We start from the raw sequence: 57,671 nt of genomic DNA on the forward strand, positions 1-57,671 counted from the left end.
CTATTGCGAACCGAGCGTATGAGGGCAGTCGACTTGGAAATGGCGACGTCGCCAGTGGAGACGGTTGGAGGTATCGCGGGCGGGGGCTGAAGCAACTCACGGGAAAGGCAAATTATCAAGATTTCATGAATAATTACGCCAAGGTTTGGAGCGATAAAGTTCCGGATGCCGTTAACAACCCGGAAATTCTCGAGGACGCGAAATACGCAGTGCGGTCAGGCGTATTTTTTTGGTTGCACTACAAGTTATATGAAGTTGCAGATCTAGGTCCTCAGGCAGAAACCGTGGATAAAATTACCCGGGTAATTAATCGAAGTACCAAGAGTTACCAGCAACGCCGGGACCACTTTTCGCACGGCTGGGAGAAACAAGCCTTTGATGGCATTTAGGAGGTGTGATGACGAAATGGAAGTGGGCGCGGATTATTGCACTGCTCTATTTGGTAAGTGCTTCTGCATTTGCAAAGGAAGCAAAAATTGACGGATCCTTCAAAATTGACTTTCTTAGCAAGAATGCTATTGTGACGTTTTTTGAGCGTGACGAAGAAGGTGGCAGTGTTGTTGATGCTTTCTTGCTGTTACCGAATTTGGACAAAAATTCGTACAGTTCGATAAGATTGGCGACAATTCCTCATGAGGGCGCGGCCCCCGTGATTGAGACGGTGTTCGCGGAGGATGTGGATAAAGACGGGAAAAGCGATCTCGTTGTCTTGGTTAAATGGCGAATAAGTCATCCCGGCATCGGAACTGACGGAGACTATTATAAATCCTACGTGTTTTCTGGGAATGCAAGCAGGCTTTCTTTTGAGGTCCCTCGCCTCGTAAAGATCGAAGAGAAAATTGGCAGTGGTCTAGATGGAACTAAGGAGGGTGTGCGATCTGTGTTTAAATATAAAGATGCGGGGTCGATAAGAAGATTGCTGCGCGAGTAGTGCCCGCAATTGCCGGGTTTCAATAAAATATGCCCTCCCAAATAATCATCCTCAAACACGACCGATGGCGCAAAGGCATCGGAGGGGCCCCCGCAGGTCTTACCGGCCAGAGCGACAGCAACGCCTACGCCGGTCTCGACCTCAATCTCGCGCAGCTCGCCAGCAGCACTTTCACCGGCAGCAGCTTCACCGCCACCACTTTCAGGCAAGCCGGCTGGACCACCTGCCACTTCACCGGTTGCACTTTCACAGGCTGCGATTTCGAGGGCATAACCGTCTCTGGATGCACGTTCGACAACTGCACCTTCGCCCATTCCCAATTCAAGAACAGTCAGTTCACCGCGAGCAGGTTCAACAACTGCCAGTGGAACGGCTTGAATTTCGACGGTGGCCATTGGTCGCAGGTCGATGTGCTTGGCTGCACCGGCACGACGGTGCAGGCCGACGGCCTTCGCGGCGAACATGTCGACTTCACCGGCAGCTACTTCGAGAACCTCGAGTTCAAGAACGCCAACATCAATTGAGACGAACCGCTCGCCTGCACCAAGCAAGCGTGCGCCAACAAGCAAAAAGCCCGCACAAGGCGGGCTCGATTCGCAAGCTAGCGAATCAGATCAGGCGGCGATAGCGGCGCGGTCTTGATTGGCCGCAGCACCAACCGCGATCTGGATGTCGCTGCGCGCCGAAGCCAGTGCGGCATTCTTGGCCGCGTCACCCATGCCCAGCCCTTCAGCCCGCACGAAGCGCACGTCGGTGATCCCGAAGAACCCGAAGATCACCTTGAGATAGCTCTCCTGGTGCTCCATCGCCTGACCACCTTCGCTGGTCGAGTACATGCCGCCGCGGCTCGAGGCCACGATCACGGTCTTGCCGCCGGCCAGGCCGACCGGGCCCTTGTCGGTGTACTTGAAGGTGCGGCCGATCTGCGCGATGCGGTCGATCCAGGCCTTCAGTTGCGTCGGGATGGTGAAGTTGTAGAAGGGCGCGCCGATGACGATCACGTCGGCAGCGAGGAACTGGCTGACCAGGCGCTCGGACACGGCGTTCTCGAAGCGCTGGGCTTCGGTCGGCTCGGCTTGCAGGCCGGTCTTGATGCCGATCGCGTCAGCGGTGAAGTGGTTGGGGGTGTCCACCGCCAGGTCGAGGTAGTCGACGGTGGCTTGCGGGTTCGCCTTGCGCCATTCGGCAACGATCTCGGCCGACAACAGACGGGAAACGGAGTTGGCGCCCAGGACACTGGAATCAACGTGCAGCAGTTTCATGATCTTTCGCTCTCTTTCAGTAAGTGAGCCGGCAAACGCGTCGGCATGGGGAGAAGTCTAAATTTGTAGTGACTGATTGATAAGTAGCTGAAAATGGCATACATCGTTCCAAAATCAGGACAATAAAGATGCTAGACCTCAACGACATGGTCTATTTCGCCGAGGTGGCGGAGCGCGGGGGCTTTGCTGCGGCGGGGCGGGCGCTGGGAATCCCGAAGTCGCGCCTCTCGCGGCGGGTAGCAGAGCTGGAGACGCAACTCGGCGTGCAACTCCTGCAGCGCAGCACCCGCAGCCTCTCGCTCACGCCCGCCGGCGAGCTGTACCTGCGCCATTGCGCCGCGATGCGCGATGCGGCCCAGGCGGCCGGCGAGGCCGTGGCCCAGGTGCAGACCGAGCCGCGCGGCACCATCCGCATCAGCTGTCCGGTGACGCTGGCGCACAGCAGCCTCGGGCCCTTGCTGCCGGTCTTCATGAGCCGCTACCCGGCGGTGCGCGTGGAGATGATGGTGATCAACCGGCCGGTCGATCCCGTGGAGGAGGGCGTCGACATCGCGCTGCGCGTACGGCCGGTGATCGAGAACAGTGCGACCCTGGTGGCGAAGAATTTCGGCGTGAGTCGAGGCTTGCTCGTGGCCAGTGCCGAGCTGGTGCAACGCCAGGGCCCGATCGAAAAGCCCGAAGACCTGTCGCGGCTCGACACCGTGGCGATGTCGGCCAGCGGCGATGGTCGCCAGAGCTGGCACCTCGGAGGGCCGGGCGGGGCAAGCTACGTGCACGTCCATTCGCCGCGCTACATCGCGGACGACCTGGCCACGCTGGTCTTCGCCGTCGTCGGCGGCATTGGTGCGTCGATCCTGCCGGACTACATGTGCACGCCTCACATCCGCAGTGGAAAGCTGGTCGAGCTGCTGCCGGAATGGGGCCCGCCGCCGGGGATCTGCCACGCCATGTTCCCGGCGCGCCGTGCGCTGGTGCCGGCCGTGCGCAAGCTGATCGATTTCCTGGCGGAGAACCTCGACGGCGCCGAGCCGCACGCAATCGTCACCTGCTGAACGCGTTCAGCTTTCGGCTGCGGTCGCCTCTTCGCCGACCGGCAGGTGGATCAGGCCGGTGTGGAAGTTGTATTCGAAGGCCTCGCCATAGCGGCCCCATTCGATCGCGGTGCGCAGCACGCGCTCGGCCACCGGCGCGTCGAGGCTCTCGCGCAGCAAGGCGAGGAACGGCTCTTCCGGCAGTTCGCCGGAAGGTGCCTGTTCCAGGCTGTGCCGGATGTGCGCAGCCAGCGGCACCCGGGCCAGCAGTTGTTGTCCGAACAGTTGCTGCCGCAGCGTGTGCGTGCCCGCGACATAGCTTCTTCCAAGCTCGGTCAGGTGCAGGTCGGCGTCGGCCAGTTGCGCGAAGCCGAGGCACGCCAGCGCCTGCGCGAGCGGCAACAACTCGTGGTCGGTGAGTTCGGCTTCCTCGGCCAGCCGGGGCAGGTCGGCACGGCCATCGCGGCCGTCTTCGACGAGCAATTCGAGCAGGGCTTCCATGCGCCCGACGTCGGCATCCGGCAAGCGGTCGCCGAGATGCATGGCCACCGGTTCGTCACGCGTGCGCCCGACCGCCGGAGCGCTTTCGGTCATGAGCGAATAGACCTCGTCGATCAAGGCGCGCACCTCGAGGCTGTCGACGTTGCGGGGCCGCGGCAGGTGGATCGGCAACTCGGCGCGCACGCGGCCGGGGTCGGTCGCGAAGATCAGCACGCGGTCGGCCATGAGCACGGCTTCCTCGATGTTGTGCGACACGATCAGCATCGCCTTGGTCGGCATCGAGCCGCTGCCCCAGAGTTGCAGGATGTCGTCGCGCAGGCGTTCGCCTGTGAGCACGTCGAGGGCGGAGAAGGCCTCGTCCATCAGCAGCACCTCGGGCTCCACGACGAGGGCGCGTGCAATGCCGACGCGCTGGCGCATGCCGCCTGACAGCTCGCGCGGCAACGCGCCCTCGAAGCCGGCCAGGCCGATCAGTTCGATGGCCGCCTCGGCGCGGCGCGCGCGCTCGGCCGGCGCCACGCCGCGCGCCTCCAGGCCCAGTTCCACGTTCTGCTGCACGGTGAGCCAAGGGAACAGCGCGAACGACTGGAACACCATCGCGATGCCGCGCGCAGGCCCGTACAGCGGCTGCCCGCGATAGCGCACCGTTCCGCCATCGACGCCGATCAGCCCGGCCAGGATGCGCAGCAAGGTCGACTTGCCCGAGCCGGACTGGCCGAGCAACGCCACGATCTCGCCCTCGGCCAGGCGCAGGTCGACGCCCTCGAGCACGGAGCGCGTGGCGCCGTCCGAACCGCGGAAGGACTTGCCCACGCCCTTCAATTCAACAATCGCTTCGGCCATGCATGGCTCCTCAAAAATGCATCCGGTTCTCGGCCAGGTCGTAGAGCCGGCGCCAGACGAAGTGGTTCATGCCCATGACGAACACGCACATCACGCCGATGCCCAGCGCGATGCGCGGGAAGTCGCCGATGGCCGTCATCTCGGCGATATAGCTGCCGAGCCCCGCCGCCTTCAGCGTGGTGTCGCCCCAGGTCACGTACTCGGCCACGATGCTCGCGTTCCACGAGCCGCCGCTGGCCGTGATCGCGCCCGTCACGAAGCTCGGGAACACCGCCGGCAGCAGGTAGCGCCGCCACATCAGCCAGCCCTTGAGGCCGAGGTTCTGCGCCGCATAGCGCAACTCGGTCGGCACGCTCGACGCACCGGCGATCACGTTGAACAGCAGGTACCACTGCGTGCCCAGCACCATCAGCGGCGCCAGCCAGATGTTCGGGTTCAGGTGCCAGCGCACGATGAACAAGACAGCCACGGGAAACATCAGGTTCGCCGGAAACGCGGCCATGAACTGCGCCACGCCCTGCAACCGCCCGGCCCAGCGCGGGTTCATGCCGATCCACACGCCGATCGGCACCCACACCAACGCGGCGAGCGCGATCAGCACCAGCACCCGCAGCATCGTGTAGAGGCCCAGCAGGAAGACGTGCCCTACCTCGCGCCAGCCCACTTCCGTGTGGATGAAGCGCGTGAGCCACAGTACCGCGACCAGCACCGCAGCCGCGACGATGGCATCCCAGATGCGCACGGCGGTGGGGTTGGCAGGCTGGGGCCGGGCCTTGATCGAGGTGCCGTCGTGGTCGCGGCGGAACAACGCGACCGAGCGATCGAGCAGGCCGGTGACGCGATGCACCGCATGCTTGATGCGGTCGGTGCGGCGCAGCCAGGTCAGTAGCCAGGAGTTCGGCGAATCCTCGCTGCTGCCTTCCTCGAACTTGAACTTGTCGGCCCAGGCGATCAGCGGGCGGAAGAACAACTGGTCATACAGCGTGATGCCGATCAGCATGCCGGCGATGGCCCAGCCGATCGCGCCCAGGTCGCGGGCCTCGATCGCCATCGCGATGTAGGAGCCCACGCCGGGCAGCTTGATGTTCTGGTTCGACACCGAGATGGCCTCCGACGCCACCACGAAGAACCAGCCGCCCGACATCGACATCATCATGTTCCAGAGCAGCCCCGGCATCGCAAAGGGCAGTTCCAGCCGCCAGAAGCGCTGCCAGCCGGAGAGCTGGAACACCTGTGCCGCCTCGCGCAGCTCGGCCGGCACCGTGCGCAGCGACTGGTACAGGCTGAACGCCATGTTCCAGGCCTGCGAGGTGAAGATGGCGAAGATGGCTGCGCATTCCACGCCGAGCAGGTTGCCGGGGAAGAGGGCGATGAAGCCCGTCACCGTGATCGACAGGAACCCCAGGATCGGGATCGACTGCAGGATGTCGAGCAACGGCACCAGCACCTTCTCGGCCGAGCGGTACTTGGTGGCCACCACCGCGAAGAGGCAACTGAACACCAGCGACGCGCCCAGCGCCAGGAACATCCGCAGCGTGGTCCGCAACAGGTAGTACGGCAGCATCCAGGGGTCGAGGCTGATCGGCAGCGTCTCGCCCAGTTCGTAGGGCCGTGCCATCTGCGAGCCGCCCCAGGCCAGCGCGAACAGCAGCGCCAGTACCAGCGGCAGCAGGGCCCAGTCCCAGCGGTTGCCGCCGGATGCGACCACCTGGCGGGGAACGAATCGTTTGTCGAACATCGGTGCGAATCCGGAGAAAACTGACGGACCCGGTCCGCGAACCGCGCCGATTGTGCCGACGCCTTCCGCCGCGAACCTGACTTCTTATGCGCTGGAGGCCATATTCTTACAAGCAGATATTCGTTTGTTATCTGTAGAAGGCCCCGGACAATCGGCGGCTCGCCCTCCAACCACGCCCCATGACCGCCTCATCCACCGGCATTTTCCCTGCCGAATCCCTGCCTGCTGCGCCGTGACGACGAGACTCATCATCGTTCCCGGCTGGCGCGACTCCGGCGCTGGCCACTGGCAGAGTCTGTGGGCCGAGCAATTGCAGGGCGCCGAGCGCGTCAGCCAGGACGACTGGGTCGCGCCGACCCGTGCCGCCTGGGTCGGCAACCTCGAAAAGCTCATCCTTTCGCGGCCCGAGTCCGTCGTGATCGCGGCGCACAGCCTTGGTTGCATCGCCGTGTCTCACCTGGGCCACGAAGCCGCCGAACGCATCGCCGGCGCCTTGCTGGTGGCGCCCGCGGACCCGGAACGCCGCTCCGTCCTGCACGACTTCGCCCCGGTGCCGTACGCGCTGCTGCCGTATCGCAGCATCGTCGTGGCCAGCAGCAACGACCCCTTCTGCCCGGTACGCCTGGCCGGCGCCTATGCCCGTTCCTGGGGCAGCGAATTCGTCCGCATGCAGAATGCGGGCCACATCAACATCGACTCCGGACATGGCGACTGGCCCCTCGGCCTCGCCTTGCTGCAGTCGCTGACCGACACGCCGGGACAACGTCCGGCGCTGCGGGACTCCATTGCAACCTCGACCTCTCCATGACCTCTCCGATCAAGTCCTCCAAGTTCCTGCTGGCCAGCCTCGCGCTGTTCGCCAGCGTCGCCAGCCATGCACAGAGCAACACGCTGCTCAATGCGTCGTATGACGTGGCCCGCGAGTTCTACAAGGACTACAACACCGCCTTCGTCGCCCACTACAAGAAGACCACCGGCAAGGACGTGAAGATCGACCAGTCGCATGGCGGCTCCAGCGCCCAGGCCCGCGCCGTGGCCGACGGCCTCGATGCCGACGTGGTCACCATGAACACCTCGACCGACGTCGAATTCCTCGCCGAGAAGGGCGTGGTCGCCAAGGACTGGGCCAGGAAGTTCCCCGACAACGCATCACCCACCACCTCGACGATGCTGATGCTCGTGCGCAACGGCAACCCCAAGGGCATCAAGGACTGGGACGATTTGATCAAGCCCGGCGTGCAGGTCGTGATCGTCAACCCCAAGACCGGCGGCAACGGCCGCTACGCCTACCTGGCCGCCTGGGGCTATGTGAAGAAGAAGGGCGGCACCGACGCGCAGGCCGCGGAGTTCGTGAGCAAGCTGTTCAAGAACGTGCCGATCCTGGCACGGGGCGGTCGCGACGCCACCACCGCGTTCCTGCAACGCAACATCGGCGACGCGCTGATCACCTTCGAATCCGAAGTGGTGTCCATCGATCGCGAGTTTGGCGCCGGCAAGGTCGACGCGGTGTACCCCTCGATCAGCATCGTGGCCGAGAACCCGGTCGCCGTCGTCGAGCGCACGACCGCCAAGAAGGGCACCGGCGAACTGGCCAAGGCCTACCTCGACTACCTCTATTCCGATGAAGCGCAGGAGATCGCGGCCAAGCATGCGCTGCGCCCGCGCTCGCAAGCCGTGCTCAAGAAGTACGCCACGACCTTCAAGCCGGTGCAACTGTTCACCGTGCAGGAACTCTTCGGCAGCCTGGGTGAAGCGCAGAAGGTGCACTTCAACGACGGCGGCCAGTTCGACAAGCTCTACGTTCCCGGCGCAAAGTAAGACATGAGCGGTGGTGTATCCACGGCGCTGCCGTCCGCGGTAGCGCCGCTTTCGCTTGCCGGCGCCCCACGGGCGTCGCGCCGCGTCCTGCCTGGCTTCAACCTGACGCTCGGCTACACGATCCTGTACCTCAGCCTGATCGTGCTGCTGCCGCTGTCGGCGCTGGTGTTCAAGACTTTCACCTTGACCTGGGACCAGTTCTGGGCGGCGGTGAGCGCGCCGCGCGTGGTGCATTCGTACAAGCTGACCTTCGGCGCGTCCCTCATCGCGGCGCTGGTCAACCTCGTGTTCGGGCTGCTCGTGGCGTGGGTGTTGGTGCGCTACAAGTTCCCGGGCAAGCGCATCGTCGATGCGCTGGTAGACCTGCCTTTCGCGTTGCCGACTGCGGTGGCCGGCATTTCGCTGACCGCGCTGCTCGCGGGCAATGGCTGGGTGGGCCAGTTCCTGGAGCCGCATGGCATCAAGCTGGCCTTCACGCCGGCAGGCATCGTGATCGCTTTGATCTTCATCGGGCTGCCGTTCGTGGTGCGCACGGTGCAACCGGTGCTGGAAGACACGGAGAAGGAACTCGAGGAGGCCGCGACCTCGCTCGGGGCGACACGCTTCCAGACCTTCACCAGGGTGATCCTGCCATCCATCACCCCGGCGCTGCTGACTGGCTTCGCGATGGCCTTCGCCCGCGCGATCGGTGAATACGGCTCGGTCATCTTCATCGCGGGCAACATGCCGATGGTTTCCGAGATCACGCCGCTGATCATCATCGGCAAGCTGGAGCAATACGACTACGCGGGCGCCACCGCGGTGGCGCTGGTGATGTTGGTGTTCTCCTTTGTGCTGCTGCTCGTGATCAACGGGCTGCAGGCGTGGCAGCGTCGGCGGTCGACTGGGGCGATGGCATGAGCGCCGCACGGCCGCCCGAAGGCACTCGCACCGCAGCGCGCAGCGCGGAGGTTTTCGAATGAGCGCGCCGGCCAAAGTCATTCGCCGGGCCAATGCGGGGACCACCGAATCGGCCTGGGTGCGTTGGACGCTGATCACCATCGCGCTGGCCTTCATGCTGCTGTTCCTCGTGCTGCCGCTGGCGGCCGTGGCGGCGGAAGCACTGCGCAAGGGCCTGGGCGCCTACCTCGAGGCGCTGCAAGAGCCCGATGCCTGGAGTGCCATCGAACTGACGCTGATCACCGCGGCCATCGCCGTGCCGCTGAACCTGGTGTTCGGCGTGGCAGCGGCCTGGGCCATTGCCAAGTACGAGTTCAAGGGCAAGGCCTTCCTGACGACCTTGGTGGACTTGCCTTTTGCCGTCTCGCCGGTCGTCGCGGGCCTGATCTACGTGCTGGTGTTCGGCGCGCAGGGTTGGCTCGGGCCGTGGCTGTCGGACCACAACGTCAAGATCATCTTCGCCGTGCCGGGCATCGTGCTGGCCACCGTGTTCGTGACCTTCCCATTCATCGCGCGGGAGCTGATTCCGCTGATGCAGGCGCAGGGCAGCGACGAGGAGCAGGCCGCGATCGTGCTCGGCGCGACCGGCTGGCAGACCTTCTGGCGCGTGACACTGCCGAACATCAAGTGGGGCCTGCTGTACGGCGTCATCCTCTGCAATGCGCGGGCGATGGGCGAGTTCGGCGCGGTGTCCGTGGTGTCGGGGCATATCCGCGGGCAGACCAACACCATCCCGCTGCATGTCGAGGTGCTCTACAACGAATACCAGTCGGTGGCTGCATTCGCCTGCGCCTCGTTGCTGGCGATCCTGGCGTTGGTGACGCTGGTCATCAAGTCGGTGATCGAGTGGCGGCATGAGCGGGAGATGAAGGCGATCGCGGAGTTGCCGCCAGAGCGGCCTACTGCTGCGTAACAGCCCTCACCCCAACCTTCTCCCCGAGGGGAGAGGGAGGAAGACCAGAGAGAAACATCATGAGCATTGAGATTCGCAACGTCAGCAAGCGGTTTGGCGATTTCCAGGCGCTGAAGGGCGTCAACCTCGACATCGAGTCGGGCGAACTGGTCGCGCTGCTGGGCCCGTCGGGCTGCGGCAAGACGACGTTGCTGCGCATCATCGCGGGGCTGGAGACGGCCGACAACGGCAACATCCTGTTCTCTGGGGAAGACACCACGGACGTGCACGTGCGCGAGCGCAACGTGGGCTTCGTGTTCCAGCATTACGCACTGTTCCGCCACATGACGGTGTTCGAGAACGTGGCTTTCGGCTTGCGCGTGAAGCCACGCAGCCAGCGCCCCGGCGAGGCCGCGATCAAGAAGAAGGTCATGGACCTGCTGAAGCTGGTGCAGCTCGACTGGCTGGCCGATCGCTATCCATCGCAGCTCTCCGGCGGCCAGCGCCAGCGCATCGCACTGGCGCGCGCATTGGCCGTGGAGCCGAAGGTACTGTTGCTCGACGAGCCCTTCGGCGCGCTGGATGCGAAGGTGCGCAAGGAACTGCGCCGCTGGCTGCGCCGCCTGCATGACGAACTACACGTCACCTCGATCTTCGTCACGCACGACCAGGAGGAGGCGCTCGAAGTGGCTGACCGCGTGGTCGTCATCAACAAGGGGCAGATCGAGCAGGTCGGCTCGCCGCAGCAGGTCTGGGACCATCCGGCCAGCCCCTTCGTCTACGGCTTCCTCGGCGACGTGAACCTGTTCCACGGCCGCGCGCACGAGGGCGAGGTGCAGGTCGAAGGCATCCGCCTGCAGGCACCGGAGCACAGCGCCGTGCAGGACAGCAAGGCGCTCGCCTATGTGCGGCCGCACGACCTCGACATCTCGCGCTACACGCCGGGCGCGGGCGGCATCGTGGCCACGCTGACGCGCGCCATCGTGGTCGGCCCGATCGCGCGGCTGGAACTTGAGCCCACCGAATCGAATCCAGATAATCCGGGCACCGGAACCATCATCGAGGCGCAACTCCCTGCGCAACAGTTCCGGGACCTGGGCTTGAAGGAGGGCGACACCGTGGTCGCCCAGCCGCGCAAGGCCAGGGTGTTCGTAGAAGACTGGGTATCTCCTTGATCGATTGGTTTTTTGGCGCACCGCGCCGCGCTTATGCGCTCATCTGCATCGCCTGCATCGGCATGCTGGCCTTCGGCATGTACCTTCAGCACATCGTCGGCCTCGAGCCTTGCCCGATGTGCGTGGTGCAGCGCTACGCTTTGATCGGGGTCGGGGTATTCGCCGCGATCGCGGCGCTGAGCCATCGCAAGGGCCTGCAGTTGCCTTTCGCGCTGCTGGCATTGCTGTCGGCCATCGGTGGGGGCTTCACGGCTGCACGCCAGACCTGGCTGCAATGGCATCCGCCGGAATACGTGAGCTGCGGCCGGGACATCTACGGAATGATCGAGAGCTTCCCGCTGCAACGCGCATTGCCCATGATCTTCAAGGGCAGCGGCGATTGCTCGAAGGTGGACTGGACCTTCCTCGGCCTGTCGATTGCCAACTGGTCCTTCATTTCGTTCGTGGTGTTCGGCTTGCTGCTGATCGTGTTGATTGCGCGCAGCTTTCGCCGCAGCCACTCGGCTTTCGCCACTGCCTGAACTTTTCCAGAGGCACACCAGCGGCGGCACTTCGGCCAGCCGCTGATGTCGCCCCCGGCAGGAGCCCGCGTGCCTACAACGGCAGCGTGTCGAATGCCGCGTAGGCCGTCGCCAGCCAGGTCTTCACGCGCTGGCGTTCGAGCAGGCCCAGCGCGGCCGGGCCCGTCTTGTCGTTCACGGCCTTCCAGAAGCTGGTGTTCTGCGCGTCGATCTTGCGCATGCTGGTCTCGTGCAGGCGAGGCATCGCAATGACCTGCGCGCCGGCGGCGGTCGCCTTGGACAGCGATTGCGAGCCGAGCAGCATGCCGAAGTCGCTGCCGCGGCCGTAGTTCTGCACCACGATGTAGTTCGGCCGCGTGCCGAAGGTGTCGATCAGCGTGCCGAGCAGGTCGGTCGAGTCGCGGCCATCGTCCAGCACATGCCAGAAGTTGACGGCCACGCCGAGTTCCTTGAAGACGTCGAAGAGGTCCGATTCCTTGATCCAGCTCGACAGCGGCGCCAGCGTCTGCGCGGCCAGGTCGACGATCACGCTCTGGTTTGGATTGGCTTCGAAGCCATTCACGATGGTGTCGAGCCCTTCGAAGCTGTCGACCACCACCGGCGAGGCAAAGCCCTCGTAGAAGCGCGTGAAGGAGCCGTGCGAGCGGTCGGTGTCGAAACCCACGAAAGGCCGGCTGCGATCGATGAAGTACTGCGCAAGCACCCGCGCCGTGACCGACTTGCCGACGCCGCCTTTTTCGCCGCCTATGAAATTGATGGAACTCATGTGCTGGTGCCCAGGAAGATTGGTGTTTGTGGAGGGGGAGGAAAGTCGCGGGGCATTCTAGGAGCCGGCCCGCGCACGGCGCTGTAAAAAACCGTGCCGGCATGCATCGATCGTGCCGGGCGGCGTTCCTCAGGGTTTGACCATCGCCAGAAATGGCGTGAGGCTGCCGAGCACGAAGTTCTGCCCGAAATCCAGCGCGGCCCGGCGGTACTTCTCGTCGGCCTGCGCGGCCATGAGGTCGAGCCGCGCCACCACTTTCGACAACTCGCGATCCGGCAGCAGGTTGCGGCCGCGGTCACTGATCTCGGTGGCCAGCAGCAGCGGCTGGCCGTCCGGGCCGGTCTTCGTCGTGATGAGCCACAGGGAGATCTCGACGTTGCGGGCCGCGCGATAGCTGTTCTCCGCATTGACGCCGTCGATCATGGTCTGGTCCCAGGTGTTGCCATTGGCTTCCTTGAGCATGCTGGCCCAGCCGACTGCCAGCGCCGCCACGCGATCGCCCTGGTAGCCCTGCGGGGCGGTCTCGAAGGCCATGCGGATTGCGTCGATGCCCAGCGTGCCACGCAACTCGGGCAGCGGCGTTCCCTTCAGGATGGTGTCCCAGGTGCGCTGGATCGCATCCTCCGGGCTCCTGGCCCACTTGCGCCACTCGCGCGGATTGCGGCGGTAGAGCGACAACTGCACACGGCGGATCGACTGCAGGTTGTCGCGAAATGCAAGGTTGGCGATGCGATTTGCGCCGGACTGGATCAACTCGCTGTTGCCGTACGGTTCGGCCCGTTCGGTGGAATTGATCATGCTGTTGCAGCCGGCCAGGCCGAAGGACGCGGCCGCGAGGCCCCACAGTGCGGCCCGGCGATGGAAAGGGGCTGATCCGACAGGCCGGCAAGGCATATCAGTTCTCATGCTCGCGGTGCGAAGGGCCATACGAGCGGGGTCTGTTCGTGGGCACCCGCGGAGCCGGCTTTGCCGGGCCGCTGGGTGCGCCCCTTCGAGGGCGCGCGCCGCAGGCGCTTGGGGGTGTTATCCATTTCTGCACGTTATCATCGTCGCCTTGCAAGGCAGCCGCTCAAGCTGTGCATTTTTCCTTACAAATCAACGTCTTGGCCGACTCGTCGTGCGCCTCAACTCCATCAAACTCTCCGGCTTCAAGTCGTTTGCCGAACCCACCAACTTCATGCTGCCCGGCCAACTGGTCGGCGTAGTGGGTCCCAATGGCTGCGGCAAGTCGAACATCATGGACGCGGTGCGCTGGGTGCTTGGCGAATCGCGCGCCTCCGAATTGCGCGGCGAATCGATGCAGGACGTGATCTTCAACGGCACGACCACCCGCAAGCAGGCCAGCCGCTCAAGCGTCGAACTGGTGTTCGACAACGCCGACCATCGCGCCGGCGGCCAATGGGCCCAATTCACTGAAATCGCGGTCAAGCGCGTGCTGACGCGCGACGGCACCTCCAGCTACTACATCAACAACCAGCCGGTGCGTCGCCGCGACGTGCAGGACGTGTTCCTCGGCACCGGCCTCGGCCCGCGCGCTTACGCGATCATCGGGCAGGGCACGATCAGCCGGATCATCGAATCGAAGCCAGAGGAACTGCGCCTCTTTCTCGAAGAAGCAGCCGGCGTCTCCAAGTACAAGGAGCGCCGCCGCGAGACCGAGAACCGCCTGGGTGACACGCGCGAGAACCTCACGCGCGTGGAAGACATCCTGCGCGAACTCAACGCCAACCTGGAACGCCTGGAGAAGCAGGCCGAGGTGGCCGCGCGCTACAACACGCTGAACGGCGACGTCACGCGCAAGCAGCACCAGTTGTGGCTGCTCAAGCGGACCGAAAGCGAGGCCGACCAGGCCAAGGTCAAGGCCGAGGCCGAACGGGCGATCAACGACCTCGAAAGCCGCACCGCCGACCTGCGCCATGTCGAGGCGGAACTGGAGACCGTGCGGCAGGCCCACTACGCGGCCGGCGACCACGTCAACCAGGCCCAGGGCAAGCTCTACGAAGCCAGCGCCGAAGTCGGCCGGCTCGAAGGCGAGATCCGCTTCGTCGTCGAGGGCCGTGCCCGCGTCGAGCAGCGCCTGCTGCAGTTGCGCGAGCAGATCGGCCAATGGGGCACGCGCCGTGAAGACGCCGCGGCCGAGATCGAGACCCTGGCCGGCCAGGGCGTCGATGCCGAGGAGCAGGCCATCCTGCTGGCTGCGCAACTCGAGGAACACGATGCGCGCCTGCCCGAACTCGAAGAGGCCCAGCAGCGCGCACAGGACGAGGCCAATGCCCAGCGCGGCAGCGTGGTCCAGGTCCAGCAGCAGATCCAGGTTCTCGCCGCCGACCAGCGCAACATCGACGAACAGACGCGCCAATTGCAGCAACGCAGCGAGCGCCTGCGCAACGACCAACGCTCACTCGACGCGCCCGACGAAGCCAGGCTTGCCGACCTCCAGGAGCAACTGGAAGCAGCCCAGGAGGCGGCGAGCGAAGCCGAGGCCCGGCTGCATGACTTGCAGGAGCAGGTTCCGCAACTCGACGACGACCGCCGCACGCGCCAGCAGGCCGTCAACACCGAGGGCGGCCGGCTCACCGAGTTCTCGGCCCGCCTCGAAGCGCTCAAGGCATTGCAGGAAAAGGTCAAGACCGACGGCAAGCTCGCACCTTGGCTCGCGAAGCATGGCCTCGATGGCCTGCAGGGCCTGTGGAGTCGCATCCACATCGAGCAGGGTTGGGAGAACGCGCTTGAATCGGCGCTGCGCGAACGCATGGGCGCGCTCGAAGTCAGCCGCCTGGACATGGTCCGCGCCTTTGGCAACGATGCGCCTCCGGCCAAGCTGGCCTTCTACAGCCCGCCCAGCGCGGGCGTCGCACCAGACGCATCAGAACTGCCGCGCCTGTCCGACCTGCTGCGCTTGAACGATGCCGGCCTGCAGGCCCTGCTGGTCGACTGGCTGCACGGCTGCTTCACCGCGGGGAACCTCGACGACGCGCTGGCGCAGCGCAATCGCCTCAAGTCCGGCGAAGTGATCTACGTGAAGAGTGGCCATGCGGTGTCCGCGCACGGCGTGAGCTTCTACGCGCAGGATTCGGAGCAGGCCGGCCTGTTGGCGCGCCAGCAGGAAATGGAGAACCTGGAGCGCCAGATCCGCGCGCAGGCCCTGATCAGCGACGAAGCCCGTACCGCCCTGGTGCGCGCCGAGGCCGCTTACGGCGATGCCGCATCGCGCCTGGTCACGGCGCGACGCGAATCCGCCGAAACCCGGTCGCGTGCGCATGAACTGCAGGTCGAGAACTTGCGCCTGACCCAACTGGCGGAACAGGCGCGCGCCCGCAGCCAGCAACTCGCCAGCGACCTCGGCGAAGTCGATGCGCAACTGGAAGAGTTGCAGGAACGCCGCATCGCCGCCGAAGCGCGCTTCGAGGAACTGGACTTGCAACTGGCGGACAGCCAGGAGCGCCACGCGCAACTCGATGAGCGCGTGATCGAAGCCGCGCGCCGGCTTTCCGCGAGCCGCGAGCAGCACCGCAGCCTGGAGCGGCAGGCTCAGGAAGCGACGTTCTCGCAGCGCACGCTGGAAGCGCGTCGCGGCGAGCTGAGCCGCGCGATCGAAACCGCCACTCAGCAATCGGTGGCGCTGGCCGAAGAGCAGGAGCGCGCACAGGGCGAGCTGACCCGGCTGTCCGACGCCGCGGCGCAAGCCGGCCTGCAGGATGCCCTGGCCCTCAAGCTCGAACGCGAAGCCTCGCTGGGCGCCATGCGCAGCCAGTACGACGACCTCACCATCAAGCTGCGCGCCAGCGACGAACGCCGCCTGCGGCTCGAACGCGAGCTGGAGCCCCTGCGCAGCCGCATCACCGAATTCCAGTTGAAGGAACAGGCCGCGCGCCTCGGCTTCGAGCAATACGCGCAGCTGCTGATCGACGCACAGGCCGACATCGAGGCCGTCGCGTTGTCGATCGAGACCGACAAGGTGCGCCTCACCGGGCTGCAAGGTGAAATCGACCGGCTTCATCGCGAAGTGGCGGCGCTCGGCGCGGTGAACCTCGCGGCGCTCGATGAACTTGCCATCGCCAGCGAACGCAAGACCTTCCTCGACGCCCAGTCGGCCGACCTCAACGAAGCCATCGGCACGCTGGAGGACGCCATCCGCAAGATCGACGGCGAGACGCGCGAACTGCTCGGCGGCACCTTCAAGATCGTCAACGAGCACTTCAGCCGCATGTTCCCCGAGCTGTTCGGCGGCGGCACGGCCCGGCTCATGATGACCGGCGATGAGATCCTCGATTCCGGCGTGCAGGTGATGGCCCAGCCGCCCGGCAAGAAGAACCAGACCATCCACCTGCTCTCGGGCGGCGAGAAAGCGCTCACCGCCATCGCGCTGGTGTTCGCCATCTTCCAGCTCAACCCCGCACCTTTCTGCCTGCTCGACGAAGTGGATGCGCCGCTCGACGACGCGAACACCGAGCGCTATGCCAAACTCGTCACTGCCATGAGCCGCGAAACCCAATTCCTCTTCATCAGCCACAACAAGATCGCCATGGAAATGGCCGAACAACTCATCGGCGTCACGATGCAGGAGCAAGGCGTCTCGCGCATCGTCGCCGTCGATATGGAGGCCGCGAAGTCGATGGCTGAAATGGCATGAGCAATTTGACGGTTGCCCTTGCCATCCTGGGCGGCCTCGTGCTCGCCGCGGTGGTTGGCTACAACGCCTGGATGTCGCGCCGCAACGCGCCGAAGCAGCCCGACGCCTCGACGCAGCCAGCGCCATTGGAAGGTGTGCCGGGGTCGAACTTCGGCACCGAGCCGGTGCTGCACCTCGACCCGCACCACGCGCCCGGCGGCGATCGCCATGAGCCCTTGTTCGACCCGGACCTGCCGCCACCGAGCGGCCTGACTGCCTCCACCGCCGACAAGCGCGGCGGCCTCGACCCCCTGATCGACGTGATCGCGCCGGTGTCGCTCGACGGCCTGGCCTCCGGCGATGCGGCCTTGGCCGCCATGCCGGCCACGCGACGCGCCGGCAGCAAGCCGGTGGCCGTCGAAGGACTCAACGAACACACGGCCAACTGGGAGCAGCCTGTTCCTGGCCAGCGCTACGGCGCTTTCCAGGTCGGCGTGCAACTGGCCAACCGCACCGGCGCGCTCAACGAGATCGAATACTCCGAATTCGTCGTCAAGGCGCAAGCCTTCGCCGACATGGTCAGCGGCGCGCCCGAGTTCCCCGAGATGCTCGACGAGGTGGCGCGCGCCCGCGAACTCGACCAGTTCGCCAGCGCGCACGATGCGCAGCTCGGCTTCGTGCTGCGCGCCCTGCATGCCGCGTGGAGCCCGGGCTACGTGCAGCAGAGCGCGGCGCGGCACGGTTTTGTCGCCGGGATGATTCCGGGCCGCATGGTCCTGCCCACCAGCGAACCTGGCTTGCCGCCGATCCTCGGCCTCTCGTTCGACACCCAGGCCGCGCTCGCTGACGATCCGGCGCAGTCCGCCATCCGCGAACTCACCTTGAGCCTCGACGTGCCGCAAGTCGACCGCAGCGAACGGCCTTTCGAGCGCATGCGCGAGGTGGCTGCGGCGCTGGCACGCGAGATGGACGGCGTGGTGACGGACGGCGACGGCCAGTTGCTGCGAGACGAGATCATGGACGTGATCGGCACTGACCTCGAGCAGCTCTACGACACGCTCGATTCGCGCGAGCTTTCCGCCGGTTCGGGCCTGGCGCGGCGGCTGTTCAGCTAGGGCCAGCGCGTACGGGTTGCAGCCGGCTTCGACGTTGTCGTGGCGCTGCACCGCAGCCACGATCTGGATCCCCGACAATCTTGCAGACGATTCCGACATGACCCCACCCAACAAGCAGTCGGCAACCGACGAGGCCGCGAGCCTGCGATCGAAGCTGCGCCACCACGCGCACCTCTACTACGTGCTCGACGCGCCCGAGCTTCCGGACGCGGAGTACGACAAGCTGTTCCAGCGCCTGCAAGCCATCGAGGCCGAGCACCCTGAACTGCGGACGCCCGATTCACCGACCTTGCGCGTCGGCGGCAAGGTGCTCGATGGCTTCATCAAGGTGCGCCACAAGGTGCCGATGCTGTCGATCCGCACGGAGACCGACATCACCGCCGGCGGCGCCAGCGCCTTCGACGCGCGCGTGCGTCGTGAACTGGGGCTCGCGGAGGACGCGCCACCCATCGAATACATCTGCGAGCTCAAGTTCGACGGCCTTGCGATGAACCTGCGCTATGAAGACGGCGTGCTGGTGCAGGCCGCCACGCGTGGCGACGGCGAGGTGGGCGAGGACGTCACGCAGAACATTCGCACCATCCAGCAGATACCGCTGCGCCTGCAGGGCGATGCGCCTCCCGTGGTGGAAGTGCGCGGCGAGGTCTACATGCGCCGCGACCAGTTCGAGGCGCTGAACGAGCGCCAGCGCGAGAAGATCGCTGCCGGGCAGAAGAACGAGAAGGTGTTCGTCAATCCGCGCAATGCAGCGGCCGGCGCCGTGCGTCAGCTCGATCCGGCGATTGCGGCGGCGCGCCCGTTGAGCTTCTTCGCCTATGGGCTCGGCGAAGTCACGCCAGCCGAACAAGGCGGCCCGGATTGCGCGACCCAGTTCGATTGGCTGCAGCAGTTCGCGGCCTGGGGATTCCCGGTCGCGACACAGACGCAACGCGCGCTCGGCGCCGCGGCATTGGTGGCGTTCCACGAGGCAATGGGCCGTGCGCGCGATGGCTTGCCGTATGACATCGACGGCGTGGTCTACAAGGTCGACAGCCTGGCGCTGCAGCGGCAACTCGGCTTCGTCTCTCGCGAGCCGCGCTGGGCGGTGGCCCACAAGTACCCGGCGCAGGAGCAACTCACCGAAGTGCTGGCCATCGACATCCAGGTCGGCCGCACCGGCAAGCTCACGCCGGTGGCCAAGCTGGCGCCGGTGTTCGTCGGCGGCGTGACTGTCACCAATGCCACGCTCCACAATGAGGACGAGGCGCGCCGCAAGGACGTGCGCGTGGGCGACACGGTCATCGTGCGGCGCGCCGGCGACGTGATTCCCGAAGTGGTCGGCGTGGTGGCGGAGAGCATCGCGAAGCCGGGCGACCAGCGCGGCGCCATCTTCACGATGCCGCACAAGTGCCCGGTCTGCGGCTCGGATGCGGTGCGCGAGGAGGGCGAGGCCGACTACCGTTGCACCGGTGGATTGTTCTGCGGCGCCCAGCGCAAGGAGGCGATCCTGCATTTCGCGGCGCGCCGCGCGGTGGAAGTCGAGGGGCTCGGCGACAAGCTGGTCGAACAACTGGTCGACGCCAACCTGATCCGCACCTTGCCGGACCTCTACAAGCTCGGTTTCACCACGCTGGTCGGGCTCGACCGCATGGCCGAGAAGTCGGCGAAGAACATTGTCGAGGCGCTGGAGAAGTCGAAGACGACGACCTTGAACCGCTTCTTGTTCGGCCTCGGCATCCGCCATGTCGGCGAGAGCACGGCCAAGGACCTGGCCAAGCATTTCGGCAAGCTCGACGCGATCATGGACGCGACCGAGGAACAACTGCTCGAGGTCAACGACGTCGGCCCGGTGGTTGCGCAAAGCCTGCGCACCTTTTTCGACCAGGCCCACAACCGCGAAGTGGTCGAACAATTGCGTGCCTGCGGCCTGCAGTGGGAAGAGGGCGAGCCCGCGGCGCGCGCGCCCAAACCGCTCGCGGGCACGACCTTCGTTATCACCGGCACTCTTCCTACGCTCGGCCGTGACGAAGCCAAGGACAAGTTGGAAGCAGCCGGTGCCAAGGTTTCGGGCTCCGTCAGCAAGAAGACGACGTATGTCGTGGCAGGCGCCGAAGCAGGCAGCAAGCTCGACAAGGCGCGTGAACTCGGTGTCGAAGTGATCGACGAAGCACGAATGCTCGAAATGTTGGCAAAGCCGGATTGAGGTTTACCCCGGGTTTACCTCGCGCCACCCTGGTGCGGTCAACAGTGACGGCGCCGGGCCGTTGAACAGGTTGACCAGGAGGCATTTGCCATGAACAGAATTCGATTCCTTGCATTGTTGGCCGCGGTGGGTGCAGCGGCTGCGCTGACCGGGTGCGTGGCGCCGGGCTACTACTACGGCGACCAGGGCTACGGACAGCCTTACTACGGAGAACCCGGCCCGGTGGTCGTCGCGCCGCCGGTGACGGTTGGCGTCGGCGTTGGCGGTTATTGGGGCGGCGGTGGCGGTTACTACGACCGTGGCTATTACGGCCGTCCTGCCTACCGGCCCGGGTACGCGCCGGGCCCTGCGCCACATCCGGGATATGGCCCGGGGAATGCACCGCGTCCCGGCTATGGCCAAGGTTATGCGCGGCAGGGCCCCGGTCCTGCCCAGGGTGGCCCTCGCCAGGCCCCGCCAAGGCAGCCAGGTTGGCAGACTGGCGGGGAGCGGGTGATCCAGGGACCGGTGGGTGCTGAGCATCCCTCGGGTCCGTGATTTGCGGAACGTCCCTCGCGATAATCGACAGATGACTATTCGCGAGATTCTGAAAATGGGCGATCCGCGCCTGCTGCGCATCGCCCAGCCCGTCCCCGCATTCGACACCGACGAACTCCACATGCTGGTGCGCGACATGTTCGAGACCATGCATTCGGTGAACGGCGCCGGCCTGGCAGCACCGCAGATCGGCGTCGACCAGCAACTCGTGATCTTCGGCACCGACGCCGTCAATCCCCGTTATCCGGATGCACCGCTGGTGCCGCGCACGGTGCTGCTCAACCCCGTCATCACGCCGATCGGCGACGAAGAGGAGGAGGGCTGGGAGGGATGCCTTTCAGTGCCGGGCCTGCGCGGTGTGGTGCCGCGATTCGCGAACATCCGCTACACCGGCTTCGATCCGTACGGCGACCCGATCGACCGCACGGTGAGCGGCTTCCATGCGCGCGTGGTGCAACATGAAGTCGATCACTTGCTGGGCAAGCTGTACCCGATGCGCGTGCGCGACTTCTCGCGCTTCGGCTTTACCGAGGTGTTGTTTCCGGGGCTCGACGCCAGCGAGGACGACTGATACGACTTCGGGATCAAGCGCATCACTGCGTTGGATCGACTTGCCGTGCTACCGTACCGTCTTCGGCGCTCCGCCTTGTTCTGCGCTTGATTGCAAGGTCGTACGAGGCACACCCTACAGCGCCAGCATTTCGCGCCTGGCAATGACCTGCCGGGCCCAATCGCGGTGGACCACCGCTTCGTACATGGTGCCGTCGTGCTTGAAGACGGCGGGGCAATCGGGCTCCATCAGGCGGCGCGCCGCAATCAACTCGCTGGCGCTCACGTGAAAGGCCGCCTCGATCGTCGTGATCTGCGCGGGATGGATCGCGGTCTTGCCGCAGAAGCCGAAAGCAGCGTCGCGCCTGGCCTCCTGTGCAAGGACATGTTCGTCTTCGATGAAGTCGAACACGGGCGCGGTCAGGGCGAATCCCAGTGGCTTGAACGTCAACACCAGTTGAGAAAGCAGGCTGCCCAACGGCGTGTCGTACAAGGTGAACCCGCGCGTGCGACGCAGGCCCAGGAGGCGCAGCAAATCGCTGCCGCCCACGCGCAAAGCCAGGATCCTCGACTTCCATTCATCCTGGCAGAGCGCCCGGGACAGTTCGTGCATGGCGTCGGGGTTGAAGACCTCGGGCGTTTCAAGCGTGGGCATGAGCCAGAAATTCCTGCCCTTCAACAGAGCGCGGTATTGCGGCAGCACCGTCATCGTGAACTTCGGCAGGACGAAGCCGTCGAGCTTCTCGACCCCGGGCATCGCCAGTACGCGCGCCATCACGACGGGATTGCGCACACGCACGAAGCGCAGCAGGTCGGGCCGCAGTTCAGACGGATCCAGCGCCCGAAGGACAGCGGCCAGGTTGGCCAAAGCGCCTTCCAGTTCGCCATCGGCAACGGCGTCCTCGGTGCAGGCGATGACGGAGCGCAAGGCCGGTATTTCGCGTCCGGAAAGGACCGCGCCCAACTTCGAACGGGTCGCCGGCACGTAGAGCGAAGCGCCCAGATGCGGCGCGCAGGCAGTGGCGGGTTTCATAGGCGAAATCAGTCCTCTCCAAGTGTCTTGATGACGGCGGCCGCACGCACTTGCAGCGCCGGGTCCAGTTCAATGGGCACGTACGCCCTTTCGGCCAGCCACGCCAGGTGCGCCGTGGCGGGGTCCGTGCGATTTCGCAGCAGGAGCATGTGAGGCATGCGGCGCAACATCACGCGCGTGGACTCGCCAATACCGGGCTTGATGAGGTTGACGTCCTGGATGTCGTAGCGGCGGGCAAGCCCATCAAGAAGTGCTTGCGACTTCGCCCGCAGCCGCACGGCATCGTGCGGGGGCAGGGGCTCCGACAGGTATCGATCACTGTCGTCCTGCAACGCCTGGGCGATGCCTTCGACGAACCACCGGGACCGGTCCTGCGCCTGCCATTCCGGGTAAAGCAGGCAGCCATGGAAATCCTTGGGGCCGATCTGCTCGTTGAGGATGGAACGGCTCACGAGGCCGGACACCGTCGAATTGAGCACGGCCGAAGGGATGAGGTAGTCATCCGACGATCCCGCCGCGAATGCCTGCCCGGCAAGGTCGCACAGCACGAAGAGCTGCGCTGGAATGGTCAAGCGGCGGCTGGCGTTGAATGACGCCAGCGAGCGAACCAGCTCGCGCGCGATGGCGCCCTTGCCGGTCCAGCCATCCACGAAGACCAGCGAGTCCGATGCATGCCTGGACAAGATGAAATCCAGCGCAACGGCGTCGAGCCCGCGATCGCGGACGATGGAGACGCAATAGTGCGGAGCATCGATGTCGAAGTACATCGCCAGCGTGCGGCGCAACAGCACGCCGACGGGCGTGCCGGCACGGGCGAACGACACCAGCGTGATGTCCTTTCCGCGTGCTGCGACGATGTGCCGGGCCAGCCGCATGACGTCACGCGCCATGCATGCCGCGTTGCGTTCCACGGCCTGCTCGAACAGCGAGAAGTACTCCGGCGAAGGCAACTGCTCGCGGCCGATCATTTCGCTGTAGTGGCGCTGCCCTGTCTGGATCAGGCGCTCCTTTTCCGCGGTGTCGGTGATGGGCGCCAGCGTGAGGGGCTTCAGCAGGAAGCGAACGTCTTCGGCCAGGTAGCTGCCATGCAGCGGCGCGCGGTCATCCAGCATGCGTGCGCTCCTTCTGGCCGGCCAGCCGATGACCCAGTTGCGTGCCGCCCGGCGTCATGCCGTAGTCGCACAAGGCCATGAAATCGGCATCGCTGTAGCTGTCCCCGAAGCCGATGCTCACGATCTCGCCATGCACCGAGCGCAAGCGAGACAACAGGAATGCCAGGGCGGCGGACTTGTCCAGCCCCGGCGGGAGCAACGCGAGGTTGTTGGCGTTCTGATGGCTGCGAAACCCGGCATGCGCCGCCAGCCACGGGCCCAGCACCTCATCGCCGAGTTGCCTCAGCGCATCGGCGTCGTGCTCGCGGTGCTTTGCGACCACGTATTGCGCCAGCCCGCCTTCGTGCATCACGCGCGCCCACGCGTTCAATCCGCGGGCATCGATCGCAGCCTGCAGCAGCTGGCAGGTTTCCTCCAGCAAAGGTGCGGCCGGCCCCAGGACCTGCGCCATGTGGGCCGCCCATTCGGCGTCTTCCTGGCCATCCGCGTCCAGCAGCACGCCGCCGAAGCCCACGATGGCAGGGCCGGAGAACGACAGCAGGACACGGCGATAGGCTTCCACGCTGCGTGCTGTCACCGGCACCAGTCGGGCATCTCGCGCCAGCCAGTCCAGAAGGGCGCGCTGCCGACCGTTACTGTACGACACGACGTCGCCATTCCGGAGCAACGCGGCAGGCTGCGCATCCTCGCCTGGGGCACGTTTGCGCGCGCTGGAGAACAGCGTGTTGTCCAGGTCGCTGAACACGAACACGGGCGGCCGGGCGGCGCTCATTGGGTGACCTTCGCGCTGCGCGCTGCGGTGCGAGCGCCTTCGGGCGGCCGGGCGGCGCTCATGCAGCGCTCCCCCCGTTGAAGCCGACGGCGCGGGCTCCCAGCAGCCGCAAGCTGGTGGCGAGGCCGCCGTCGTCGCCATCCCCAGGGGACTCGTGACACAGCAGCACCGCACCGTAGTCCTCGGCCTTGAAGTTGTAGAGCGCGTTCGGAATGCCTTCGCCGTACAGGTCCGGCAGCGCCAGGCGGGACTCGATGCTGGCGCCCACGAGCACGGGAGAGCGCGTGGTGGACTGGATACGGACGTCCAGGCCGGCCTCTTCCAACGCCGTGCCCAGCACGTAGGCGGGATGCATGAACTCGCCGCTGCCCAGCACCAGCACCGGCTTGTGGCGCGGCAGCGTGTCGACCAGTCCGGCAACGAGCGACGCGGGCAATTGCAGGAGGGCGTCGCTTCCCAGGCGTGCACTGGCGCTGCTGTCGTAGGCGCGGCGGCAATCCATGTCCGCCTGTGCTGCCGGCGGAGGAGGCGCCTGGAAATCCGGGTTCGCAGAGAAGGTGAACTGGCCTTCCACCAGGGCGGGAAAGCTCACTTTCCTGGACGGTGCACCGGTCACGTCCAGCAAGGCCAGTTGCTCGTGAAATCGCGCCTGGCCTGCCTCGCCCATGAAATTGCTGAGCGACACGGCGGCGATTTCCTCGAGCGCGGGATTCTGTGCGCTGTAGGCGGCGATCAGGCTGAGGTAGGTGTCGCCGGTGCTCAACTCGTCGTCCACCAGCACCAGCAGCCGCGCGCGCCTGAACATGGCGGCCCAGTCCTCGCGCGCCGGCACATGCAGGCGCAGGTTCTGCGCGTGGCTGTGACGCTCCAGGAAGGGCAGCATTTCCGCGCCCGACAACGGATAGCGGGTGGTTTGAACGTACAGCGCACTGCCGGCGCCGAATCGCGCGAGGTATTGCTCGAACACGCCCTGGCCGAGGCCGGTCGCCGTCTCGGCAAGGCCGATGAACAGTGCGGGCGCATCACCCGGCGGAGCCAACCTGGCTGCCAGCGCGAGATGCGCAGCACGCATCGTGGATGGCTTGCAGGGCCAGTGCTTGCCCAGCACCTTGCTGACAAACAGGAAGCCGCGCCTGGGGTTGTGTCGCGCGGCAAATCCGCAGAGTTCGTGCAAAGGCCAATCCGCTCGGTCCACCGAAACCTTCAGGCAGCCGGTCGGCATTTCTACATGCGCCTGCATCGCTTCCTGCATCACGGCCTCATTGCTATTGCGCATGGCTGGTGGGCAGGCTGATGGCCACGGCCACTTCGGTCACGCGCTGCCGCAGGCGGACCTGGGGAATGACGAGTCCGTCATAGCCGTCGACAAAGCCGCGCAGGGCGAGGCAAGGCAGGTTGATGCCGGACAAGCAACTCATGGCCACGCCGCCGGATGCGCGCGGGTTGATTTCCAGCAGCCTGGGCTTGCCGTGGGCGTCTTCCTTGAACTGCACATTGATCATGCCGTTCAGCCCGAAGCGTTCGACCAGGCATTGCGCATGACCCAGCAGGAGCGGGTCGTCGTCCAGCAGTTGGGTGTCGCTGAGGATGGCTTTCTTCCGCACGACGCCGGTCACCCAACGACCCCGGTCCGCGACGCAATCCACGCTGAACTCGTGGCCTGGCAAGTATTCGAGGACCTGCTGCGCGGCGCAGGTGCCGTCCTCCGCGACCGCCTTCCTCGCCCATTCCGACAGCGTCAAGCCGCGCAAGGGCCTGCGCGTGTCGCGGGGATGCATCAGCCGATAGAAGCCCTTGCCGTAGACCGATACGGTGGGCTTGATGCAGGCGCGATGGCCTTGCGCCCAGATCGTCTTCACTGCCTCGCCCAGCGTGGCGGGGTCACGCAGTTCGACGGAACTCGCCAGGAAATCCTGGTCCGCGAGTTGCCGATAGACCCACGACTTGTCGTGCAGCAGGGGCAGCGTGTCGCCGCTGGCTGGCGCCAATATGCGTATGCCCTGCGCCGCGAACTTCTCGCTGCAACCGACCACGGCGGCCGCTTCGTGGCCGGGGACGATGACGTCGATCTGTTGCCTGACGGCGAAGTCCAGGCACCAGTCGCGATACGCGTCGACATCGAGTCCGACGGGCTCCACCTGCCATTCGTCGGCAGCGGCATAGCCGGTGAACCATGTCTTCTTGTGGGTGCAGATGAGTGTGAAGCGCCGGGCTGTGTCCGCCTCCCTGATCAGGGACAGGACACGGTAGGCGAGGGCAAAAGGGCGGTTGAACCAGACGCGCATGGGATCGATTTGGCAAAGGAAGGATGCGCCTCGTGGCCGTACTCGCTTCGAGAAAGCTGTTCGCCTGCTGCGCGCATCTGCGTCAGGCAAACGCGATGGCGCTCTCGAAGGACCATCGCGGCTGCGACAGTCAGGAAGGTCTAGCGGAGATCGAGGCGAGGGACTCTGGCCGGCGGGCCCAAGAGGTCGTTGAAGGGACTCAGGAATCGATCCCTTGCTCGAAGCAACCGGGCGCTGCCGGGTCGTCGTGCGGGCGCAGTTGACGGTCGGGCGATGGATATCGCTGTTGCGTCAAGCGGCGCATATCTCCATGCCGAATGCGATCATGGCCAATGAAGGCATGCATGATTTGTCTCCCTGATTATTCTGTGCAAGCGCCAAGCGCGCTCGTTCAAAGCTTACTACGCGCGTTGTACTTTGCGCTCGGTAAATCCCCCCAGGAGCCTGCGCCCTTCGGCGTGGATGGGGCTGTTCGCTCCGTCTACCAGCGCGCCCCGAGGCGCGAAGAACGCGTGAAGATTTCGTTGCGAGGGCGCCGAGGTCGGGTCTGCGGCGCGGAACCGCACTCTCGTGCAGTGACAACGAAGTTGCGGCAGAGGCTGACAACTGCGCGAAGCGCTTGTCATGCCGGAGCCAACACCGCAGGCCCGCGTTCGGCGTCCGCAGTAGAAAGATTCACACCTCGTCAGTTGTACTTGCCGCTGGTGCCGCCCACGCTGAATCGTCCGGCGCCAAGGAAGGCCACGGCCAGCGCGGCAAACAGGAACATGCCCTGGAGTTCCAGTGCCCATCCGCCGCTCTTGCCGAGCGAGGAGAGGTCCTTCATGTGCACCAGCGCGATCGCAACCAGCATGTTGATCACGGTGATCCAGGCGGCCGGTCGGGTGTAGATCCCCACGATCAGCAGCACAGGCGCGACGATCTCGCCGACATAGACCAGGTAAGCCAGCGCCGACGGCCAGCCGTGCGAGGCGAGGGCGCTGGCGACGAAGCCGACGCCGGTGCTGAGCTTGGCGACGCCGTGCAGCAGGATCAGCAGGCCCAGGGCCAGGCGAAGAATCAGCTTGCCAGTGTCATCGGAACGGATCATGCAAGTAACCTTTTAACTACGAATGAAGAGGGCGCGATTGTCTGCCAGTCGCATCCCTTTGCAGCCACAAGGGGCATCCCCGTAAACTGCCCGCTGCTGACAATTGAGGAACCTCCATGAACCATCGTTTTCGACCTGCGCTTGCCGTTGTTTCCACGGTAGCGGCCACCCTCGCATTGGCTGCCGCCGCGCCCGCCTTCGCCGGCAAGACGCTCGATGCCGTCAAGCAGCGCGGCACCGTGAAGTGCGGCGTGACCAATGGCGTGGCCGGCTTCTCGGCGCCGGACACGCAGGGCAATTGGTCGGGCCTGGACGTCGACACCTGCCGCGCCATCGCAGCCGCGGTGCTTGGCGACGGAAAGAAGGTCGACTTCGTGCCGCTCAATTCGCAGCAACGCTTTGCCGCGTTGCAAGCCGGCGAGGTCGACATCTTGGCGCGCAACACAACCTGGAACCTCACGCGCGATGCGTCGCTCGGATTCAACTTCACCACGATCAACTACTACGACGGCCAGGGTTTCCTGGTGCCGAAGAAGATCAAGGTGACGAGTGCAAAGCAGCTCAAGGGCGCGACCATCTGCACCCAATCGGGCACCACCAACGAGAAGAACGTGGCCGACTGGTCCAAGGCCAACAACATCCCGGTCAAGACCGTGGTGTTCGAGAGCTTCGAGGCCTCGTTCAAGGCCTTCTTCGCGGGCCGTTGCCAGGCTTTCACCACCGACACGTCGGCGCTGGCGGGCCTGCGCAACAAGGAAGCGACCAACCCCGACGACTACCTCATCCTGCCGGAGCTGATCTCCAAGGAGCCGCTCGCGCCCGCGGTTCGGCGCGGCGACGACGAATGGTTCGCCATCGTCAAGTGGGTCCCCAATGCGCTCATCGAGGCGGAGGAGGCCGGGATCACGCAGGAGAACATCGATGCGCTCAAGGCCACCAGCAAGGACCCCGCGCAACAGCGCCTGGTTGGCAGCGGCGACGACCTCGGCAAGCTGCTGGGGCTGGACAAGGACTGGTCGTACCGCGCCATCAAGGCCGTGGGCAACTACGGTGAGATCTTCGAGCGCAACGTCGGGCCGAAGTCGGTGCTGAAGTTGCCGCGCGGCGCCAACAACCTGTGGAACAAGGGCGGCCTGCTCTACGCGCTGCCGGTGAAATGACGCTCGCACCAGGCTCCGCGGCAGTGCGTGCGGCTGCAACAAGCTTCTGCCGCGCGGCGATATCCGCCGCTGGGCGGATTCGGCTCCGCGGTGTTCCTGGCAAGAGCAGCATTTGATGGACGGGCGGCGAAGTGCCTGGCTCGGCTGGGCGCTCCAGGCGCTGCTGGTGATGGCGGTAGTGGGCGGCGTGTTCTGGCTCGTCCACCACGCGCTCGAAACCCTGCGTGCGCGCGGTGTGCGTTCGGGCTTCGACTTCCTCTGGGATGCGGCGCGCTTCGAAGTGGCCGAGGGTTGGCTGGATTTCGATGGCAGCCAGCCGCTGTGGCGCGCCTTCCTGGCTGGCTTGGTGAATACGGTGCGAGCCTCAGTGCCGGCCGCGGCGATCGCCGTGGTGCTCGGCACGCTGCTGGGCATCGGGCGGCTCGCGCCGCACATGCTGGTGCGCTGGCTGTGCGCGATCTATGTGCAGACCGTGCGCAACGTGCCGTTGCTGCTGCAACTGCTGATGCTGTACTTCGCCATCACGCAACTGTTGCCTGACTCGACGGAGGCCATCGAACTCGCGCCCGGCTTCTGGCTCAGCAAGGGCGGGCTGTCGATGCCATGGCCGGTTGGCGAGCCCGGCAGTTTCTGGCCCAGCCATTTCGATTGGCCCGAGCGCGGCAGCTTCAACGTCACTGGCGGCGCGGCGCTGAGTCCCGAATACCTGGCGGTGGTGCTGGCGCTTGCGCTCTACACAGCCGCCTTCATCGCGGAGATCGTGCGGGCGGGTATCGCCTCCGTGTCGGCGGGGCAGAAGCTCGCGGCGCAGGCGCTTGGGCTGACGCCGGGGCAGCAGCTGCGCATCGTGGTGCTGCCGCAGGCGCTGCGCGTGATCGTGCCTGCGCTGACCAACCAGTTGCTGAGCTTGACGAAGAATTCCTCGCTCGCCGTCGCGGTGGGCTATCCCGAACTGGTGTCCATCGCCAACACCTCGCTCAACTCGACCGGCCGCGCGTTCGAATGCATTGCGGTGATCATGACCATATACCTCGCGCTGTCGTTGCTGACCTCGGCGCTGATGAATCGCTACAACGCGCGCGTGGCGATGCGAGGGTGGCAATGAGCCGCGCCCGGCCGTCGCAAGGCGTTCGCGCCGCGCTGCGCAGCAAGGAGGTGTTCGAATGAACACCGGCGCCGGGCATGGCGTGCGCGCGGAGTTGTTCGGCTCGCCGCTGCGCGCTGCCGCGACCTTGCTGTTGCTGGCGGTGTTCGCATGGGGTGGGGTGCATCTGTTCGACTGGGCGGTGCTGCACGCGGTCTTTCGCCCGGATGCCGATGCATGCCGCGCTGCGCAGGGCGCATGTTGGGGCGTGGTCGCGGAGAAGTGGCGGCCGATGCTGTTCGGGCGCTATCCCTATGCGGACCAATGGCGTCCGGCTGTTGCGGTGATCGTGTTGTCGGCCACGACGCTGCTGAGCGCGTGGCCCCGCTTCTGGCGCTGGTGGCTGCTGCCCCTGTGGGTGTTGGCCCTGGCCTTGTTCCTCATGCTGATGCGCGGCGGTGTGTTCGGGCTGGCGACGGTGCCGACAAGCCAATGGGGCGGCCTGCCACTGACGATCGGGCTGGCCGTGGTGGGGCTGGCCCTGGCTTTTCCGCTGGCCTTGCTGCTTGCGCTGGGGCGTCGCTCCTTGTGGCCGGCCGCACGCACACTGAGCGCGACCTACATTGAGCTGGTGCGAGGCGTGCCGCTGATCTCGGTGCTGTTCATGGCGTCGTTCCTGCTGCCGCTGTTGTGGCCGGCCGGCTGGCAGCCCGACGTGCTGGTGCGCGTGCTGGCCGGGCTCAGCCTCTTCGTCGCGGCCTATCTTGCCGAGATCATCCGCGGCGGCCTGCAGGCGGTGCCGCGCGGGCAGACCGAGGTGGCGATGGCCCTGGGTTTCGGCCGCTGGCCGGTGCAGCGCGACATCATCCTGCCGCAGGCGCTGCGGCTCGTCGTGCCCGCGTTGACCAACAGCGTCGTGGGCACGTTGAAGGACACCTCGCTGGTGACGGTGGTCGGCTTGTTCGAACTGACCGGCGCGCTGGGACTGGCGCTGGGGGGCGACCCGACCTGGCGGCCGTTCTACCTCGAGGGCTACCTGTTCCTGGCGCTGGTTTACTGGGTGATGTGCTTTGGGCTGTCGCGCTACAGCGCCTGGCTGGAGCGCAGGCTGGGCACGCAGGGGCGATAGGTCTATGCGCGGGGCGGCAGCCGGCGTGTACCGCCGATCGCCACGGTAAAGAATGCGTCTTCATCGATTCGTTGCGCTTCGCGCTCCTCTGTGAGCCTTTGCGGTGGCTCGTCCAGCGGCTCGTCGGTCAGCTCGAACGTGCCCCAATGGATGCCGAGCGATCGCTTGGCGCCGATGTCCAGATGGATCTTCACGGCTTCGGCCACGTCGATGTGCTGCGTTGCCATGAACCACCGCGGTGCGTAGGCGCCGATCGGCAGCAGGGCGATGTCGAACCCGCCACCTTGCGCTGCGCCCTGCCGGGCCGCGAGCCGCTGGCGAATGTCCGCGAAGTCACGCGAATAGCCGGTGTCGCCAGCGAAGAACAGGTGGCAATCCTGCGCGAGGACCGCGAAACCACCCCACAGCGTCTGCATGCGGTCGCGCAGGCCGCGGGCGGACCAGTGCTGCGCGGGCACCAGCATCACGTCCACATCCGCGCGACCGGGCACCGCCAGGGGATGGCTTTGCCACCAGTCCAGTTCGACGACGTTGTCCAGGCCGAGATCGCGGAACCATGCCGCAAGGCCCAACGGCACCACGAACAGGGCCGAGCCACCGGGTTGCCTGCCGAGCGCTTCCACGCTCGGGCGGTCCAGGTGGTCATAGTGGTTGTGCGAGACCACCACCAGGTCGATGTGCGGCAGGTCTGCCAGCGCGATGGCCGGCGGCTGGTGGCGCTTCGGTCCGGCAAAGCTGAAGGGCGAGCAGCGCTCCGAGAACACCGGGTCCGTCAGGAGTGAGATTCCACCGAACTGCGCGAGCACCGTGGCATGCCCGATCCAGGTGACCGCGGCCTGCTGCCCCGGCCCGCTCGCATTCGCACGCAAGAAGTCCAGCGAAGGCGGCAGCTGGGGGATCGGCGCGGAGGGCGGGCGCGGCAACCCCTCGCGCGCGGCAGCCACGCGCCAGCGCAGGACATCCGCCAGCGACCTGGGCTCGAACTCGATGTAGTTGTTCTGGAAGCCGCGCGCGCGGTGATGGCGTGGCGCGGACATGGCGGTCAGGAGGCCAGCGCCTCCAGCAATTCCGTCTCGATCGCCAGTTGCGCACGCTGCCCCTGCAGTTCCGGCCCGCTGATGAGGAAAGTGTCTTCCACCCGTTCGCCGAGCGTCGTGACCTTGGCAAGCTGCAGGTTCAGGTGGTGCCGGGCCAGCACGCGCGCCACCGAATAAAGGAGGCCCGCCCGGTCGCTGGCCGAGATGTTGAGCAGCCAGCGCTGCGCCTTCTCGTCGGGCAGCAGGCTGATGCGCGGCTTGATCGGGAAGCTGCGCACGCGGCGCGACACGCGCCCCTTGCCGGGCGGGGGCAGGGCGCCGGCTTCGTCGAGGGTCTTGCTCAGGCCCGATTCGACCAGGCTGATCAAGTCGCGGTAGTGCTCGGGGATGAAAGTGGCGACCACCTGGAAGGTGTCCAGCGCGTAGCCGTTGGTGGTGGTATGCACCTTGGCATCCAGGATGCTGAAGGAGGCCTGTTCAAAATAGCCGCAGATGCGCGCGAACAGGTCCATCTGGTCGGGCGTGTACACGACCACCTGCAGTCCTTCGCCCACCGGCGAGAGGCGCGCGCGCACCAGCGCCGCCGCATGGGGGTCGATCGGCACGCCTGCCATCGGCACGCGGCGCGACAACTGCTTCGCATGCCATGCGATCTCGCCTGCTTCGTGGCGCATGAAATAGCCGATGTCGAGCGTTTCCCACAGGGCCTTGTGGGCATCGGCCGGTTGCGCATAGAGCGCGAGTTCGACCAGCGCCTCGTGCTTGCGGGCCTCGATCTCGGCGCCCGCGTCGGGCATGTGGCCGCCCAGCGCGCGCAGCGTGGCGCGGTAGAGGTCTTCCAGCAGCTTGCCCTTCCAGGCGTTCCAGACGCGCGGGGAGGTGCCGCGGATGTCGGCGATGGTCAGGAGGTAGAGCGCCGTGAGGTATCGCTCGCTGCCGACCTTCTTTGCAAACGCGCCGATCACCTCCGGATCGCTCAGGTCCTGCTTCTGCGCGATCGTGCTCATGGTGAGGTGTTCGGCCACGAGGAATTCGATGAGCTTGGCGTCCTCGCGGGCGATCTCGTGCTGCGCGCAGAAGCGGCGCACGTCGAGCGAGCCGAGCCGTGAGTGGTCGCCGCCGCGGCCCTTGGCAATGTCGTGGAACAGTGCCGCCACGTAGAGGATCCACGGCTTGTTCCAGCCGGCCGCCAGCTGCGAGCAGAACGGGTATTCGTGGGCATGCTCGGCGATGAAGAAGCGCCGGATATTGCGCAGCACCATGAGGATGTGCTGGTCCACCGTGTACACATGGAACAGGTCGTGCTGCATCTGGCCGACGATGCTGCGGAACACGCGCAGGTAGCGTCCGAGCACCGAGGTCTCGTTCATCAGTCGGAAGGCGTGCGTGATGCCGCGCGGTTCCACCAGCATGCGCATGAAGGTGACGTGGTTCACGCGGTCGTTGCGGAACTTGCTGTCCATCACGTGCCGCGCGTTGTACAGCGCACGCAGGGTACGAGCCGACAGGCCTTTCACCCCGATGGTCTTCTGGTAGAGCAGGAAGGTCTCGAGGATTGCATGCGGGTCGCGCACGTAGAGGTCGTCGCTCGCCACCTCGATCAGTCCCGCCTTCTCGAAAAAGCGGTCGTTGATGCGCACCGGCTCCTCGCCCATCGGCTGCAGCCGCTCGGAGATGTTGAGCAGCAGGATATGGTTGAGCTGCGTCACCGCCTTGGCCGCCCAGTAGTAGCGCCGCATCAGCGCCTCGCTGGCCTTGCGCTGTGACTCGCCCTCGTAGCCGAAGGTGGCGGCCACCGCGGTCTGCATGTCGAACACAAGGCGGTCTTCGCGCCGGTTGGCGATCACGTGCAGGCGCGCGCGGACCAGGCTCAGCAGCGCTTCGTTTCGCTTGATCTGGCGCACCTCGAAGGCGGTGGCCAGGCCGTTCTTGGCGAGGTCGTCCCAGCGCTGCCCGAAGCCGGCCGCCTTGGTCATCCACAGGATGACCTGCAGGTCGCGCAGGCCGCCCGGCGACTCCTTGCAGTTCGGCTCCAGCGCGTAGGGCGTGTTCTCGTATTTCTGGTGGCGATGCCGCATTTCCTGCGACTTGGCGATGAAGAAGGCCTGCGGATCAATGGCCGCCTGGAACCCCTTGCGGAACGTGGCGTAGAGCTTCTTGTCGCCGGTGACCAGGCGCGATTCGAGCAGCGAAGTCTGCACCGTCACGTCCTTCGCGCTTTCCGCGAGGCATTCGCCGAGCGTGCGCACGCTGGAGCCGATCTCCAGGCCCGCGTCCCAGCAGTGGCCGATGAAGGCCTCGAGGCGCTCCGGCGCGACCTCGCCCTCGAAGGGTTCGGGCAGCAACAGGAGCACATCGACGTCGGAGTAGGGGAACAGTTCGCCCCGGCCGAATCCACCGACAGCCACCAGCGACAACTGGTTGCCGAAGTCTGCATCGGCCCAGAGGGCGCGCAGCGTCTCGTCGGCCAGCGCCGACAACTCGCGCAACACGGTATGCACGCTGCGCGTGGGCGCGCGTGCGAACCGCAGGGTGTCGAACAGGGCGCGCTTGTGGGCGCGATAGGCCTCGCGCAGCATGGGCACGTCGACCGCGGCAGGGACTGTCAAGTGGCCGTGGCTTTCACGAACGATGGCAGCGGCGGGCTGCCGGCCGACAAGGTCAGGACCTCGTAGCCCGTCTCGGTGACCAGCACCGAATGTTCCCATTGGGCGGACAGCGAATGGTCGCGCGTGACGATGGTCCAGCCGTCGTACTGGCCGCCCTTGGCGTCTTCCTTGATGTCGCGCTTGCCGGCGTTGATCATCGGCTCGATCGTGAAGATCATGCCCGGCTTGAGTTCTTCCATGGTGCCGGGGCGGCCGTAGTGAAGCACCTGCGGCTCCTCGTGGAAGCGCCGGCCCACGCCGTGGCCGCAGAACTCGCGCACCACCGAATAGCCGTTGCCTTCCGCGAACTTCTGGATCGCATGGCCCACGTCGCCCAGGTGCGCGCCGGGCTTGACCTGCAGGATGCCGTGCCACATCGCCTCGAAGGTGACCGAGCACAGCCGCTTGGCCGCGATCGACGCGTCGCCGACGATGAACATGCGGCTGTTGTCGCCGAACCAGCCGTCCTTGATGACGGTGACGTCGACATTGACGATGTCGCCCTTCTTGAGCGGCTTGTCGTTGGGGATGCCGTGGCACACCACGTGGTTGACCGAGGTGCACAGCGACTTCGGGTAGGGCGTGCTGCTCGCGCCCATGTAGCCGACCGTGGCCGAGGTGGTGCCTTGCTTCACCATGTACTCGGCGGCCCAACGGTCGATGTCGTTCGTCGTGATGCCCGGCTTGATCAGCGGCGTGAGGTGGTCCAGCACCTCGGAGGCAAGGCGGCACGCGACTCGCATGGCTGCGATGCCGGCGGCGTCGTTGTAGGTAATGCTCATAACTGTCAATTATCCCTCCGGTGTTGACTAAAATCTCCGGCTTGCGCGGATGGCCCCAGTCAGCGGCCGCCGCCTTTCAGTCCCCCGCCTGTTCCATCTCAAACGAGGCCTCCAAGGCCTATCCCGACCCGTGACGCAGCCCGTGACCCCGCACCATCCCCTCGTCGTAACGCGTTTCGAAGGCGGCGACGCACTCAGCGATTTCAGGGCGCGCCAGCTGCTGCCGCGCCTGCAGGCCGTGGATGCGCGCATCGACGGCGTCTCGGCGCGATTCGTCCACCTGGTCGCCACCGATACGGCGCCTGACGCGGCGCAGCAGGCGCAATTGCAGGCCCTCCTGACCTACGGCGAACCCTTCGAAGAGCGGGACGCGGGCGCCTCCGTCGTGGTGGCGCCGCGCCTGGGCACCGTATCGCCCTGGGCCTCCAAGGCGACCGACATCGCCCACAACTGCGGCTTCGCGGTGCGGCGCATCGAGCGCGTCACGGAATACCGGCTGTCGCTGAAAAAGCCGCTGCTCGGCAAGGCGCCGGTGCTCGACACGGACGCGCTGGTGGGCGTGTCCGCGCTGCTGCACGACCGCATGACCGAATCGGTGCTGCCGACGCTGGACAGCGCGCATTCGCTGTTCGCCGAACTGCCGGCACAGCCGATGGCGCATGTGGACGTGCTGGCGGGCGGCCGTGCTGCGCTCGAAACTGCGAACACCCAGTTCGGCCTGGCGCTGGCCGAGGACGAGATCGACTACCTGGTCGACGCTTTCACCCGGCTCGGCCGCAACCCGACCGACGTCGAGCTGATGATGTTCGCGCAGGCCAACAGCGAACACTGCCGGCACAAGATATTCAATGCCGACTTCGTCATCGACGGCCAGCCGCAGCCGCACAGCCTGTTCGGCATGATCCGCCACACCGAAAAGCAGAACCCGCAGCACACGGTGGTCGCCTATGCCGATAACGCGTCGATCATGGAAGGCGCGCAGATCGAGCGCTTCGTGGCGCGCGGCGGCGCCTATGCGAAGGAAAGCGCGCTCAGCCATGTGCTGATGAAGGTCGAGACGCACAACCATCCGACCGCGATCTCGCCGTTTCCCGGGGCGTCCACGGGCGCGGGCGGGGAAATCCGCGACGAGGGCGCCACCGGCCGCGGCTCGAAGCCCAAGGCCGGATTGACCGGCTTCACGGTGTCGAAGCTGTGGCCGGAGGATGGCCACTACGGCAAGCCCGAGCACATCGCGAGTCCGTTGCAGATCATGACCGAGGGTCCGCTCGGCGGCGCCGCATTCAACAACGAGTTCGGCCGGCCCAACCTGCTGGGCTACTTCCGCGAATACGAGCAGGCCATCGCGTCCGACGAAGGCACCGTGCGGCGCGGCTATCACAAGCCGATCATGATCGCCGGCGGGCTGGGCAGCATCGACGCGGGCCAGACGAAGAAGATCCAGTTCCCCGCGGGCTCCTTGCTGATCCAGCTGGGCGGGCCGGGCATGCGCATCGGCATGGGTGGCAGCGCCGCCAGTTCGATGGCGACCGGCGCCAACGCGGCCGAACTCGATTTCGACTCGGTGCAGCGCGGCAACCCCGAGATCGAGCGTCGGGCGCAGGAGGTGATCAACCATTGCTGGCAGCAGGGTGAGTCCAACCCGATCCTGGCGATCCATGACGTCGGCGCTGGCGGTTTGAGCAATGCCTTCCCGGAACTGACCAACGACGCCGAGCGAGGGGCGCGCTTCGACCTGGGTGCGGTGCCGCTGGAAGAGTCAGGCATGGCGCCGAAGGAAATCTGGTGCAACGAGAGCCAGGAGCGCTATGTGCTGGCGATTGCGCCGGAATCCTTGGCGCAGTTCACTGGGTTCTGCGAGCGGGAGCGGTGTCCGTTTTCCGTCGTCGGTGTGGCGACTGAGGAGCGGCAGTTGCTTGTTGGGGAGCTGTCCCTCACCCCAGCCCTCTCCCCGGAGGGGGGAGGGGGCCAAGCGGGTTCACTCCCTCTCCCTCCGGGAGAGGGCGGGGGTGAGGGCACGGCCGTCGACATGCCCATGAACGTCCTCCTGGGCAAGCCCCCCAAGATGCTGCGCGACGTCAAGACGATCGCCCGCAACTTCAAGCCGCTCGACCTGACCGGCGTCGACCTGCAGAAGGCCGCCATCGACGTGTTGTCCCACCCGACGGTGGCGTCCAAGCGCTTCCTCGTCACCATCGGCGACCGCACCGTCGGCGGCCTCAGCCATCGCGACCAGATGGTCGGCCCGTGGCAGGTGCCGGTGGCCGATTGCGCCGTCACGCTGGCCGACTACAAGGGCTTTGCCGGCGAGGCGATGAGCATGGGCGAGCGCACGCCGCTGGCCGCGCTGGATGCGCCGGCTTCCGGCCGCATGGCGGTTGCCGAGGCGATCACCAACCTGCTGGCCGCGCCGATCGAGTTGTCACGCGTCAAGTTGTCGGCCAACTGGATGGCCGCCTGCGGCGAGCCCGGCGAAGACGCCGCGCTCTACGAGACCGTCAAGGCCGTCGGCCTGGAGCTGTGCCCGGCGCTGGGCGTGTCGATCCCGGTCGGCAAGGATTCGCTGTCGATGCGCACCCAGTGGTCCGACGGCGACGAGAAGAAGAAGGTCACTTCGCCGGTCAGCCTGATCGTGACGGCCTTCGCCACGCTGGCCGACGTGCGCGGCACGCTGACGCCGCAATTGAACGCAGAGGAGGCCGATACGACGCTGGTCCTCATCGACCTGGGGCGCGGCCAGCACCGCATGGCCGGCAGCATCCTGGCGCAGACGCTGGGCCAGAGCGGCGACACGGTGCCAGACCTCGACGACCCGGCGCAACTGGTGAGCCTGGTGACCGTCGTCAACGCCCTGCGCGCCGACGGCAAGATCCTCGCGATGCACGACCGCAGCGACGGCGGCCTGTTCGCCGCCGCCTGCGAGATGGCCTTTGCGGGCCACGTCGGCGTGGCGCTCAACGTCGACATGCTGGTCACGGAAGGCGATGGCATTTCCGACAGCCGCATGGAAACCGGCGACGCCAAGAACTGGGCGCAGCAGGTCAGCGCCCGCCGCGAGGAACTCACGCTCAAGGCGCTGTTCAACGAAGAACTCGGCATGCTGCTGCAAGTGCGCACCGCCGAGCGCAACGAGGTGATGCAGGTGCTGCGCGCCCACGGCCTGAGCGCCCACAGTCATTTCGTCGGCAAGACACGTCCCGAGTCGTCCCCGATGGAAGCGGGCAAGGGCAAGCTCGAAGTCTGGCGCGATGCCAAGTCGGTCTTCAGCGCCAGCCTGCACGACCTGCACCAGGTCTGGGATTCGGTCAGCTGGAAGATCGCCCGCGAGCGCGACAACCCGGCTTGCGCCGATTCGGAACACTCGACAGCCGGCGACCCCAAGAACCCCGGCATGCACGTCTTCCTCCCTCTCCCGCAAGCGGGAGAGGGCCGGGGCGAGGGCTCTCCGGCAATCCTGACGTCCCGCCCCAAGGTCGCCATCCTCCGCGAACAAGGCGTCAACTCCCACGTCGAGATGGCCTACGCCTTCACCGAGGCCGGCTTCGAAGCCTTCGACGTCCACATGACAGACCTGCAGACTGGCAGGGCCGACCTGGCCAATTTCCAGGGCATGGTCGCCTGCGGCGGCTTCAGCTACGGCGACACCCTCGGCGCCGGCATCGGATGGGCTCGCAGCATCACCTTCAACCCCAAGCTCTCGGCGCAGTTCCAGGCCTTCTTCGCCCGGGGCGACACCTTCGGCCTGGGCGTCTGCAATGGCTGCCAGATGTTCGCCGAGCTTGCGGGCATCATCCCCGGTGCCGAACACTGGCCGCGCTTCACGACCAACCAGAGCGAGCGCTTCGAGGCGCGCCTGTCGATGGTGGAAGTGCTGGATTCGCCCAGCATCTTCTTCGGCGGCATGGCCGGCAGCCGCCTGCCGATCGCGGTGGCGCATGGCGAGGGCTATGCCAACTTCAAGCACCGCGGCAATGCGGCCCAGGCCATCGCCGCCATGCGCTACGTCGACAACCACGGCCAGCCCACCGAGCAGTACCCGTTCAACCCGAACGGCAGCGCTGGCGGCCTGACCTCGGTCACGACGGCGGACGGTCGCTTCACCGCGTTGATGCCGCACCCCGAGCGCGTCTTCCGCAACATCCAGATGAGCTGGACATCGGGCGACAAGAGCGACTTCAGCCCGTGGATTCAGCTCTGGCGCAATGCGCGCAAGTGGGTGGGCTGATGCCGCGATCGGACACCCGGTCGACTGCCATCGCGATGACATGGGTGGGCTGAAATCTTGATGCAGCGCCGCGTCTTCATTGCAAGCGCCTTGGGCGGCGCGCTGCCGCTGGCTGACGTCGCGGCTGCGGAGGCGTTCAGGTCGCTCAGGAAATCGCCGCGCATGCCGGTGCTGTTCGTCGGCCACGGCAGCCCGATGAATGCGATCGGGGACAACGCCTACCGGCGCAGCTGGGAGGCGTTGGGCGCGGAGTTCGGCGCGAAGTATCCGCCACCGCAATTGATCCTCTGCATTTCCGCGCACTGGCTGACACGCGGCGGCTGGTACCTCACCGGCATGGCCAGGCCCAAGACCATCCATGACTTCGGCGGCTTTCCTCAGGAATTGTTCGACCAGCAGTACCCCGCGCCGAGCGCGCCCCAGGCCGCTGCAGACATCGGCCGGGCGCTGCGCCAGCCATTCAGCGGCGCCGCCGTCGCGCTCGACGATTCGGAATGGGGCTTTGACCATGGCACCTGGTCGGTGCTGAAGCCGATGTTTCCGAAGGCCGAAATCCCGGTGCTGCAACTGAGCATGGACTACATACCTGCCGCTTCTCTATGCCGCCGGCGCCGTGGAAGCCGGCGAATCACCGCGCTTCTTCAACACCGATTTCCAGTCCGCCTCGATCTCGATGCGCTCGGTGATCTGGGCATGAAAAAGCGGCCATGAAGGCCGCTGATTCACTTTTTGCCAGGGGGAGCCCGGGTTATTCCACCTTCGCAGCTGCGCGCAGGCTTTCCTGATACTTCTGCAGCTTCTGCTGCGTCAGCTGCTGAACGATCTGCGGCTTGGCTTCCTCGAGCTTGGGCAGTTGGGCCTGGCGAACGTCGTCGAGACGAATGACGTGATAGCCGTATTCCGTCTTGACCGGCGTCTGGGTCATTTCGCCCTTCTTGAGCCCGATCATGGCGGCCGAGAACTCGGGCACCAGGCTGGCGGCGCTGGCCCAGCCGAGGTCGCCGCCTTGCGCGCCCGAGCCCTTGTCCGTGCTCTGCTTCTTGGCGATTTCCTCGAAGTTGCCGCCCTTCTTCAGGTCGGCAATGATCTTCTTGGCTTCGGCTTCGGTCTTCACCAGGATGTGGCGGGCCTTGTATTCCTTGCCGCTGTTGGCGGCGACGGCCTTGTCGTATTCGGCCTGGACCTCGGCGTCGGTGACCGGGTTGGTCTTGCGATAGTTCTCGAACAGGCCGCGGATCATGATGGCTTGGCGGGCCAGTTCCAGCTGGTTCTTGTAGTCGTCGGTCTTCTCGATGCCTTGCTTCTGCGCTTCCTGCATGAACACCTCGCGCAGGACCACTTCCTCGCGCAACTGGGGCTGCATTTCCGGCGTCACCGGGCGGCCGGCCGCGGCGAGTTGCGAGGCGAGCGCATCCATGCGGGCCTTGGGCACGGCCTTGCCATTGACGATGGCTGCGTTCTGCGCGAAGGCGGCCATGGGAACCATGCCGACCAGGAGCGTGGCGGCAACGGCCTGCAAGATTTGTTTTTTCATGAGAGCTTGGAAGTGAAAGCAGGGCGCGTCGGCCCCGGGGGAATGAGGCTCAGGAGGCCTCGATGGCAATGGCGTGAACGCCCTGTGCGATAAAAATGTGCAGCGCATCATACACAAGCCGATGGCGCGCCACTGGGGTCTTGCCCGCGAAGAGCGGACTCGAAATGCGGATGCGGAAATGGGTGCCGTAGCCCTCGGCGCCGGCGCCGGCATGGCCGGCATGCGCGGCGCTTTCGTCGATGACTTCGAGCGCGGTGGGCTGAAGGGCGGCGCGAAGGGTGGCCTCAAGCTCGTGGGGCCGGGGAAGGCTTGCAGACGTGCTCATGCCGCGGGCTCGTCGTCCGACTTGAGGTGCGGCGAGATGTAGAGCCCCTGCGCGATCAGGAAGACGATCGGGAAGGCGTAGCCCCACAGCTTGAAGTCGACCCAGGCCTCCGTGCTGAAGTAGGCCGCGACATAGCCGTTGATCGCGGCCATGAAGAGGCAGTAGCCGATCCATGCGACGTTCAGGTGCGTCCAGATGCGGTGCGGCAGGCGCAGTTGCTTGCCGAGCATCGACTCGAGGAAGTTCTTGCGGAAGCCCCAGAACGCGATCGCGAGTGCGATGGCCATGGCGCTGTACAACACGGTGGGCTTCCACTTGATGAAGCGGTCGTCGTGCAGCGCCAGCGTGAGCGAGCCGAACAGCAGGATCAGCACCAGCGTGGCCTTCTGCATCGGCTCCAGGCGACGGTGCATGAACCAGTGGATGGCCATCTGCACTGCCGTGGCGGCCATCAGCACGCCGGTGGCGACATAGATGTCGTGCAGCTTGAATGCGCCGAAGAACAGCAGGATCGGGAAGAAGTCGAGGAGCAGTTTCATTCAGTGGAAGGCTTGAAATCCAGCGAGGCCGAGTTCATGCAGTAGCGCAGGCCGGTCTCGGTCGGACCGTCGGGGAACACGTGGCCGAGGTGCGCGCCGCAACTGGCGCAGACATTCTCGGTGCGAACCATGCCGTGCGAACTGTCGACGATGTTACGGATCGCGCCTGGCACCGCTTCTTCCGAGAAGCTGGGCCAGCCGCAGCCGGCGTCGAACTTGGTGCCGGACTCGAACAGTTTGGCGCCGCAGCAGATGCAGTGATAGCTGCCGTCAGCCCAGTGCGCCTCGTACTTGCCGGTGAAGGGACGCTCGGTGGCGGCATGGCGGGTGACCTCGAAGGCGCCGCGCTCGGCGCCTTTTTCGGCGAGCAGCGCTTTCCATTCGGCGTCGGTTTTCTGGACGGGAGCGGTCATGATGAACAGCTGATTTCGATGGAGGAGGCCCAGTCGGGCGGGAAGCCGGCGTAGTCGTCGAAGCCGGCGTGGTCGTCAAATGGGGATTCGAGCAGCTTCAGCAAGGTCGCGACGCCGCTGTCGTCCTTGCGTTGCGCAGCTTCGATCGCCTGTTGGCCCAAGTGGTTCCGCAGCACGAATTTTGGATTGGACTTGAGCATCAGCGCCGCAGCCGGCGCTCGGGGAACCGAAGCATGGCGCTCCATGAACGACAGCAGCCAGGCGTCAAAGCCGGCAGCGTCGATGAACAGGTCGCGCACCGGCTGAACGTCTGCACCGGCCATGTGGTGTGAAAGCCGGCGCCAGAAGATGGTCCAGTCGGTCTGCTCCTGACGCAACACCGCGAGGAGGGCTTCCACGAAGGAGAGGTCGCCGTCCTGCGCATCGGGCAGGCCGAGCTTGGCGCGCATGCGGCCCAGGAACTCGCGCGGAAACACCTCCTGGTAGGACGCCAGCGCCGCCAATGCCGTTTCCTTCTCGCCGATCAGCGGCAGCAGCGCCTGGCCCAGGCAATACAGGTTCCAGTAGGCCACGCTGGGCTGCTGGTTGTAGGCATAGCGACCGCCGGTGTCGCTGTGGTTGCAGATGTGGCGCGGGTTGAAGCCGTCGAGGAACTGGAACGGCCCGTAGTCGATGGTGAGCCCCAGGATGCTCATGTTGTCGGTGTTCATCACGCCATGGCAGAAGCCCACCGCCTGCCATTGCGCCATCAGCGCCGCGGTGCGCTCGCTGACGGCTTCCAGGAACGCTGCATAGGCATTCCCGCCAAAGCGCCCGGTGAGCCTGCATTCAGGGTAGAAGCGATCGATCACGAAGTCGGCCAGCGTGCGCAATTCGTCGAGCCGGTCGTTGGCCCAGAAATGCTCGAAGTGACCGAAGCGGATGAAGGTGGGCGCGGTGCGCGTCACGACCGCGGCGGTTTCTATTTCCTCCCGGCGCACGCGTGCATCGGAGCCGGTCACGCAGAGGGCCCGCGTGGTCGGGATGCCGAGCCCATGCATGGCCTCGCTGCAGAGGAATTCGCGAATGCTGGAGCGCAGAACAGCGCGGCCGTCGCCCATGCGCGAATAGGGCGTCAGGCCGGCGCCCTTGAGCTGCACTTCGAAACCGGTCTCGGTCTGGCCGAGCATGATGGCCCGTCCATCGCCCAACTGCCCGGCCCACACGCCGAATTGATGCCCGCTGTAAACGCTGGCCAGCGGGGCCATGCCCGGCAGCAGGGCATTGCCGGTGAACACTTCCAGCGCCTCGGCCGAGGCGAACCAGTCGGGCTGCAGTCCGAGTTGCCGCGCCGCCGCACTGCTGCGTCCAACCCAGTACGGATCGGGCAGGGGCGTGGGTTGGAGGCGGGTGAAGAACTTCGGCGGCAGTGCTGCGAATTCATTGCGCCAACGCAGTCCGGAATCCTCAGCAACCATCGAATCTGAAGGGATATTCATGGGCGCAATTGTCCGTTCTTTCGAGTGGCGGGACGGCGCTACGGGCATTCCCCCAACCGGGCCGATGCCGCACTGCGCAATACTCCGCTGCCAATTTTTGTCGATTCAGGAATCAGGAGACCATCCCATGCTCGGTTTGATGCAAGACCAACCGCTGCTGATCTCGTCGCTGCTCGAGTTCGCAGACCGCCACCATCGCGACGCCGAGATCGTTTCGCGCCGCTTCGAAGGTGACATCCACCGCTACACCTGGGCCGACATGGCGGTGCGCGCCCGCAAGGTCGCCAACGCGCTCGACCAGGAAGGGCTGCTGTTCAGCGACCGCATCGCCACGCTGGCCTGGAACGGCTACCGGCACCTGGAGGCGTACTACGGCGTCAGTGGCTCGGGGCGCGTGTTGCACACCATCAACCCGAGGCTGCACCCGGACCAGATCGCATGGATCGCCAATCATGCCGAAGACCAGGTCCTGATGTTCGACCTGAGCTTCCTGCCGCTGGTGCAGGCGGTGCACGCGCGCTGCCCGACCATCAGGAAATACATCGCGTTGTGCGACGCCGACAAGCTCCCGGCGGACAGCAGCGTTCCCGGCCTGGTCAGCTACGAAGACTGGATCGCGCCGCATTCGAGCGACTACGCCTGGCCGAGCTTCGACGAGAACTCCGCCTCCAGCATGTGCTACACGAGCGGCACCACCGGCAACCCGAAGGCCGCGCTCTACAGCCATCGCTCCTCGGTGCTGCATGCCTACGCCGCGGCGCTGCCCGACGTGATGTGCCTGTCGGCACGTGACTCGGTGCTGCCAGTGGTGCCGATGTTCCACGTCAATGCCTGGGGCATTCCGTATTCGGCTGCGCTCACCGGCTGCAAGCTGGTGTTCCCGGGCGCCTCGCTCGACGGAAAGTCGGTTTTCGAACTCATCGAGAACGAGAAGGTCACCTTCGCGGCCGGGGTGCCGACCGTCTGGCAAATGATGCTCGGCCACATGCAGGCCAACAACCTTCGCTTCTCGACGTTGAAGCGCACGGTGATCGGCGGCTCGGCCTGCCCGCCGGCCATGATCAAGGCGTTCCAGGAGGTCTACGGCGTGGAAGTGCTGCACGCCTGGGGCATGACCGAGATGAGCCCGCTGGGCACGCTCTGCACGCTCAAGAACAAGCACCTGTCCCTGTCGCCCGACGAGCAGACCGCGATCCGCCTGAAGCAGGGCCGGGCGATCTTCGGCGTCGACATGAAGATCGTCGATGCCGACGGCAAGGAACTTCCGTGGGACGGCAAGGCCTACGGCGACCTGCTGGTGAAAGGCCCCTGGATCGTCAAGGAATACTTCAAGGGCGAGGGCGGCGATCCGCTGATCCCCGACGAGAACGGCCGTGGCTGGTTCCCGACCGGCGACGTGGCGACCATCGACGCCGACGGCTTCCTGCAGATCACCGACCGCAGCAAGGACGTGATCAAGTCCGGCGGCGAATGGATCAGCTCCATCGAGATCGAGAACATCGCCGTCGCGCATCCGGCGATCGCCATGGCCGCCTGCGTCGGCGTGTTCCACCCGAAGTGGGACGAGCGCCCGATCGTCACCGTGGTCAAGCGCCCCGGCCAGGAGGTCACGCGCGAGGAACTGCTGAAGTTCTACGAAGGCAAGACAGCCAAGTGGCAGATTCCCGACGACGTGGTGTTCCTGGAATCCATTCCGCTCGGCGCCACCGGCAAGATCCTGAAGACCAAGCTGCGCGAGCAGCTCAAGGGCTACAAGCTGCCGGGAGTCTGAACCCGGGGCGCACCCGGAGGCCCGGCGCAGCCGGTTCCGCGGTTGCCCACGTACAGGCATCCCTGCGCCCCGTGCTACCGCCCGGTAGCAATGCCTGTCGCCTGAGCGATAGAAACGGGCGTTTCGTGGGCGGGCTTACGGGCATTCCCTGTGCTTCGGCCTTGGAAAGCCCCGTACGCTCGCAACGACTTTTTCTGAACCCTTGTGGAGACTTTCGATGAAATTTGCCCTGAAATTCCTGGCCGGCACGGTCATGCTGGCCGCTGCAGCCGGCGCGTTTGCCCAAAAGGGTGAAACCGTCAAGATCGCGATGATCGAGGGCCTGTCGGGCCCGTTCGCCAACGTGGGCCAGAACCAGCTCAAGAGCTGGCAGTTCGTGGCGGAGAACCTGACCGCCGCCGAGAACCCGGCAGGCGTCAAGTTCGAGATCGTCGGCATGGACAGCAAGAGCTCCCCGCAAGAAGCGCTGAACCTGCTCAAGGCCGCCAGCGACCAGGGCTTCCGGTACATCACGCAGGGCAACGGCTCGAACGTCGGCGTGCCGCTGTCGGACGCCGTGGGCAAGGCCAACGACCGCAATCCCGGCAAGGAAGTCATCTACCTCAACTACGCCGCGGTCGATCCGATCCTGACCAACGAGAAGTGCAACTATTGGCACTTCCGCCTGGACGCCGACACGTCGATGAAGATGGAAGCCCTGACCAGCTTCATGAAGGACCAGCCCAACATCAAGAAGGTCTACCTGCTGAACCAGAACTACTCGCATGGCCAGCAGGTCGCGAAGTATTTCAAGGAAGGCCTGGCGCGCAAGCGTCCTGACGCGCAGATCGTCGGCGACGACCTGCACCCGCTGGGCCAGGTCAAGGACTTCGCGCCCTACGTCGCCAAGATCAAGCAGTCGGGCGCCGACACGCTGGTGACCGGCAACTGGGGCCAGGACATGACCCTGCTGATCAAGGCGCTGAACGATGCCGGCCTGAAGATTCCGGTCTACGCGTACTACGCCGGTGTGTCGGGCACGCCCACGGCGCTGGCTTCAGGCGGCGACCTGGACGTCTTCCAGATCGCATACAACCATTCGAACTACACGGGTCGGATGAACCAGCTGATGGTCGATTTCCAGAAGAAGTTCAATGACGACTTCTACACCTTCTCGGTCTACAACGGCCTGGTGGCGCTGAGCAATGCGATGGCCAAGGCCAAGTCGACCGATCCGGTCAAGGTGGCGGCGTCGCTCGAAGGCCTGAAGTTCAACGGCTTCAATGGCGAAAGCGAAATCCGCAAGACCGACCACCAGATGCAGCAAGGCCTCTGGATCTCCAAGTGGCAGAAGGTCGACGCCAAGAACAAGTACAACGTCGAGAAGACCGGCTACACCTTCGTGCCGGTGAAGTACCTGGAACCCTACGTCGCGAGCACCCCGACGTCCTGCCAGATGAAGCGTCCCAGCGCGGGCTGAAGCGCCGTGAACCAGAGCGCCGGCGGGTGATGCAAATCGCTCTCCGGCGTTTTTCATGGCTTCCCAATAACGAATCAGCGAGGGTGGCAGCAAATGGAATTCTTCGTTATCTCGCTCCTGAACGGGCTCAGCTACGGGCTGCTGCTTTTCATGTTGAGCTCCGGACTTACCTTGATCTTCAGCATGATGGGCGTGCTGAACTTCGCGCACACCAGCTTCTACATGCTGGGTGCCTATTTCGCATTCACGATCTCGGGCCTGGTCGGCTTCTGGCCGGCGCTGGTGATCGCGCCGCTGGTGGTGTTTGCGCTCGGCGCGGCGTTCGAGCGGTATTGCCTTCGCCGGGTGCACAAGTTCGGGCACGTGCCTGAATTGCTGGTCACCTTCGGCCTGTCGTACCTGATCCTCGAAGTGGTGCAACTGATCTGGGGTCGCTCGGTGGTGCCGTACGGCTTGCCGCGGCAGCTAGAGGGCCCGCTTTTCACCATCTTCGGCACGCAGTTCCCGAAGTCGAAGTCCTTCATCATGCTGGTCGCGGTGCTGATGCTGGTGTCGGTCTGGCTGCTGCTGACGCGCACGCGCATCGGGCTGGTGATCCAGGCGGCACTCAAGCACCCCGACATGGTCGAGGCGCTGGGCCACAACGTGCCACGCGTCTTCATGCTGGTGTTCGGTGGCGGCGCTGCGCTGGCAGGGCTGGCCGGTGTGATCGGCGGCAACACCTACGTGACCGAGCCGGCGATGGCCGGGGCCGTAGGCTCGATCGTGTTCGTCGTGGTGGTGGTGGGCGGCATGGGGTCGCTGGCGGGGGCGTTCCTGGCGTCGCTGCTCATCGGCGTGCTGCAGACCTTTGCCGTGGCGATGGACCAATCCATAGGCGGCGCGTTCCAGTCGCTGGGCATGGCGGTGACCGACCAGACCTTCGGCCATGAACTCCTGCAACTCAAGATCTCGCAGATCGCGCCGATCCTTCCGTACCTGTTCCTGGTGCTGATCCTGATATTCCGGCCCAAGGGCCTGCTCGGCACGCGGGAGGACTGACACATGGCCAACTCGAATTCCAAACGGGCCAAGCCCATGAACGCCGGCCGCGTCGCCGTCTGGTCGCTGTTCGCGGTCGCGATGATCGTCGCGCCGCTGGTCTTCCGCAGCAGCCTGGCGCTGACGATCCTGTCGCAGATGGGTTATCTCATCATCATCTGCCTCAGCTACAACATGATCTTCGGCCAAGGCGGCATGCTGAGCTTCGGCCATGCCGTGTACACCGGCATGGGCGCGTTCATCGCCATCCACGCAATGAACCTCGCCGCGGAGGGCAGCTTCAAGGTGCCGCTGGTGCTGATTCCGCTGGTGGGCGGCATCGGGGGCATGTTCTTCGCCATCCTGTTCGGCTTCGTGACCACCAAGAAGGCGGGCACGACCTTCGCGATGATCACCCTGGGCATCGGCGAACTCGTGGCCTCGATGGCGCTGATGTTCCCGGGCTTCTTCGGCGGCGAGGGCGGCGTGACGACCAACCGGACGTACGGCACGTTCATGGGCGCGACCTTCGGCCCGCAGATCCAGGTGTACTACCTGATCGCGGTCTACTGCTTCATCTGCACCGCGTTGATGTTCGCCTTCACCGGCACGCCGCTCGGCCGCATCCTGAACGCAGTGCGCGACAACCCGGAGCGGGTCGAATTCATTGGCTACAACACGCAGCGGGTGCGCTACTTCGCCTTCATCATCGCCGGCTTCTTCGCCGGCATCGGCGGGGGCTTGGCAGCCATCAACTTCGAGATCGTGAACGCGAGCGACAGCCTGAGCGGCGTGCGCTCGGGCGGCTACCTGCTGTTCACATTCCTGGGTGGCGCGACCTTCTTCTTCGGGCCGATCATCGGTGCGGTGCTGCTGGTGCTGGCCTCGGTGCTGCTGTCGGAACTCACCAAGGCCTGGCTGCTGTACCTGGGCCTGGTGTTCCTGCTGATGGTGATGTTCGCGCCGGGCGGCGTCGCCAGCCTGATCATGATGAACCTGCGGGTGGCCAAGTTCGGTCGCTTCAAGCCGTTCTGGCCACTGTACGTGGGGCTGATCGTGACGGGCGCTTTGCTGGTCGTCGGGGCCGCGGCGTTGGTGGAAATGGTCTACCACGTCCAGTTGAATGCGGCGCTCGGGCCGGAGGTTCATTTCGCCGGCCTGACGCTGGATACATCGAGCATGGGCAGCTGGCTTGGCGCGGCAGCGGTTGCGCTGGTCGGGCTGGGCCTGATGGAGATCGTCCGGCGCAAGTTCGCGCGCGCCTGGGGCGCCGCGCAGGAATACATCGAAGCAGAAATCAAGCGCATGGAGGCTGCATAAGCAGGGTACGGCACATGACCTACGCACTCGAACTCAAGAACTTGCGCAAGAGCTTTGGCAAGACCGACATCATTCGCGGCATCGACCTTTCGGTGAATGCGGGCGAACGCGTCGCGGTGATCGGTCCCAACGGGGCGGGCAAGTCGACGCTGTTCAACCTCATCAGCGGACGGCTGCATCCCAGTAGCGGCGAGGTGCTGCTGAACGGGCAGCGCATCGACGGCAAGACGCCATTCGAGATCAACCGGCTCGGCCTCTCGCGCAGCTTCCAGATCACCAACATCTTTCCGAAGCTGAGCGTCTTCGAGAACCTGCGCTGCGGCCTGCTGTGGCACACGGGGGCGCGCTACAGCTTCCTGCGCTTCCTGTCGAACCTCGACGACGCCAACGCGCGCACCGAGGAACTGGTGCGCCAGATCGGGCTGGAGCGCAAGCGCGACGTGCAGGCGGTGAACCTCACCTATGCCGAGCAGCGCGCGCTGGAGATCGGCGTGACGATCGCCGGCGGCGCCAACGTGATCCTGCTGGACGAACCGACGGCGGGGATGAGCAAGACCGAGACTTCCCACTTCATCGCGCTGATCAAGCACGTGACGGTCGGGAAGACCTTGCTGACAGTGGAGCACGACATGGGCGTGGTGTTCGGGCTGGCCGACAAGATCGCGGTGGTGGTCTACGGTGAAGTCATTGCCTTCGATACGCCGGCGGCGGTGCGCGCCAGCGCCAAGGTGCAGGAGGCCTATCTCGGCTCCTCGGTCGCGGATGCGCAAGGGGCAGGACACTGATCATGTTGAAACTCAACGACATCCACGCCTACTATGGCAAGAGCCACGTGCTGCACGGCGTTTCATTCGAGGTCGGCAAGGGCGAGATCGTCGCGCTGCTGGGCCGCAACGGCTCCGGCCGCTCGACCACCGCCAAGGCCATCATGGGCCTGGTGCATGCCGAGGGGCAGCTCGAATGGAAAGGCCAGGACATCCTGCGCAAGAAGGCCTACGAGGTGGCGCACCTGGGCCTTGGCTACGTGCCGGAGAACCGCGACATCTTCCCCAAGCTCACCGTCGCACAGAACCTGTTGCTCGGCCAGAAGGGCGCAGGGAAGGGCAGCCGCTGGACCTTCAAGGACATGTACGAGATGTTCCCGCGCCTCAAGGAGCGCGAGCACACCGAGGCCGGCGTGCTCTCCGGCGGCGAGCAGCAGATGCTGACGCTGTGCCGCACGCTCATGGGCGACCCCGACCTGATCATCATCGACGAGCCGACCGAGGGCCTGGCGCCCAAGATTGTCGAGTTGGTGGGGCAGTACTTGCAGACGCTCAAGAGCCGCGGCATCTCGGTGCTGCTGATCGAGCAGAAGCTCACCATCGCGATGCACATCTCGGACCGCGCATTGGTCATGGGACATGGCAGCATCGTGTTCGACGGCACGCCGGACAGCCTGCGCGCCGATGCCACCACCCGAAAAGAATGGCTCGAAGTCTGAAGGCGTGAATATTCCTACTGCGGACGCCGATCTCGGGCCTGCGGTGCTCACCGTACTGATGTACGGTTCCGCGCCGCAGACCCGACCTCGGCGCCCTCGCTACGGAATCTTCACACCTTCAGGGCCGGCGCCGTTTTAAGAGGATCATCCGGCGCTTGTCCCGGTAGCGACTAAGGCGAAATTCACTGGTCACCGGATACGCCTAGAATTTTAGAAAAAGAACACTCGTGCTATTTGGCAGCGGGTGAGTGCGTGGCTCGACAAGCGCGGGCTCGCGCTCCTTGGCCAACTCTTCGTTTTTTTACCTTCCCATTCAAAGGAACGCGCCATGACGGCTGAATACAAGGTGCTCGGCGAAATCGCCGTGATCACCATGACCAATCCCCCGGTCAACGGTCTCGGTTATTCGACCCGCGTCGGCATCACCGACGGCCTGAGCAAGGCCAACGACGATCCGGCCGTCAAGGCGATCATCATCACCGGCGCCGGCAAGGCGTTCTCGGGTGGGGCGGACATCAAGGAATTCGGCACCTCGAAGGCGCTGCAGGAGCCCAACCTGCTGAGCGTGATCCTCGCGCTGGAAGCCTCGCCGAAGCCGATCGTGGCTGCGATCCATTCCGTGGTGATGGGCGGCGGGCTCGAACTGGCCCTCGGCTGCCACTACCGCGTGGTGGCGCCGGGCACCAGCGTTGCGCTGCCGGAAGTCAAGCTGGGCCTGCTGCCTGGCGCCGGTGGCACGCAACGCCTGCCGCGCGTGCTGGGCGTCGAGACCGCCCTCAACATGATCGTCAGCGGCGAGCCGGTGAAGAGCGAACTGCTCGCGTCGGCGCCCGGCCAGAAGCTGTTCGACAAGTTGGCCGCCTCGGCCGAGTCGCTGTTCGACGAAGCCGTCGAATTCGCCAAGTCCGTCGCCGGCAAGCCCGCCGCTGAACTGCCGCTGGTGCGCAACCTGCCGTGCAAGCACCCGCAAGGCGATGCCTACTTCCAGTTCGCCAGGAACATGGTCACCGGCATGTCGAAGAACTACCCGGCGCCGCTCAAGTGCCTGGAGGCCGTGCGTGCCTCCACCACAATGAAGTTCAACGATGGCATGGCCGAGGAACGCCGCCTGTTCACGCAGTTGATGCTGTCGCCCGAATCGTCGGCGCTGCGCCACCTGTTCATGGCCGAGCGCGCAGCGAGCAAGATCCCTGACGTGGCGGACGACACGCCCAAGCGCGACATCAAGACGGTGGGCGTCATTGGCGCCGGCACCATGGGCGGCGGCATCTCGATGAACTTCCTGAACGCGGGCATCCCGGTCAAGATCCTCGAGATGAAGCAGGAAGCACTGGACCGCGGCATCGCGACCATCAAGAAGAACTACGAAGCGCAGGTCAAGAAGGGCAAGCTCAAGCAGGACAAGTACGACCAGCGCATGTCGCTGCTGTCGACCACGCTGAGCTACGACGACCTGAAGGACTGCGACCTGATCATCGAGGCCGTGTTCGAGGAACTCGGCGTCAAGGAAACCGTGTTCAAGAAGCTGGACGAAGTCGCCAAGCCCGGCGCCATCCTGGCCTCCAACACCTCGACGCTGGACGTCGACAAGATCGCCGCCTTCACCAAGCGTCCGCAGGACGTGGTCGGCATGCACTTCTTCAGCCCGGCCAACGTGATGAAGCTGCTGGAAGTCGTGCGCGGCAAGGAAACGGCCAAGGACGTGCTGGCCACCGTCATGGCCATCGCCAAGAAGATCAAGAAGACCGCAGTCGTGTCCGGCGTGTGCGACGGCTTCATCGGCAACCGCATGATCGAGCAGTACTCGCGCCAGGCCGGCTTCCTGCTGGACGAAGGCGCCACGCCGCAGCAAGTCGACAAGGCCATCGAGAAGTTCGGTTTTGCCATGGGTCCGTTCCGTATGGGCGACCTGGCCGGCAACGACATCGGCTGGGCGATCCGCAAGCGCCGCGCCACCGAGCGTGCCGACATGAAGTACAGCCGCACGGCCGACAAGCTCTGCGAACTGGGCCGCTTCGGCCAGAAGACCGGCGCAGGCTGGTACGACTACCAGGCCGGCAAGCGCGACGCGATCCCGAGCCAGGTCGTGCTGGACCTGATCGAAAAGCACCGCAAGGACGAAGGCATCACGCCGCGCAAGATCTCCGACGAAGAGATCGTGCAGCGCCTGGTGTACGCCCTCGTCAACGAGGGCGCCCGCATCCTGGAAGACGGCATCGCGAGCAAGTCCGGCGACATCGACATGGTGTACCTGACCGGCTATGGCTTCCCGATCTTCCGCGGTGGCCCGATGCACTACGCATCGCAGGCCGGCCTCTACAACGTGGCCGAGGCGATGAAGCGCTTTGCGAAGAACCCGCGTGACGACGGCAAGTTCTGGGAGCCGGCGGCGCTGATCCAGAAGCTGGTCGCCGAAGGCAAGAGCTTCAGCTAAACGACGGACGAGACCGCAACTGTGATCAAGAGAATCTTTCAAGTCCTGCTGCTGGCAGTTTTGTTGTTGGCGGCAGCGGTTGCGGTCAAGACGTGGCGCACGCCGTCACGCCAGCTGGCGGTGCGGCCTGTGGCCAAGCTGGACATCGATGCGCAGGCCGCCGCGAAGCGGCTGTCGGGTGCGATCCCGTTTCGTACCGTGTCGAGCCTGGACGACCCCAAGGGGAACAACGCCGAGTTCGACAAACTGCATGCCTATCTGGCCGAGAAGTTTCCCAAGCTTCACGCGAGCCTGAAGAAGGAAGTCATCGGCGACAAGGCCTTGCTCTATACGTGGCAGGGCAGCGACCCGGCACGCAAGCCGGTCGCGCTGATGGCGCACCAGGACATGGTGCCGATCGCGCCGGGCACCGAGAAGGCCTGGTCGGTCGAGCCGTTCAGCGGCGAGATCAAGGACGGCTACATCTGGGGCCGCGGCACGCTCGACAACAAGGGCAACCTGCTGGCGCAGATGGAAGCCATCGAATTGCTGATCGGCAAGGGCTTCAAGCCCAAGCAGACTATCTACCTGATCGCAGGGGATGACGAGGAAGTGACCGGCCTGCGCGGCGCGCTGCCGATCGCCGAGTTGCTGAAGTCGCGCGGGGTGGAACTCGACTGGGTGCTCGACGAGGGGCTCCTCGTGCTCGACGGCGTGCTGCCGGGCCTGGGCCAGCCGGCCGCCTTGATCGGCTTGGCCGAGAAGGGCTATGCGACCTTCTTCCTCACGCTCGACACGGCTCCCAGCCATTCCTCGATGCCGGCGCAACACACTGCCATCGGCGGCATGAGCAAGGCCCTGGCCAACCTGGAGGCGCACCAGATGCCCGGCGCCATCAAGGGCGTCGCGGGGGAGATGTTCGGCACGCTGGCGCCCGAGATGAGCGGCGTCAACCGCGTGATGCTGTCGAACCTCTGGCTCACCGCACCGCTGGTGCAGGGCCAGCTGGAAAAGTCGCCCAGCAGCAATGCCATGCTGCGCACGACGACGGCGCTGACCATCGTCCGCGCCGGCAACAAGGACAACGTGCTGCCCGGCCGTGCCGAGGCGGCGGTCAACTTCCGCGTGTTGCCGGGCGATACGCTGGCGAGCGTGGAAGCGCATCTGCGCAAGACGCTCGACAACGACGCGATCCAGATCAAGGCCTACCCGGGCAACTCGGAGCCATCGCCCGTCTCGCCGACCGACAGCACCGGCTACCGCACCATCGAACAGACGGTTCGCCAGGCCTTCCCTGACGCAGTGGTCGCGCCCGGCCTGATGACCGCCGCCACCGATTCGCGCCACATGAGCCTGATCAGCAAGTCGGTCTACCGCTTCTCGCCGTTCCGGATGAAGAGCGAGGACCTGGCGCGCTTCCACGGCACCAACGAACGGGTGTCGATCGCCAACTATGCCGAGATGATCGGCTTCTATCACCAGTTGCTGCTCAACACCGAGCAGCCACCCCTGTAATCGTTCCAACCATCGCTCAAAGGACATCGCCATGACCAGCGCCGTTATCGTCTCTACCGCCCGCACACCGCTTGCCAAGAGCTGGAAGGGTGCTTTCAACATGACGCACGGCGCCACGCTCGGCGGCCATGCGGTGCAACACGCCGTGCAGCGCGCCGGCATCGACCCGGCCTCGGTGGACGACGTGATCATGGGTTGCGCCACGCCCGAAGGCGCGACCGGTGGCAACATCGCGCGCCAGATCGCGCTGCGCGCCGGCCTGCCCATCACGACCTCGGGCATGACCATCAACCGCTTCTGCTCGTCGGGCCTGCAGACCATCGCGACCGCTGCGCAACGCATCATCGCGGGTGAAGGCGACGTCTACGTGGCTGGCGGTGTCGAAAGCATCTCCTGCGTGCAGAACGAAGCCAACCGCCACATGGGCACCGATCCGTGGCTGGTGAAGCACAAGCCGGAGATCTACTGGAACATGCTCCAGACCGCCGAGAACGTGGCGAAGCGCTACAACATCGGCCGCGAGGCGATGGACGAGTATGGTGCACGCAGCCAGCAGCGCGCCAGCGCCGCGCTCGAAGCCGGCCTGTTCAAGGCGGAGATCGCCCCGATGACCGTGCTGGCCGGCGTGGCCGATGCCCAATTGGGCCTGCGCACCAAGGAAGTCACCATCGAGAACGACGAAGGCATCCGCGCCGGCACCACCAAGGAAGGCATCAGCGGCATCCGGCCGGCGGTGCCGGGCGGCGTGATCTCGGCCGGCAATGCCAGCCAGTTCTCCGACGGTGGCGGCGCCTGCGTGCTGGTCGATGAGACGTACGCGCAGCAGAAGGGCCTGGCGCCGATCGGCCGCTTCCTCGGTTTCGCCGTGGCAGGTTGCGAACCCGATGAAATGGGCATCGGTCCGGTCTTCGCGATTCCGAAGGTGCTGAAGAAGCTGGGCCTCACGGTCAACGACATCGACCTGTGGGAACTGAACGAAGCATTCGCGGTGCAGGTGATCTACTGCCGTGACAAGCTGGGCATTCCCGATGACCGCCTGAACGTGAACGGCGGCGCGATTGCCGTCGGCCACCCCTACGGCGTGAGCGGCCAGCGCCTGACCGGCCACGCTCTCATCGAAGGCAAGCGCCGCGGCGCGAAGAAGGTCGTGGTCACGATGTGCATCGGCGGCGGCATGGGTGCTGCCGGCGTGTTCGAGGTCCTCTGACCATGGCGGGCGGTGACCATCCAGTCTCGCCCGACGCCTTCCTGGCGATGGGTCGCGAGGTGATCGCCTCGCAGCCCTTCAGCGTGCTGGTCGGCGCCGAGATGCATCAGCTCTCGCGCGGCCATATCGACCTTCAGCTCCCTATCACCGACAAGCTCAAGCAGCAGAACGGATTCGTGCACGGCGGGGTGCTGAGCTACCTTGCCGACAACGCGCTGACGTTTGCCGGCGGGACGGCGATGGCCGTGCCGGTCGTCACTTCCGAGTTCAAGATCAACTATGTGCGGCCGGCCATCGGCGAGCGCCTGATTGCGCGCGCCAGGGCGGTGCATGTGGGCAGCACACAGGCCGTTTGCACCTGCGAAATCTTCGTCGTGCAAGATGGCGAGGAAAAACTTTGCGCGCTGGCGCAAGGCACCATCGCCCGATTGCCCGACCCTTCACAGAAATCGACATGAGCCTCCGTTCCACCCTCGACTTCCTCCTCTACGACTGGCTGCAAGCCGAGTCGCTCAATCAGCGCGAGCGATTTGCCGATCACTCGCGCGAGACCTTCGACGCAGTGCTCGACACCTGCGAACGCATCGCGCGCGAGAAATACGCCCCGCACAACCGCACGGTCGACACGCAGGAGCCGCACTTCGACGGCGAAAAGGTGATCCTGCCGCAGGCCACGCATGACGCGCACAAGGCCTTCGTCGAGTCCGGGATGATGAGCGCCGCGCAGGACTACGAGATCGGCGGCATGCAGTTGCCGTTCACGCTGCAGGCGGCGGCCAACAGTTTCTTCGCGATGGCCTCAGTGAGCATCGGCTCGAACATGCTGACCAGCGGCAATGCGAACCTACTGCTGGTGCACGGTTCCGACATGCAGAAGGAAGTGTTTGCGAAGAACGAGTTCTCGGGCCGCTGGGCGGGGACGATGTGCCTGTCGGAGCCACAGGCCGGCTCGTCATTGAGCGACGTCGCGACGCGCGCGGTGCCCGATGGTGCGAACTTCGAAAGTGATCCGCTCGGCCCGCGCTACCGCCTGACCGGCAACAAGATGTGGATCTCCTCGGGCGACCATGAGCTGACCGAGAACATCGTGCACATCGTGCTGGCCAAGATCCCGGACGAGAACGGCAAGCTGGTGCCCGGCACGCGCGGCATCTCGCTGTTCATCGTGCCCAAGCGCATGGTCGACACCGAGGGCAATCTCACTGGCGAGCGCAACGATGTCGCGTTGGCCGGCCTCAATCACAAGCTCGGCTGGCGCGGCACCACCAACACCTTGCTGAACTTCGGCGAGGGCAAGTACCCCGTCGGCGGCAAGGCCGGTGCGGTGGGCTACCTTGTCGGCTCGCCCGGCAAGGGCCTGCACTGCATGTTCCACATGATGAACGAGGCGCGCATCAGCGTCGGCACCGCTGCGGTGATGCTCGG

At 65.4% G+C, this 57,671-nt stretch carries 49 protein-coding genes and 2 pseudogenes (1 of these 51 running past the window's edge); 32 read left to right on the plus strand and 19 right to left on the minus strand.

The window, feature by feature from the left end; genetic code table 11:
• The 3 genes and pseudogenes from HB681_RS30465 to HB681_RS30475 all read left to right on the plus strand — a co-directional run.
• Window positions 1–389 (plus strand): annotated as a pseudogene (locus tag HB681_RS30465) (chitinase); the annotation flags it as partial.
• 8 nt (window positions 390–397) lie between these two features.
• Window positions 398–931, plus strand: a complete 534-nt coding sequence (locus tag HB681_RS30470; protein WP_213958630.1) for a hypothetical protein — start codon at window positions 398–400, stop codon at window positions 929–931.
• 29 nt (window positions 932–960) lie between these two features.
• A complete protein-coding gene (locus tag HB681_RS30475; protein ID WP_213958631.1) occupies window positions 961–1,455 on the plus strand; it encodes a pentapeptide repeat-containing protein in 495 nt (164 codons plus the stop codon).
• A gap of 90 nt (window positions 1,456–1,545) precedes the next feature.
• On the opposite strand, the gene HB681_RS30480 is transcribed toward HB681_RS30475, so the two are convergent.
• Window positions 1,546–2,193 (minus strand): FMN-dependent NADH-azoreductase, encoded by a 648-nt coding sequence (locus HB681_RS30480; protein WP_213958632.1) that lies wholly within the window; start codon window positions 2,191–2,193, stop codon window positions 1,546–1,548.
• A 128-nt stretch (window positions 2,194–2,321) separates the two neighbouring features.
• Between HB681_RS30480 and HB681_RS30485 the strand changes: the two genes are divergently transcribed.
• A complete protein-coding gene (locus HB681_RS30485; protein ID WP_213958633.1) occupies window positions 2,322–3,245 on the plus strand; it encodes a LysR family transcriptional regulator in 924 nt (307 codons plus the stop codon).
• Window positions 3,246–3,251: 6 nt separating this feature from the next.
• On the opposite strand, the gene HB681_RS30490 is transcribed toward HB681_RS30485, so the two are convergent.
• Together HB681_RS30490 and HB681_RS30495 are read right to left on the minus strand one after the other, a co-directional pair.
• Entirely contained in the window at window positions 3,252–4,568 is a 1,317-nt protein-coding gene (locus tag HB681_RS30490) for a nitrate/sulfonate/bicarbonate ABC transporter ATP-binding protein (protein ID WP_213958634.1), read from the minus strand.
• A gap of 10 nt (window positions 4,569–4,578) precedes the next feature.
• On the minus strand, window positions 4,579–6,306 hold the full coding sequence (locus tag HB681_RS30495; protein ID WP_213958635.1) for an ABC transporter permease subunit: 1,728 nt from the start codon (window positions 6,304–6,306) through the stop codon (window positions 4,579–4,581).
• 232 nt (window positions 6,307–6,538) lie between these two features.
• Here HB681_RS30495 and HB681_RS30500 point away from each other — a divergent pair, with 232 nt between their 5' ends.
• Genes HB681_RS30500 through HB681_RS30525 form a run of 6 tightly spaced genes read left to right on the plus strand, consistent with a single transcriptional unit; the run spans window position 6,539 to window position 11,651 of the window.
• Complete coding sequence (locus HB681_RS30500) at window positions 6,539–7,114, plus strand: alpha/beta hydrolase (RefSeq protein ID WP_213958636.1); 576 nt, start codon at window positions 6,539–6,541, stop codon at window positions 7,112–7,114.
• The gene (locus HB681_RS30505; RefSeq protein WP_213958637.1) at window positions 7,111–8,124 is read left to right on the plus strand and encodes a sulfate ABC transporter substrate-binding protein; all 1,014 of its coding nucleotides are present in this window, start codon (window positions 7,111–7,113) and stop codon (window positions 8,122–8,124) included. The genes HB681_RS30500 and HB681_RS30505 overlap by 4 nt, the downstream gene beginning before the upstream one ends.
• A gap of 3 nt (window positions 8,125–8,127) precedes the next feature.
• Window positions 8,128–9,024: a sulfate ABC transporter permease subunit CysT gene (gene cysT / locus HB681_RS30510; protein WP_213958638.1), complete on the plus strand. Its 897-nt coding sequence runs from the start codon at window positions 8,128–8,130 to the stop codon at window positions 9,022–9,024.
• 58 nt (window positions 9,025–9,082) lie between these two features.
• Window positions 9,083–9,976, plus strand: a complete 894-nt coding sequence (gene cysW, locus HB681_RS30515; RefSeq protein ID WP_213958639.1) for a sulfate ABC transporter permease subunit CysW — start codon at window positions 9,083–9,085, stop codon at window positions 9,974–9,976.
• Window positions 9,977–10,035: 59 nt separating this feature from the next.
• Complete coding sequence (locus HB681_RS30520; protein ID WP_213958640.1) at window positions 10,036–11,130, plus strand: sulfate ABC transporter ATP-binding protein; 1,095 nt, start codon at window positions 10,036–10,038, stop codon at window positions 11,128–11,130.
• The gene (locus HB681_RS30525; RefSeq protein ID WP_213958641.1) at window positions 11,127–11,651 is read left to right on the plus strand and encodes a disulfide bond formation protein B; all 525 of its coding nucleotides are present in this window, start codon (window positions 11,127–11,129) and stop codon (window positions 11,649–11,651) included. The genes HB681_RS30520 and HB681_RS30525 overlap by 4 nt, the downstream gene beginning before the upstream one ends.
• Window positions 11,652–11,724: 73 nt before the next feature.
• Here HB681_RS30525 and HB681_RS30530 read toward each other — a convergent pair whose 3' ends face one another.
• Together HB681_RS30530 and HB681_RS30535 are read right to left on the minus strand one after the other, a co-directional pair.
• Window positions 11,725–12,417, minus strand: coding sequence for a mobilization protein (locus HB681_RS30530; protein ID WP_213958642.1), 693 nt, complete (start codon window positions 12,415–12,417; stop codon window positions 11,725–11,727).
• A gap of 129 nt (window positions 12,418–12,546) precedes the next feature.
• Window positions 12,547–13,215: a hypothetical protein gene (locus HB681_RS30535; RefSeq protein WP_256354447.1), complete on the minus strand. Its 669-nt coding sequence runs from the start codon at window positions 13,213–13,215 to the stop codon at window positions 12,547–12,549.
• A 319-nt stretch (window positions 13,216–13,534) separates the two neighbouring features.
• Here HB681_RS30535 and smc point away from each other — a divergent pair, with 319 nt between their 5' ends.
• From smc to def, 5 genes are all read left to right on the plus strand, one after another.
• Window positions 13,535–17,050, plus strand: a complete 3,516-nt coding sequence (smc, locus tag HB681_RS30540; RefSeq protein ID WP_213958644.1) for a chromosome segregation protein SMC — start codon at window positions 13,535–13,537, stop codon at window positions 17,048–17,050.
• On the plus strand, window positions 17,047–18,144 hold the full coding sequence (locus HB681_RS30545) for a cell division protein ZipA C-terminal FtsZ-binding domain-containing protein (RefSeq protein WP_213958645.1): 1,098 nt from the start codon (window positions 17,047–17,049) through the stop codon (window positions 18,142–18,144). Before smc ends, HB681_RS30545 begins: the two co-directional genes overlap by 4 nt.
• Window positions 18,145–18,241: 97 nt before the next feature.
• The gene (ligA, locus tag HB681_RS30550) at window positions 18,242–20,326 is read left to right on the plus strand and encodes an NAD-dependent DNA ligase LigA (protein WP_213958646.1); all 2,085 of its coding nucleotides are present in this window, start codon (window positions 18,242–18,244) and stop codon (window positions 20,324–20,326) included.
• Window positions 20,327–20,416: 90 nt separating this feature from the next.
• Window positions 20,417–20,863, plus strand: coding sequence for a hypothetical protein (locus HB681_RS30555; RefSeq protein WP_213958647.1), 447 nt, complete (start codon window positions 20,417–20,419; stop codon window positions 20,861–20,863).
• A 31-nt stretch (window positions 20,864–20,894) separates the two neighbouring features.
• Window positions 20,895–21,434 (plus strand): peptide deformylase, encoded by a 540-nt coding sequence (gene def / locus HB681_RS30560; RefSeq protein WP_213958648.1) that lies wholly within the window; start codon window positions 20,895–20,897, stop codon window positions 21,432–21,434.
• 114 nt (window positions 21,435–21,548) lie between these two features.
• On the opposite strand, the gene HB681_RS30565 is transcribed toward def, so the two are convergent.
• The 5 genes from HB681_RS30565 to HB681_RS30585 are packed head-to-tail and all read right to left on the minus strand — an operon-like array spanning window position 21,549 to window position 26,614.
• The gene (locus tag HB681_RS30565) at window positions 21,549–22,445 is read right to left on the minus strand and encodes an HpcH/HpaI aldolase/citrate lyase family protein (protein WP_213958649.1); all 897 of its coding nucleotides are present in this window, start codon (window positions 22,443–22,445) and stop codon (window positions 21,549–21,551) included.
• A gap of 8 nt (window positions 22,446–22,453) precedes the next feature.
• Window positions 22,454–23,557, minus strand: coding sequence for a cysteine protease StiP domain-containing protein (locus tag HB681_RS30570; RefSeq protein ID WP_213958650.1), 1,104 nt, complete (start codon window positions 23,555–23,557; stop codon window positions 22,454–22,456).
• Window positions 23,547–24,329, minus strand: a complete 783-nt coding sequence (locus HB681_RS30575; RefSeq protein WP_213958651.1) for a hypothetical protein — start codon at window positions 24,327–24,329, stop codon at window positions 23,547–23,549. Before HB681_RS30575 ends, HB681_RS30570 begins: the two co-directional genes overlap by 11 nt.
• A 58-nt stretch (window positions 24,330–24,387) precedes the next feature.
• Window positions 24,388–25,605, minus strand: coding sequence for a phosphoribosyltransferase domain-containing protein (locus HB681_RS30580; RefSeq protein ID WP_213958652.1), 1,218 nt, complete (start codon window positions 25,603–25,605; stop codon window positions 24,388–24,390).
• Window positions 25,595–26,614 (minus strand): ATP-grasp domain-containing protein, encoded by a 1,020-nt coding sequence (locus HB681_RS30585; protein ID WP_213958653.1) that lies wholly within the window; start codon window positions 26,612–26,614, stop codon window positions 25,595–25,597. Before HB681_RS30585 ends, HB681_RS30580 begins: the two co-directional genes overlap by 11 nt.
• 214 nt (window positions 26,615–26,828) lie before the next feature.
• Here HB681_RS30585 and HB681_RS30590 point away from each other — a divergent pair, with 214 nt between their 5' ends.
• Window positions 26,829–26,975, plus strand: a complete 147-nt coding sequence (locus HB681_RS30590; RefSeq protein ID WP_213958654.1) for a hypothetical protein — start codon at window positions 26,829–26,831, stop codon at window positions 26,973–26,975.
• 324 nt (window positions 26,976–27,299) lie between these two features.
• On the opposite strand, the gene HB681_RS30595 is transcribed toward HB681_RS30590, so the two are convergent.
• Window positions 27,300–27,704 (minus strand): DoxX family protein, encoded by a 405-nt coding sequence (locus HB681_RS30595; protein ID WP_213958655.1) that lies wholly within the window; start codon window positions 27,702–27,704, stop codon window positions 27,300–27,302.
• Window positions 27,705–27,820: 116 nt separating this feature from the next.
• On the opposite strand from HB681_RS30595, the gene HB681_RS30600 reads away from it, so the two are divergent.
• The 3 genes from HB681_RS30600 to HB681_RS30610 all read left to right on the plus strand — a co-directional run bounded on the left by HB681_RS30600 (window position 27,821) and on the right by HB681_RS30610 (window position 31,077).
• On the plus strand, window positions 27,821–28,864 hold the full coding sequence (locus HB681_RS30600) for an amino acid ABC transporter substrate-binding protein (RefSeq protein ID WP_213958656.1): 1,044 nt from the start codon (window positions 27,821–27,823) through the stop codon (window positions 28,862–28,864).
• 115 nt (window positions 28,865–28,979) lie between these two features.
• Entirely contained in the window at window positions 28,980–29,969 is a 990-nt protein-coding gene (locus HB681_RS30605; RefSeq protein WP_213958657.1) for an ABC transporter permease subunit, read from the plus strand.
• A gap of 58 nt (window positions 29,970–30,027) precedes the next feature.
• On the plus strand, window positions 30,028–31,077 hold the full coding sequence (locus HB681_RS30610) for an amino acid ABC transporter permease (RefSeq protein ID WP_213958658.1): 1,050 nt from the start codon (window positions 30,028–30,030) through the stop codon (window positions 31,075–31,077).
• A 2-nt stretch (window positions 31,078–31,079) separates the two neighbouring features.
• On the opposite strand, the gene HB681_RS30615 is transcribed toward HB681_RS30610, so the two are convergent.
• The 3 genes from HB681_RS30615 to map are packed head-to-tail and all read right to left on the minus strand — an operon-like array spanning window position 31,080 to window position 35,544.
• Entirely contained in the window at window positions 31,080–32,114 is a 1,035-nt protein-coding gene (locus HB681_RS30615) for an MBL fold metallo-hydrolase (protein ID WP_213958659.1), read from the minus strand.
• Between the two features lie 5 nt (window positions 32,115–32,119).
• A complete protein-coding gene (locus HB681_RS30620; RefSeq protein WP_213958660.1) occupies window positions 32,120–34,723 on the minus strand; it encodes a [protein-PII] uridylyltransferase in 2,604 nt (867 codons plus the stop codon).
• The gene (map, locus tag HB681_RS30625; protein ID WP_213958661.1) at window positions 34,720–35,544 is read right to left on the minus strand and encodes a type I methionyl aminopeptidase; all 825 of its coding nucleotides are present in this window, start codon (window positions 35,542–35,544) and stop codon (window positions 34,720–34,722) included. The genes HB681_RS30620 and map overlap by 4 nt, the downstream gene beginning before the upstream one ends.
• A gap of 130 nt (window positions 35,545–35,674) precedes the next feature.
• Between map and purL the strand changes: the two genes are divergently transcribed.
• Window positions 35,675–39,769, plus strand: coding sequence for a phosphoribosylformylglycinamidine synthase (gene purL / locus HB681_RS30630; RefSeq protein ID WP_345944784.1), 4,095 nt, complete (start codon window positions 35,675–35,677; stop codon window positions 39,767–39,769).
• A gap of 162 nt (window positions 39,770–39,931) precedes the next feature.
• Window positions 39,932–40,466, plus strand: a pseudogene (locus HB681_RS30635) (class III extradiol ring-cleavage dioxygenase).
• A 51-nt stretch (window positions 40,467–40,517) separates the two neighbouring features.
• Here the strand turns inward: HB681_RS30635 and HB681_RS30640 are convergent.
• Genes HB681_RS30640 through HB681_RS30660 form a run of 5 tightly spaced genes read right to left on the minus strand, consistent with a single transcriptional unit; the run spans window position 40,518 to window position 44,058 of the window.
• The gene (locus HB681_RS30640) at window positions 40,518–41,303 is read right to left on the minus strand and encodes a peptidylprolyl isomerase (protein WP_213958663.1); all 786 of its coding nucleotides are present in this window, start codon (window positions 41,301–41,303) and stop codon (window positions 40,518–40,520) included.
• 49 nt (window positions 41,304–41,352) lie between these two features.
• A complete protein-coding gene (locus tag HB681_RS30645) occupies window positions 41,353–41,628 on the minus strand; it encodes a BolA family protein (protein ID WP_213958664.1) in 276 nt (91 codons plus the stop codon).
• Window positions 41,625–42,167 carry a septation protein A gene (locus HB681_RS30650; protein WP_213958665.1) on the minus strand — a complete coding sequence of 181 codons (543 nt, stop codon included), beginning with the start codon at window positions 42,165–42,167 and terminating at the stop codon, window positions 41,625–41,627. The genes HB681_RS30645 and HB681_RS30650 overlap by 4 nt, the downstream gene beginning before the upstream one ends.
• Window positions 42,164–42,580 (minus strand): peptide-methionine (R)-S-oxide reductase MsrB, encoded by a 417-nt coding sequence (gene msrB / locus HB681_RS30655; protein WP_213958666.1) that lies wholly within the window; start codon window positions 42,578–42,580, stop codon window positions 42,164–42,166. The genes HB681_RS30650 and msrB overlap by 4 nt, the downstream gene beginning before the upstream one ends.
• Window positions 42,577–44,058: a protein adenylyltransferase SelO gene (locus HB681_RS30660; RefSeq protein WP_213958667.1), complete on the minus strand. Its 1,482-nt coding sequence runs from the start codon at window positions 44,056–44,058 to the stop codon at window positions 42,577–42,579. The genes msrB and HB681_RS30660 overlap by 4 nt, the downstream gene beginning before the upstream one ends.
• A 127-nt stretch (window positions 44,059–44,185) precedes the next feature.
• On the opposite strand from HB681_RS30660, the gene HB681_RS30665 reads away from it, so the two are divergent.
• The 11 genes from HB681_RS30665 to HB681_RS30715 all read left to right on the plus strand — a co-directional run.
• On the plus strand, window positions 44,186–45,829 hold the full coding sequence (locus tag HB681_RS30665; protein ID WP_213958668.1) for a 3-(methylthio)propionyl-CoA ligase: 1,644 nt from the start codon (window positions 44,186–44,188) through the stop codon (window positions 45,827–45,829).
• A 217-nt stretch (window positions 45,830–46,046) separates the two neighbouring features.
• Entirely contained in the window at window positions 46,047–47,288 is a 1,242-nt protein-coding gene (locus HB681_RS30670; protein WP_213958669.1) for a branched-chain amino acid ABC transporter substrate-binding protein, read from the plus strand.
• Window positions 47,289–47,381: 93 nt separating this feature from the next.
• Complete coding sequence (locus HB681_RS30675; RefSeq protein ID WP_213958670.1) at window positions 47,382–48,329, plus strand: branched-chain amino acid ABC transporter permease; 948 nt, start codon at window positions 47,382–47,384, stop codon at window positions 48,327–48,329.
• Window positions 48,330–48,332: 3 nt separating this feature from the next.
• Window positions 48,333–49,628 carry a branched-chain amino acid ABC transporter permease gene (locus tag HB681_RS30680; protein WP_213958671.1) on the plus strand — a complete coding sequence of 432 codons (1,296 nt, stop codon included), beginning with the start codon at window positions 48,333–48,335 and terminating at the stop codon, window positions 49,626–49,628.
• Window positions 49,629–49,642: 14 nt separating this feature from the next.
• A complete protein-coding gene (locus HB681_RS30685) occupies window positions 49,643–50,413 on the plus strand; it encodes an ABC transporter ATP-binding protein (RefSeq protein ID WP_213958672.1) in 771 nt (256 codons plus the stop codon).
• 2 nt (window positions 50,414–50,415) lie between these two features.
• Complete coding sequence (locus HB681_RS30690; RefSeq protein WP_213958673.1) at window positions 50,416–51,111, plus strand: ABC transporter ATP-binding protein; 696 nt, start codon at window positions 50,416–50,418, stop codon at window positions 51,109–51,111.
• 328 nt (window positions 51,112–51,439) lie between these two features.
• Window positions 51,440–53,545 carry a 3-hydroxyacyl-CoA dehydrogenase NAD-binding domain-containing protein gene (locus HB681_RS30695; protein WP_213958674.1) on the plus strand — a complete coding sequence of 702 codons (2,106 nt, stop codon included), beginning with the start codon at window positions 51,440–51,442 and terminating at the stop codon, window positions 53,543–53,545.
• Window positions 53,546–53,566: 21 nt separating this feature from the next.
• On the plus strand, window positions 53,567–55,039 hold the full coding sequence (locus tag HB681_RS30700; protein WP_213958675.1) for a M20 family peptidase: 1,473 nt from the start codon (window positions 53,567–53,569) through the stop codon (window positions 55,037–55,039).
• A gap of 31 nt (window positions 55,040–55,070) precedes the next feature.
• On the plus strand, window positions 55,071–56,246 hold the full coding sequence (locus HB681_RS30705; protein ID WP_213958676.1) for an acetyl-CoA C-acyltransferase: 1,176 nt from the start codon (window positions 55,071–55,073) through the stop codon (window positions 56,244–56,246).
• 2 nt (window positions 56,247–56,248) lie between these two features.
• The gene (locus tag HB681_RS30710) at window positions 56,249–56,704 is read left to right on the plus strand and encodes a PaaI family thioesterase (protein WP_213958677.1); all 456 of its coding nucleotides are present in this window, start codon (window positions 56,249–56,251) and stop codon (window positions 56,702–56,704) included.
• Window positions 56,701–57,671, plus strand: the 5' portion of a protein-coding gene (locus tag HB681_RS30715) for an acyl-CoA dehydrogenase (RefSeq protein ID WP_213958678.1). The gene runs 862 nt beyond the window's last position; the window shows 971 of its 1,833 coding nt (coding positions 1–971); its start codon is at window positions 56,701–56,703; the stop codon falls past the right edge of the window. The genes HB681_RS30710 and HB681_RS30715 overlap by 4 nt, the downstream gene beginning before the upstream one ends.

This window comes from Variovorax sp. dw_954, from assembly GCF_018449755.1.
Classification (GTDB): Bacteria; Pseudomonadota; Gammaproteobacteria; order Burkholderiales; family Burkholderiaceae_C; genus Variovorax.

Coding starts and splice junctions, on each gene's coding strand:
- HB681_RS30470 (WP_213958630.1), top strand. CDS start 398: ATGACGAAATGGAAGTGGGCGCGGATTATTGCACTGCTCTATTTGGTA.
- HB681_RS30475 (WP_213958631.1), top strand. CDS start 961: ATGCCCTCCCAAATAATCATCCTCAAACACGACCGATGGCGCAAAGGC.
- HB681_RS30480 (WP_213958632.1), bottom strand. CDS start 2,193: ATGAAACTGCTGCACGTTGATTCCAGTGTCCTGGGCGCCAACTCCGTT.
- HB681_RS30485 (WP_213958633.1), top strand. CDS start 2,322: ATGCTAGACCTCAACGACATGGTCTATTTCGCCGAGGTGGCGGAGCGC.
- HB681_RS30490 (WP_213958634.1), bottom strand. CDS start 4,568: ATGGCCGAAGCGATTGTTGAATTGAAGGGCGTGGGCAAGTCCTTCCGC.
- HB681_RS30495 (WP_213958635.1), bottom strand. CDS start 6,306: ATGTTCGACAAACGATTCGTTCCCCGCCAGGTGGTCGCATCCGGCGGC.
- HB681_RS30505 (WP_213958637.1), top strand. CDS start 7,111: ATGACCTCTCCGATCAAGTCCTCCAAGTTCCTGCTGGCCAGCCTCGCG.
- cysT (WP_213958638.1), top strand. CDS start 8,128: ATGAGCGGTGGTGTATCCACGGCGCTGCCGTCCGCGGTAGCGCCGCTT.
- cysW (WP_213958639.1), top strand. CDS start 9,083: ATGAGCGCGCCGGCCAAAGTCATTCGCCGGGCCAATGCGGGGACCACC.
- HB681_RS30520 (WP_213958640.1), top strand. CDS start 10,036: ATGAGCATTGAGATTCGCAACGTCAGCAAGCGGTTTGGCGATTTCCAG.
- HB681_RS30530 (WP_213958642.1), bottom strand. CDS start 12,417: ATGAGTTCCATCAATTTCATAGGCGGCGAAAAAGGCGGCGTCGGCAAG.
- HB681_RS30535 (WP_256354447.1), bottom strand. CDS start 13,215: ATGATCAATTCCACCGAACGGGCCGAACCGTACGGCAACAGCGAGTTG.
- HB681_RS30545 (WP_213958645.1), top strand. CDS start 17,047: ATGAGCAATTTGACGGTTGCCCTTGCCATCCTGGGCGGCCTCGTGCTC.
- ligA (WP_213958646.1), top strand. CDS start 18,242: ATGACCCCACCCAACAAGCAGTCGGCAACCGACGAGGCCGCGAGCCTG.
- HB681_RS30555 (WP_213958647.1), top strand. CDS start 20,417: ATGAACAGAATTCGATTCCTTGCATTGTTGGCCGCGGTGGGTGCAGCG.
- def (WP_213958648.1), top strand. CDS start 20,895: ATGACTATTCGCGAGATTCTGAAAATGGGCGATCCGCGCCTGCTGCGC.
- HB681_RS30565 (WP_213958649.1), bottom strand. CDS start 22,445: ATGAAACCCGCCACTGCCTGCGCGCCGCATCTGGGCGCTTCGCTCTAC.
- HB681_RS30570 (WP_213958650.1), bottom strand. CDS start 23,557: ATGCTGGATGACCGCGCGCCGCTGCATGGCAGCTACCTGGCCGAAGAC.
- HB681_RS30575 (WP_213958651.1), bottom strand. CDS start 24,329: ATGAGCGCCGCCCGGCCGCCCGTGTTCGTGTTCAGCGACCTGGACAAC.
- HB681_RS30580 (WP_213958652.1), bottom strand. CDS start 25,605: ATGCGCAATAGCAATGAGGCCGTGATGCAGGAAGCGATGCAGGCGCAT.
- HB681_RS30585 (WP_213958653.1), bottom strand. CDS start 26,614: ATGCGCGTCTGGTTCAACCGCCCTTTTGCCCTCGCCTACCGTGTCCTG.
- HB681_RS30595 (WP_213958655.1), bottom strand. CDS start 27,704: ATGATCCGTTCCGATGACACTGGCAAGCTGATTCTTCGCCTGGCCCTG.
- HB681_RS30600 (WP_213958656.1), top strand. CDS start 27,821: ATGAACCATCGTTTTCGACCTGCGCTTGCCGTTGTTTCCACGGTAGCG.
- HB681_RS30605 (WP_213958657.1), top strand. CDS start 28,980: ATGGACGGGCGGCGAAGTGCCTGGCTCGGCTGGGCGCTCCAGGCGCTG.
- HB681_RS30610 (WP_213958658.1), top strand. CDS start 30,028: ATGAACACCGGCGCCGGGCATGGCGTGCGCGCGGAGTTGTTCGGCTCG.
- HB681_RS30615 (WP_213958659.1), bottom strand. CDS start 32,114: ATGTCCGCGCCACGCCATCACCGCGCGCGCGGCTTCCAGAACAACTAC.
- map (WP_213958661.1), bottom strand. CDS start 35,544: ATGAGCATTACCTACAACGACGCCGCCGGCATCGCAGCCATGCGAGTC.
- HB681_RS30640 (WP_213958663.1), bottom strand. CDS start 41,303: ATGAAAAAACAAATCTTGCAGGCCGTTGCCGCCACGCTCCTGGTCGGC.
- HB681_RS30645 (WP_213958664.1), bottom strand. CDS start 41,628: ATGAGCACGTCTGCAAGCCTTCCCCGGCCCCACGAGCTTGAGGCCACC.
- HB681_RS30650 (WP_213958665.1), bottom strand. CDS start 42,167: ATGAAACTGCTCCTCGACTTCTTCCCGATCCTGCTGTTCTTCGGCGCA.
- msrB (WP_213958666.1), bottom strand. CDS start 42,580: ATGACCGCTCCCGTCCAGAAAACCGACGCCGAATGGAAAGCGCTGCTC.
- HB681_RS30660 (WP_213958667.1), bottom strand. CDS start 44,058: ATGAATATCCCTTCAGATTCGATGGTTGCTGAGGATTCCGGACTGCGT.
- HB681_RS30665 (WP_213958668.1), top strand. CDS start 44,186: ATGCTCGGTTTGATGCAAGACCAACCGCTGCTGATCTCGTCGCTGCTC.
- HB681_RS30670 (WP_213958669.1), top strand. CDS start 46,047: ATGAAATTTGCCCTGAAATTCCTGGCCGGCACGGTCATGCTGGCCGCT.
- HB681_RS30675 (WP_213958670.1), top strand. CDS start 47,382: ATGGAATTCTTCGTTATCTCGCTCCTGAACGGGCTCAGCTACGGGCTG.
- HB681_RS30680 (WP_213958671.1), top strand. CDS start 48,333: ATGGCCAACTCGAATTCCAAACGGGCCAAGCCCATGAACGCCGGCCGC.
- HB681_RS30685 (WP_213958672.1), top strand. CDS start 49,643: ATGACCTACGCACTCGAACTCAAGAACTTGCGCAAGAGCTTTGGCAAG.
- HB681_RS30690 (WP_213958673.1), top strand. CDS start 50,416: ATGTTGAAACTCAACGACATCCACGCCTACTATGGCAAGAGCCACGTG.
- HB681_RS30695 (WP_213958674.1), top strand. CDS start 51,440: ATGACGGCTGAATACAAGGTGCTCGGCGAAATCGCCGTGATCACCATG.
- HB681_RS30705 (WP_213958676.1), top strand. CDS start 55,071: ATGACCAGCGCCGTTATCGTCTCTACCGCCCGCACACCGCTTGCCAAG.
- HB681_RS30710 (WP_213958677.1), top strand. CDS start 56,249: ATGGCGGGCGGTGACCATCCAGTCTCGCCCGACGCCTTCCTGGCGATG.